Source organism: Streptococcus sp. HMSC078D09 (assembly GCF_001813675.1).
Lineage (GTDB): Bacteria > Bacillota > Bacilli > Lactobacillales > Streptococcaceae > Streptococcus.
Genome location: NZ_KV813675.1, coordinates 400,823 through 458,493, shown reverse-complemented (window position 1 = coordinate 458,493; position 57,671 = coordinate 400,823). Strand labels below are relative to the sequence as shown.

Genomic DNA, 57,671 nt, shown 5'->3' with positions numbered 1-57,671 from the left:
GGGTAATCATAACCGAGCTGACCGCTGCAATCGTCATCCAACCATTTCGTTTCAAGCTTTTAAGCGATTCGATTAAGTGTCGGAAAAATCTTCTAATCATCGTATCCGTACTCTCCTTCCGCTTCATCACGCACTACACGACCATTTTCAATCGCGATGACACGGTGACGTAAAGTATTTACAATCTGGCTATTGTGGGTCGCCATCAATACTGTTGTCCCTTGCAGATTAATCCGCTCCAAAAGGTTCATGATTTCCCATGAATTATCTGGGTCCAAGTTACCAGTTGGCTCATCCGCAATCAAGACTTTCGGATTGTTGACGATCGCGCGAGCAATCGCAATCCGTTGTTGCTCCCCACCGGACAATTCATTTGGGAATGAGCGGACCTTGTGTTTCAACCCAACAAGATCCAAAACTTCCATCACACGCTTTTTAATATTGCGACGGCGCTCACCGATAACTTGCATAGCGTAGGCAATATTTTCATAAACGGTTTTCTTTGGAAGTAATTTATAATCTTGGAAAACCACTCCTACATTGCGTCGCAACATAGGAATATCGCGTTTTTTGATTTTATCCAAATCAAAACCAGCTACTTTTAAGCTTCCTTTATCGTGTTTAACTTCACGGTATAAAAGTCGAATAAAGGTCGACTTCCCTGCACCAGAAGGTCCTACAATGTAGGCAAATTCTCCTGGTTCAATTTGGACAGAGACCCCGCGAAGGGCCGTCGTCCCGTTGTCATACTTTTTGACAACATCTTTCATTTCAATCATTGACATGTAATGAAATTCCTTTCATTCTTTTCTGGTTGATTTCCTCTAAGTTATTGGAGACGCCATTTGAGATAGGCATCAATAAAGCCATCGATATCTCCATCCATCACCTTATCCACCTGTGCTACTTCGTAGTTGGTCCGGTGATCCTTAACCATGGTGTAAGGGGTAAAGACATAAGAGCGGATTTGACTTCCCCAGGTGATTTCTTTTTTATCCCCTTTTAGAGAATCCACTTCTGCTGCTTTTTTCTCTTGCTCTAATTGGTAGAGTTTAGCTTGAAGCATTTTCATCGCACGATCACGGTTCCCATATTGGGTCCGATCCACGGTGGATGCCACTACAATTCCTGTCGGAATATGGGTCAAGCGCACACCTGTAGAAACCTTGTTGACGTTTTGTCCACCAGCTCCACCAGAGCGGAAGGTATCCATCTTGATATCATCATCACGAACTTCAACTTCGATGGTATCATCGAGTTCAGGCATAACCTCAACTGATGTAAAGGACGTATGCCGACGTTTAGCAGAATCAAATGGAGAAATTCGAACCAAACGATGAACCCCCATTTCAGATTTCAGAAGACCGTATGCATGTGGCCCTTCAAAGGATAGGGTCACAGACTTAATTCCAGCTTCATCTCCAGCCTGATAGTCCAAGACTTCAACTTTGAAGCCATGGGCATTTCCAAAACGAGTATACATCCGAAGAAGCATGTCACCCCAGTCCTGAGCTTCTGTCCCTCCTGAACCTGGGTGGATTTCTAGGATGGCATTATTATTGTCATAGGGTTCAGACAATAGCAAGGTCATCTCATAGCTGGTCATGCGTTTGTCCAGCTCCTCTAACTTTTCGATCAATTCTTCCTTGACCGAATCGTCTTCTGCCAAAAAGTCCAGTAAGATTTCTGACTCATCAAAGAGATCCACCATTTGATGGAAATTTTCATAGGTCTGCTTGAGTTCATTTAATTCTTGAGATGTCTTTTGTGCAGCAATATTATCATCCCAAAAATCAGGTTCTGTCATTTTATTTTCTAAAATGGCAATTTCTTCTTCCAATGCCTCTAAGTCAAAGAGACCCCCTGAAAGAAGCTAATTTTTCACGATTTGCGTCAATTTTTTGACGAATTTCTGAAATGTCCATAAGTACCTCTTTCTATGTATCTAGTCTATTATATCATAACCTTCACTATTTGCCCACCTTCCAATATTGGATCTGCTGGTTGATCATTGCCAAGCCAGCTAATTTTCAAAATTTTTCCATTCATTTGTAACCTAATTGTTAGAAAAAAAGATCCTCTTATGCTAGACTGGTAGCATGACAACAGTAGCTTTTATGTCCGATTTACATATTGATTCAAACAACTTTGGAAAAGATGAATTAGAGACCCTTATCACTCTTTTCAAGGACAGAAAAATTCAACATCTCCATATTGCAGGAGATATTGCCAACGGCTTTGAAAAGACGTCACAAGAATTTTTGGCCCAACTCCAATATCAGCTTCCTGTGACCTTTAGCTTGGGAAATCATGATATGTTGGGTCTATCAGAAGAAGCTATGAAACCTTTTGAATTTCAAAAGATTCCTTTTTCAAAGCATACACTCCTTGCCTTTTCTGGCTGGTATGACTACAGCTTTGTTCCTAATCTCTCTCCCCAAAAACATCTCCAAACCAAGAATCTGTTTTGGTTTGACAGACGCCTCCAACGAATGGGAGCTGATCCAGCCATTACCCAACGTTTGTTGCGAGAGCTCGAAACAGAACTCATGCAAGTGGATCAACCCCTGATCATCGCTATGCACTTTGTTCCCCATAGTCAGTTTCTCCTACGCCACCCTTATTTTGAACGTTTCAATGCTTTTTTAGGGAGCCAAGCCTTTCATGAGCTTTTTAGACAATTTCCTGTCAGAGAAGTAATTTTTGGTCATAGCCACCACCGAATGCCAGCAACAACTATTGACACGATCACCTATCATGCCAGACCTTTAGGCTATGTCAGAGAATGGGAGCTCTGCAAACAATTCTTTGAGGTTTTTCCTGAATATGATTTTCCAAAACGATACGACCCCTACAAACGCTATCGCAGAATTAAAGACCTTCCTGAATTTAAAGCCTACAAGAAAAAACAGCTTGCTCATGAATTTTCTCAAGCCATGACTATCCTTGAACTATAAAAAATTGGTCCCTCTGGAACCAATTTCAGACTGAAGACAAAGTCATTTAGAAACTTTCCTTAGGTGAGTACGGACGTCAGCGAACTTCGAAGAAGTTCCATGACTTAGTTTTGGACCTAAGGTTCCAAAACTCCCGAGTGCTAGAAACAAGAGTGTTTCTAGCACTTTTCTCACAAAGGAAAGTTTTAGTTGATGATTGAATAATGCTAACAGTTAATTTTTTTGTCTTTATAAAATTTATAAGATTTGCAAAGAAGAACATTTTATCTACGTTCTCAAAATTGTTCCTCTGGAATCATTTTTTACTCTTCTGTATCTAAGAGATTTTTTGCAACGATTGCTGCGAGAATTCCTCCCACAATTGGAGCCAAGATAAAGATCCAAATTTGTTGGAGGGCTGCACCACCTACAAAGAGTGCAGGAGCCAAGCTACGAGCTGGGTTAACAGAAAGGCCTGTAATGTTCAAACCAACAAGAATGATCAAGGTCAAGCTCAAACCGATGACAAGACCAGCGATTTTCCCGTTTCCTTTAGAAGCTGATGTCACTGTCATGATGACCAAGATAAAGATAAAGGATGCAATCACTTCAAACAAGAAACCGCCAAATGGAGTCACTCCTTTAGCCAAGGCATTTTCACCAAGACTAGCAGTTGACATACCTGAATTGGACAAGAGAAAGAATACTGTTGCAGACGCAAGAACTGCTCCAACCACTTGTGCTGCGATATAGTTAATCAAGTCTTTAGACGACAAGCGTTTGTTGACAAACATAGCAATAGAAACAGCAGGATTTAAGTGAGCACCAGAAACAGTCCCAATAGAGTATGCAGCTGCAACAATTGACAAACCAAATGCCAAGGCAATTCCTAAATGCCCAAGACCTTCAGTCCCATTTCCAAAAACAACAGCACCGGTTCCGATAAAGACAAGCATAAATGTGCCGATAACTTCAGCAAAAAACTTTTTCATAATATAAGTTTCCTTTCTTCAAACTGTTGTCTAGTTTATCAAAAATCCAGTCTGGGCTCAAGAAATATGCCCAGACATCTCTGCAAGCAAAAAAGCCATCCGAAGATGACTTTTGATACGCGATTAAATGGCGTTTTTATCCTTACCAAGTGCACGTTGAACGGCTTTAACGATTTCAACAAGGACAACAATCATAAGGGCACCTACAGCAACCACCAACCATTGTGTCAAGCTCAAATGAGACACGTGGAAGAGTTTATTGAATCCTGGTACCATAATCGTCGCCATTAAGAGAATAAAGGCTACTGGGATAGACCAGTTAAAAGTTTTGTTCTTGAAGAGTCCCACTTTAAAGATCGATTGGTAAACCGATTTAACGTTAAAGGCATGGAGCAATTGGATCAATCCAAGAGTCGCAAAGGCCATGGTCAAAGCATCAGCATGGATTTCTGCCCGGGTAGAGTGTTCAGGAGAAATCAAAGCCCAACCATAGACACCAAGAACCAGCATAGTTTGGAAGATTCCTTGATAAAGGATAGCTCCGAAGACACCACCGTCAAAGAAGTTAGATTTACGTCCACGAGGTTTGTGGGTCATCACGCCTGGCTCAGCAGGCTCTACCCCAAGAGCGATAGCTGGTAAAGTATCAGTTACCAAGTTGATCCAGAGAAGATGAACTGGTTGCAACACATCCCAACCAAAGAGGGTTGCAAAGAAGATGGTGAAGACTTCAGCCATATTGGCAGACAAGAGATACTGGATAGATTTTTGGATATTTGAGAAGACCTTACGTCCTTCTTCAACCGCTACGATAATGGTTGCGAAGTTGTCATCAGCAAGGACCATATCAGATGCTCCCTTAGAAACCTCTGTACCAGTAATCCCCATACCGATACCGATGTCAGCTGTCTTAAGTGATGGTGCGTCATTAACCCCGTCACCAGTCATGGCAACAACTTTACCTTCTTTTTGCCAGGCTTTCACGATCCGAACCTTGTGTTCAGGTGATACACGAGCATAAACAGAGTATTGTTTGAAGACCTTTTGGAATTCTTCATCAGAGAGTTCATTCAACTCAGCTCCTGTAAAGACGTGATCTTCTGTGTCATTTGGATCGATGATACCGAGACGTTTGGCAATAGCTTCCGCTGTATCTTGGTGGTCACCTGTGATCATGATCGGACGGATACCTGCTTCCTTAGCGACACGAACAGCTTCTGCTGCTTCTGGACGCTCAGGGTCAATCATGCCGACCAAACCAGAGAAGATGAGGTCAGACTCAACGATTTCAGATTCCAAGGTTGGGATTTCGTTGCTTGTCTTATAAGCCATCATCAAGACACGGAGGGCTTGTTTAGCCAAGTCTTTGTTAGTGGCAAGGATAGCATTTTTATCTTCTTCTGTGATGGGGCGAACTTCCCCATTGACTTCAATACGTGTCACGCGTTTAAGCAATTGGTCAGGAGCACCCTTGACAGCGATAAAGTATGAACCATCAGCTTCCTTATGGATAGTAGACATAAGCTTACGGTCAGAGTCAAATGGCAATTCAGCCACACGTGGCTCATCCTTCAAGACTTCACGAACATCAAAGTTGTGGTCCAAACCAAACTGTACAAGGGCTGTCTCCGTTGGGTCCCCAATCAATTTACCAGATGGATCCACTTTAGTGTCATTGGCAAAGTTCATGATACGAAGGGTATTGTTGCTAGCAGAAATTTCAGTTGCCGAACTTTGCAATTGACCATTTGTATAAACCTTCTCAACCGTCATTTGGTTCATGGTCAAAGTACCTGTTTTATCAGATGCGATGATTTCTGTTGAACCAAGAGTTTCAACCGCTGGTAATTTACGAACAATCGAATTGCGTTTGGCAAGGGTTGTAGTTCCCAAAGATAGAACGATAGTTACAATGGCAGGAAGTCCTTCTGGAATGGCCGCAACCGCAAGGGCTACCGCAACCATCAAGCCTTCTAATGGATGCTCTCCACGAACGAAGACACCAACTAAGAAAGTAATGACCGCAATCACAACAATTAAGTAAGTCAAGGCTTTAGATAATTGTTCCAAGCTTTGCTTCAATGGTGTTTCAGTCTCATCGGCATTAGCCAACATATCTGCAATCTTACCAACTTCTGTATACATACCAGTGTTTGTTACGACACCAATACCACGACCATAAGTTACATTTGAGTTTTGGTAACCCATATTAACGCGGTCCCCAATACCAGCATCTGCTTCAACAAGTCCTGTCACATCTTTTTCAACTGGCACAGACTCCCCTGTAAGAGCTGCTTCTTCAATTTTAAGAGAAGCTGCTTCAAACAAACGCATATCTGCAGGCACGACATCTCCCGCTTCAAGCAAGACGATATCTCCGGGTACCAATTCTTTTGAGTCAATCTCAATAACATGGCCATCACGACGAACACGAGCCATGGGGCTAGACATATTTTTCAGAGCTTCAATGGCTGCTTCTGCTTGCCCTTCTTGGTAAACCCCAAAGGCAGCATTCAAGACAACAACGGCCAAGATGATCATGGCATCCGTTAGACCGTCCATTCCTTCTGTAATCACAGAAAGTGTCGCTGCCACAAGCAAGATGATAATCATCAAATCCTTAAATTGATCAAGGAATTTAGCTAGTAGGCTACGTTTTTCACCCTCTTCCAACTCATTACGACCATAATTCGCTAAGCGTTCTTGAGCCTGGGCGGTTGACAAACCTTCGACAGATGAGTCCAAGTTCTTTAGGACTTCCTCAGAAGATTGCGTGTAAAACAAATCTTTATTTTGTTCTTTTGACAAAACAGTCTCCTCCTTTTTGGTCTCTTTTTACAAAAAAAGAGACCTGTTTTTTAAAAAAACAAGTCTCGCTGTTTAATATAGTGCCGGAAATAATTCGTAATGACGACACTATCGCGGAAAACCGCCAGCTACTCCCTTGAGTGGTTTTATTATACCATTTTTATAGAATAAAGCAAGCGGGATCTCTAATAATTTAATGAGGTCTATTCTTCCCATTCCACTAGTAATTGATAATTGGCAAATTCCTGTTCTCCATCGAGAGTTAACAAGCGATAAGAGACTTGCAAATGACCTGCTTCTAATTGAAAGAGGTCTGTTGTAATCAAAAACTGCTGAATGCCCATCGGAGTTGGGATGATTGCCCCACCATCTTCATTTTTGTAGAAACGCATGATGGATTTAGGACTTGAGAATCGTGTCATGACCAATTCATCGTTGGAAAATTTCAAAGCAACCTTTTCATCTTCTTCATTGGTATACAAGAGATATTGAAAACCTGCTTTTTCCTTCCATTCACCTTGATAGTACTGATCAACGATTTCCATTTCTTCTCCAAATCGAATAGTATTTTGAATGCGAATCTGCATCTTTCTCTCCTTCTCTTCTTTCATTACCCTACTATTCTATCAAATTTAACGCATTTTGACTGCTCCTATTAGCCTCTAGATCGCAAAATAGGCTTTTTTTTGCTATAATAGACCCATGAATGAAAAAGTCTTTCGCGATCCCGTACATGATTACGTTCATGTGGATCATCCGATCATTTATCAATTAATTAATAGTAAAGAATTTCAACGACTACGCCGCATCAAACAACTGGGGACATCTGGTTTTACCTTCCACGGTGGGGAGCATAGTCGTTTTTCTCACTGTCTGGGTGCCTATGAAATTTCAAGACGAATTCTGTCTATTTTTGAGGAAAAGTATGCAGATCGATGGAATTCTGATGAAAATCTACTGACCATGACAGCGGCCCTTCTTCATGATATCGGGCATGGTGCCTATTCCCATACCTTCGAAGGACTCTTTGGGACCGATCACGAAAAAATGACCCAGCTGATCATCACCAGTCCAGAGACAGAGGTGAATCAGATCCTCTTACAGGTGGCACCTGATTTCCCTAATCGTGTAGCCAGCGTCATTGACCACACCTACCCCAATAAGCAAGTGGTGCAATTGATTTCTAGTCAAATTGATGTGGACCGGATGGATTATTTACTGCGGGATGCCTATTTTACGGGTGCTTCCTATGGAAAATTTGACTTGACCCGTATTTTGCGCGTCATTCGACCGATTGAAAATGGCATTGCCTTCCAACAAAATGGCATGCACGCTGTCGAGGATTATGTGGTCAGCCGTTACCAAATGTATATGCAGGTCTACTTCCACCCGGCTACTCGTGCCATGGAAGTCCTCCTTCAAAATCTACTCAAACGCGCTAGAACCATTTATCCAGATCAGAAAGAGTATTTTCAACTGACTTCACCTCGCTTGATTCCATTTTTTGAAGAAGAAGTCACTATCCAAGACTACTTAAATCTAGATGACGGTGTCATGAATACCTATTTCCAAGTCTGGATGGATAGTCCGGATACCATCTTGTCTGATCTTGCTCAGCGCTATATTAATCGGAAAGTCTTTAAATCGATTCTATTTACAGAAGATAAACGAAAAGACTTAGCAATCCTTGAAAAACTGATTAAAGAGGTTGGGTTTAATCCAACCTACTACACAGCTATTCATCAAAATTTCGATCTGCCCTACGATATTTATCGACCAGAGCTTGAAAAACCGCGGACCCAGATCGAGATGATCCGAAAAGATGGGAGTCTCGCTGAATTATCTCAGTTGTCTCCACTCGTCGCTGCTTTAGCAGGAACTCGCTATGGGGACAACCGCTTCTATTTCCCAAAAGAAATGCTGGAGGTTAATGGACTTTTCAGTAAGCAAGTAGAGGAATTCACTTCCTATATCACCAATGATTATTTTACAGGAGAGACGGATGTCCATTAAATTAGTTGCGATCGATATCGACGGTACACTTCTCAATTCAAAAAAAGAGATCACACCTTCCGTATTTGAAGCCATTCAAGACGCTAAAGCCGCAGGTGTTAAAATCGTGATCACAACCGGTCGTCCTATCGCAGGGGTCTCAAAACTTTTAAAAGAACTCCATTTGATGGATCCTGGAGACTATGTCATTACCTTTAATGGCGGTCTGGTGCAAGAAACTGCTACTGGAAAAGAACTCATCAAAGACCTTTTACATTATGAGGACTATCTCGATATCGAGTCTCTTGCTAACAAACTCCAAATCCACTCTCATGCTATTACTAAAGACGGCATCTATACCAGCAATCGCGATATCGGACGCTACACCATTCATGAATCTCAACTGGTCAATATGCCCCTTTATTACCGGACGCCTGAAGAAGTTCGTGAGAAAGAATTTGTCAAGGCCATGTATATCGATGAACCAGATATTCTAGATGCTGCGATTGCAAAAATCCCTAAAGAATTCAAGGATCGCTTCACTATGGTCAAATCAGCCCCTTTTTATTTAGAAATTCTAGGGAAAACAACCAATAAGGGATCAGCTGTTCTTCATCTAGCTGAACGACTTGGAATTCAGCAAGAAGAAACCATGGCCATCGGAGATGAGGAAAATGACCGTTCCATGCTAGAAGTCGTGGGACATGCCGTCGTTATGGAGAATGGCAATCCAGCTCTTAAAAAAATTGCTACAACTATTACCAAATCAAATGATGAATCTGGCGTTGCATACGCCATTAGAAAGTGGGTATTATAAGAAATGTACCATTACCAGCTAGGAATTTCTGCTAGTGAGCATGATGACTTTGTTATTCAGAGTGACCAAACTAATCTCTTACAAAGCAGCTCATGGGCAAAAATCAAAGATAATTGGGGAAATGAACGGGTTGGTTTTTATCAAGAAGACCAATTAGTCGCTGTTGCTAGCATCTTGATTCAACCCCTGCCACTTGGCTTTTCCATGCTCTACATTCCTCGAGGTCCAATCATGGATTACCAAAACAAAGAGCTGGTTTCATTTGTGATCCAGTCCCTTAAAAAGATAGCCAAACAATACAAGGCCTTGTTTGTGAAATTTGATCCAAGTCTTTTCTTGAGTAAACACTTGATTGGACAAGAAAAGACGGAAGCTCCTACTGTGCAAGCGATGATCGACACCTTAACTAAAGAAGGGGTTGAATGGACTGGCCGAACCAGTGATATGGCAGAAAATATCCAACCACGCTTTCAAGCAAATATCCACAAAGAGTTTTTCACCGAGCAAGATCTTTCAAAATCTACTCGACAAGCCATCCGAACTGCTCGAAACAAAGGAATCCAAGTCCAATTTGGCGGAACCGAATTGTTAGAGGACTTTGCTTCTCTCATGAAAAAGACTGAGGCTCGTAAAAGCATTCATTTACGTGGAAAAGACTACTACGAAAAACTGCTCACAACCTACCAAGGACAATCCTACATTACCTTGTCTACGCTAGATCTCGAGAAACGGAAAACCTCCCTTACAAAAGATCTTGAAAAAAACAAGGCAGAGGCTGAAAAATTCACAGAAAAAACAAAGCCTGGCAAGGTTGAGAATAACCAAAAAGAAAAAGAGCGGATAGAGGAAGAACTGCAATTTCTTGAACAGCATCTCCAAGCAGGTAGACAGATCGTTCCTTTATCTGGGACCTTAACCCTTGAATTCGGTGGGACGTCTGAAAATGTTTATGCAGGGATGGATGAAGAATTCCGCCGTTACCAACCTGCTATCCTCACCTGGTATGAAACTGCCCAACACGCTTTCGACCGTGGTGCTTCTTGGCAAAATATGGGGGGCATTGAAAATTCACTCGATGGTGGTCTCTATCATTTTAAATCTAAATTTAATCCTGTCATTGAAGAATTTGTTGGGGAATTCAACCTCCCAACCAGTCCACTCTATCCACTTGTAAACAAAGTCTACAAGATCCGGAAAAAATTAAGGAGTAAATAAAGTTACATGACTCTTACGACAATTTCAAAAGAAGAATTTACCTCATTTGCAAATACTGTCTCCCATCGCTCTTTTATCCAGTCTGCTGAAATGGCAGATCTGCTTAAAAAGCGAGGAAATACCGTCCAATTTATCGCTTGGAAGCAAGAAGATCAAGTCCAAGTGGCAGCAATCTTGTACAGTCTTCCTATGACAGGTGGTCTCCATATGGAAATCAATTCTGGCCCCCTTTACCAAGAGGAATCTATGCTAGAACCCTTCTATGCAGCCTTAAAAGACTATGCGAAAGAAAATGGGGCTATTGAACTCGTTATCAAGCCCTATGATACCTATCAAACCTTTGACAGTGACGGCAATCCAACCAGTGAAGAGCAAACCCATTTTATGGATACCCTAAAAAAATTGGGCTATCAGCATGATGGTTTAACAACAGGTTATCCAGGTGGAGAAGGTGATTGGCATTATGTGAAAGATATGGAGGGTATCACCGAGAAAAATCTTCTCAAGAGCTTCAGTAAAAAAGGAAAGCCACTTGTCAAGAAAGCCAAATCTTTCGGTATTGAACTGAAACGATTAAACCGAGATGAACTGCAACTCTTTAAGGATATTACTTCCTCTACCAGTGACCGTCGCGACTATCAGGATAAGACCTTGGATTATTACCAAACTTTCTATGACAGTTTTGGCGACAATGCAGATTTCATGATCGCAACACTGAACTTCCACCATTACTACACGAATCTTGAAAAAGACCAAGGAAAACTAGCACAGAAGATTGAGAAATTACAGAAGGATCTTGAAGTCAACCCCAATTCAGAGAAAAAACAAAATCAACTTCGTGAATTCTCTAGCCAGTTTGATACCTTTGAGGTGAGAAAGAGGGACGCAAAAGAATATATTGAAAAATATGGAGATCAAGACGTCATTCTTGCAGGTAGCCTCTTCGTCTATATGCCACAAGAATCCACCTATTTATTCAGTGGCTCTTATACAGAATTTAATAAGTTCTATGCTCCTGCTGTTCTCCAGGAATATATGATGCTTGAAACCATCAAACGTGGTATCCCAAGATACAACTTCCTTGGCATTCAAGGAATCTTTGACGGGTCAGATGGTGTGCTTCGTTTCAAACAGAACTTTAATGGCTACATCGTTCGTAAGATGGGAACCTTCCGTTATTATCCCCGTCCTCTTAAATACAAAATGATTTCTCTCATTAAGAAACTTTTAGGACGTTCCTAACTCAAAAGACCAGCTTTGTAGCTGGTCTTTTCTACTATAAAAAAGACGAGAAACCTCTCGCCTTTTATATGTCATTATTTAACGAAGTCAAGCAATGCCAAGAAGCTTTCAGCTTCAAGTGATGCACCACCTACAAGAGCTCCGTCAACGTCTGGACAAGCCATGTATTCAGCAACATTTTCAGGTTTAACTGAACCACCGTATTGAACACGTACTTTGTCAGCCACTTCTTGACCAAAGTCAGCAGCTACAACGTCACGAACAACTTTACACATTTTTTGTGCATCGTCTTGTGAAGCAGATTTACCAGTACCGATAGCCCAGATTGGTTCGTAGGCGATTACTGTTGAAGCGACTTGTTCTGCAGTCAATCCAGCAAGAGCAGCTGAAACTTGAGCACCTACGAATTCTGCTGCTTTACCAGCTTCGTAAGTTTCAAGAGACTCACCACAACAGATGATTGGAAGCATACCGTTCGCAAAGATTGCTTTTGCTTTTTTGTTGATGTCTTCATCAGTTTCGTGGAAGTAGTCACGACGTTCTGAGTGACCGATAACAACGTAGTCAGTACCGATTTCTTTCAAAACTTGTGGGCTAGTTTCACCAGTGAAGGCACCAGCATTTTCAAAGTAAGTGTTTTGTGCAGCAACTTTAAGGTTTGAACCTTTAGCAGCAGCAAGTACAGCTGTCAAGTCAACTGCAGGAGCTGCGATGCCAGCTTCAACAAGATCAGCTGAAGGAAGTTTTGATGCTACAGCTTCAACGAATGCTTTTGCTTCTTCTGGATTTTTGTTCATTTTCCAGTTACCAGCGATAAATGGTTTACGTGACATTTCACATACCTCTTTTTTCTAATTTTATACTATCTATTCTACCATAAATTTCGTCATAATGAAAGGTTGCACAAGCTCATTTTACTTTTTACCAAAATAAAAACCCCGTCTTCACGGGGTTTTCTGTCTGTCTATATAATTGTTAATCTGGGAACTAGATCGAATTAAGCTTCGATTTCAGTAACCATACCTGAACCAACAGTACGTCCACCTTCACGGATTGAGAATGTAGTACCTTGTTCAACGGCGATTGGGTGGATCAACTCAACGTCGATAGTCACGTTATCACCAGGCATTACCATTTCAGTTCCTGCTGGAAGTTCGATAGATCCAGTCACGTCAGTTGTACGGAAGTAGAACTGTGGACGGTAGTTGTTGAAGAATGGAGTATGACGTCCACCTTCTTCTTTAGTAAGGATGTAAACTTCACCTTTGAATTTAGTGTGTGGGTTGATTGAACCTGGTTTAGCGATAACTTGTCCACGTTCGATTTCATCACGTTGGATACCACGAAGAAGCACACCAACGTTATCCCCTGCAAGACCTTCGTCAAGTTGTTTACGGAACATTTCAACACCAGTAACAACTGCTTTTTGGATTTTTTCTTTGATACCAACGATTTCGATTTCATCATTGACACGAACAACACCACGGTCGATACGTCCTGAAGCAACTGTACCACGTCCAGTGATTGAGAATACGTCTTCGACTGGAAGAAGCAATGGTTTGTCAGTATCGCGTTCTGGTTCTGGGATGTACTCATCAACAGTATCCATCAATTCCATGATGATATCTTCATATTTAGAGTCACCTTCAAGAGCTTTAAGAGCTGAACCTTGGATAACTGGAAGGTCATCACCTGGGAAATCGTATTCTGAAAGAAGGTCACGGATTTCCATTTCAACCAATTCAAGCAATTCTTCATCATCAACCAAGTCAACTTTGTTCATGAAGACGATCAAGTGTTTAACACCAACCTGACGTGAAAGAAGGATGTGTTCACGTGTTTGTGGCATTGGTCCGTCAGTTGAAGCTACTACAAGGATAGCTCCGTCCATTTGAGCGGCACCAGTGATCATGTTTTTAACGTAGTCCGCGTGTCCTGGAGCGTCGATGTGAGCGTAGTGACGTTTAGCAGTTTCGTACTCAACGTGTGCAGTGTTGATAGTGATACCGCGTTCGCGTTCTTCTGGAGCAGCATCGATAGACGCATAGTCTTTAGGTTGGTTAACTGATGAAGGCAAGCGACGTGCCAAAACAGTTGTGATTGCTGCAGTTAGGGTAGTTTTACCGTGGTCAACGTGTCCGATTGTACCGATGTTAACGTGCGGTTTACTACGATCGTATTTTTCTTTTGCCATTTGAGTAAAAGCCTCCAATAAAATATATTTTATAGATAGACAGTAGGCAATACAGTCTAACTTTCCTTACTATTCTATCGAATTTTAGATAAAATTGCAAGCCTTTTACCTATATTTTCTTAATTATTCCTCTTCTTTTCTTTTATTTTGTCATCTTACAGAAAGATCTTGATCAAGCTTTGAAAATTCTCATTTAAAACCTGCTATTCAAGCTCGTTAATCATCTTCTATCACTTCCTTCCAAAGCTAAAAAATCGGAACAATTGTTCCGATTTTTTAGCCTGAATTCCGTAGTCCTGTAGCAACCCCATTGATGGTGATATGGATCAGCTTGTCTTGATCGGCTGGTAGTTGTCCAGTCCGTTGACGTCGAATCAATTCTAACTGAATATAGTTCAAGACGTTAAAGTATGGCATCCGATAGTCCAAACTTTCTTTCAAATAAGAGTTTTCCGCGAGTAATTCTTCTTGTTCCTCAATCATCAAGATGATATCCTTCGTCAATTGCCATTCATGTAAGATAATTTGATAAATATTGCGCACTTCTTCTTCTTCACACAATTGCGCGTACTCAAAGGCAATATCCATATTGGCTTTTGATAAGACCATGTCCACATTTGACAAGAGAGATTGGAAGAAAGGCCAGTTTTTATACATGTATCGAAGGGTTTCGATATTCTCAGGATCCTCATCGATAAATTCCTTAAAGCTAGAACCTACTCCGTACCAACCAGGGAACATCACACGACTTTGTGACCAAGAGAAGACCCATGGGATGGCACGTAAACCACCAATTTCTGTAATGGTCTTACGAGCAGCTGGACGCGAACCAATATTAAAGCTAGAAATAGCCTTGATCGGACTTGATTCAAAGAAGTAGTCATAGAAGTGCTCATTTCCAAAGACCAAATCACGATAGATATCATAACTACGATTCACGACTTTATCCATGACTTCCCCGAAACGATCGAACATAGAGAATGGACTCTTTTGTTCGGCAATCATTCGGTTAATGGTTGCAGAGACGAGCATCTCAAGGTTGTAATAAGCGGCATCTTTATTTCCATATTTATTTCCGATTACTTCCCCTTGCTCAGTTAAGCGAATTCGGTCATTAATCGATTTCAATGGTTGAGACGTGATGGCTTCATAAGTAGGACCTCCACCACGGCCAACGGTACCACCACGGCCATGGAAGAAAGTGATCTTCACTCCAAACTCATCTCCAATTGCGGTCAATTGTTGTTGAGCTTTAAAGAGGGTCCAACAAGAAGACAAATAACCACCGTCTTTATTGGAATCAGAGTAACCTAACATAATTTCTTGGTAATTATTCTTAGAAGCAATCCAACGTTTAGCGATTGGAAGTGACAAGTAGCTTCTCATGGTTTCTTCTGAATGATCCAAATCTTCAATTGTTTCAAACAATGGAACAATTTGCACACGTGCTTTTTCAGTATCAATTAAGCCCACTTCTTTTAACATCACTGCCAGTTCCAACATATCTGATACGCTTGTTGCATGGGAGATAATGTTTTGACGGATAACTTCTTCACCCAAGCGATCCTTCAATTCACGCGCTGTCTGGAAAATCGCCAATTCTTTTTCAAGCAACTCAGATTTATCGGCATGGGTTGCTGATAAAATACGTGGGTCTTCTAAGAGTTCTTTCAAGAGAATCTGACACTTTTCGTCCTCTGATAAATCTGAATAATGATCATTAATCCCTGCTGATTTCAGCAATTCTGCCACACAGGCTTCATGCACACTAGAATCTTGGCGCATATCAATAGATGCAAGGTAAAAACCAAAGACATCGATAGCTTCTAGGAGTTCTGCAAACTCACCGGAAATCAAATACTCTGATTTATTTTCTAACAAGGAATCTTTAATCTTTTCAAGATCTTCTTTAAACTCTTGAGCGGACGCATAAGCTGGAGATTCTTTAGCAGAAATCTCTTTTAAGGCGCCTGAAATCCGATTATCAATATAATCAGAAACGGGCCCTTGTTGGTGATTACTTGCTCCCAATAATCTCTCTACCGCATAGCGGTCTTCCCTTGTTTCACCAACCATAGTCCATTCTTTTAAGTTAACCAAGGTTTGGATCAATTTTGATTGGATATAGTGGAAAGCACGACGGTAAGGTTCTTTTTCGCGAAAGACTGACGTATCACTTGACAAGGCAGCCATCTCAGCTACCGCTTCACTAGTATTAGAGAGACTAGTTGAAAGTGAGAAATGACGGTATAATTTAGAAATCTTTTCAATGTAATAGTTCAAAATGACTTCACTTTGAATGGTTGCTGAACGTTTTAAAGTATCAGCCGTCACAAAAGGATTTCCATCCCTGTCTCCTCCAATCCACATTCCCATTGTAATTGGATGTGGTTGTTCGAGCTCTAAACCATGTTCTTTTGCTAAACGTTTGTATTCCAACACGAGGTTTGGAACAGCTTGTAAGAAGGAACTATTGTAATACTCCATGACGTTGGTGATCTCATTTGTCACCTTCAATTTTTTATCACGGATCATATCCGTTTGCATCATGATTTCAATATTACAACGAAGGTTATTATACCACTTATTCTCATTGATCAATCCTGCTTTAACATCCCGATGTTGGCGAAGTAAAGCATGAATATGATTGGTCAAATCCAGCATGGTCTTTCTTTGCACTTGAGTCGGATGGGCCGTTAAAACGGGTACAATATTTAGATTTTCTAAAATTTCTTGTGCATCTTCATTTTTTGCAACTTCTTTAATCGTTGAAGAAAGTTTCCCAAGATAATCGCCATCCACATTATTAAGATGATTGATTTCATAAGCTAAATCGACATCTTCAGAGATGTTGATCAAAAGTGGTAAAATCGCAAAATAGCGTGAGATTACCGTCATTTCTTCATTAGACAATTGTTCTACTAATTGGTTCAAGTCACGGTAATTCTTTGTTTTCGATAGATCCTTTAATTGTGAAATTTTTTCAAATGTCTCCGGACAAACAAGATTTTTAGTAATATCATCTAATAGATCTGTTAGAATTTCGGCTTCTTCTTTGACAATGTCTTTATTTCTAAAGTTCTCTAATTTTTGTAAGACCATTTTTTCTCCTTTATTGATCGTAGTCTAGCAAATACAAATTTAGTAATAAGATTTAATTTTACCCTTTTCCTCAAAAAGGATTCCTTCCTGCTTCATTCTTAGTCTTTTTTCACTAGCATCAATATTAAGAACAAAAGCAATAGCTACAGATAAGACCCATAAGCTGTTCCCTCCTTGGGATAAGAAAGGAAAAGTTACCCCAGTAGATGGGATCAAACCCGAAATTCCTCCGATGTTAATAAAGGTTTGCACCAACATCATGCCACCAATACCAATGGCCATCATAGAATTAAAAGGATTTTTTGCTCGAATTCCTACTAAGATCACTCGAAGAATCAAGAAGAATAAGAGTGCAAGGATCAAGCTAGCTCCAACAAAACCTAATTCTTCAATCACAATCGCAAATACAAAGTCAGTGTGTGCTTCAGGTAGATAACCTTGCTTTTCAATTGAATTTCCTAGGCCTAATCCAAACCATCCACCGTTACTCATGGCATAATAGGAATTGGCCAATTGGTGACCTGCACCAGTCAAGTCATTAAATGGATTGAAGAAGGCACTAAAACGTTTGGCTACATAACCAAAAACAGGAATTTTAGCGACACGGTCCACACCAATGATCCAAATTGAACCAAGAATAATCGCCGATCCACTAACGACTAAACCAAGCAGAGAAGTGAACCAACGGTACCCCACTCCACTAGCCGTAATCATAATCAAGACCGTTAAAGCCAAGATGGTTGCATTTCCTAAGTCGGGCATAATAGCAACGATTCCAATGAGAATCAAAGTCAACCAACGCCAATCAGTTAAATTCCTAGGAATCCACTCATTATGGGTCAAGGCTTGATAATCATAGTCACGTATTTCATCTTGCCGTTTAGAAAAAATTAAAGCTAAATACCAGACTAAAATAACCTTAAGGTACTCCGCTGGCTGGATACTGAAGCCTCCAGGAATTGTCAACCAACCATGAGCCCCATTGACCGTATCAGTAACAAACCTTGAAAGAAGTAACAAAATTACCTCAATAAAGATAATAACAGCTAAAACTTTCTTATTTCGAAGAAAGTTTAAACTAAACTTGTAGATCAATGCAATGGTCAAGAGACTGAGGATAAAAAAGAGCCCCTGCGTCCGCACCATCCGGATCGAACTCACTCCACTTTGAATCGCTAAGGCACTTGTTGTCGAATAGACTACAATCAAACCAATGATGGATAAAATCAAATAGGGAATGAGGATGGAATAATTTAAAAGATGTCTTTTATCAATTTTCATAGTTCACCATATTCCTAATGTTCAACCTTCATTATATCATTTTTAAGAAGCAAAACCAAGGAAAGGCCAGAAAAGATTCGGCTTCTTCTCTATTTTTAAGTAATATTCTATTGATTCTTCTTATTTTCATATATTTTTATCCTTTTTCGATGAAAATATTCCTTTTTTTTAAAAAATAATGGCTGAAATCAGCATCTTTTAAGCATTAAGTTTTGCCTTTTCGTTTTTTTTACGGTAAAATGTTTCTGTATGAGAAAAAGGATAAAACCCGCTGTTCTCTTGGTCTTTTTTATCGGTATCATTTCTTTTCTCGTTCTTTCACGAACGATTGCCGATCTGCAAGCAAGAGAGCGACAAGAAACAACCAAAACCATTCCGAACTCCAATACACCTCGAAAAACAACTACTGCAAGCTCTTCTTCAAAAAAAGAAGAAGACATCAATCCAGAACTGGTTGGCCGTCCCATCATTGATATCTCGGGCTGGCAATTACCAAGCGAAATTGATTACGATGTCCTCTCCCAAAATGTGGGAGGTGTGATTGTTCGCGTTCATAGTGGAGCCCAAGCTAAAAAGGAAAATGCAGCAACCTACTTAAATGGTCTGGATAAATCTTTTAAAACCCATATCCAAGAATTCCAAAAACAAAATATCCCTGTCGCAGTCTATGCTTATGTCGCTGCTAAGGATAAAAAAGAAATGGAAAAAGAAGCAGAAGAATTTTACAAGGCTGCTTCTCCTTACAAGCCGACCTACTATTGGTTAGACGTTGAGGAAAAAACTATGAAGGATATGAATGCAGGTGTTGAAGCCTTCCGAGCAAAACTACAAGCTCTTGGTGCAAAAAATATTGGAATCTATATCGGAACCTACTTCATGGAAGAACACAGTATCTCCACTGATAAATTTACTGCTCTTTGGATTCCAACATATGGATTTGATGATGGCTATTATAATGCTGCGCCAGATACCAATACGGAATATGACTTGCATCAATATACCTCTCAAGGGCAATTAAATGGATTCTCACACTACTTGGATCTCAACCAAATTGCTCCGACGCAAGACCAAGAAGCGATTTATCGGAAACTTTTCAAGGTACAAAAAGATGGCTCTTCCTCATAGCCTTAAAACAGCAGATCAAGTGATCTTCACTTTTTCTGCTGTTTTCTATTTTTAAAGGAGAAAGCAATATCACCGCTATTATATGTTATAATGGTCTAATGAAATCTGATTTTGTAGAGAAAAAGAGAAAAGGAGAAAGCCATGGCAAAAAAAAATAAAGTAAAAAAAACCTTGGTCGAACAGATCTTGACAAAAGCAAAAATTGAGCACATAGGCTTACAAATCAACGCTTTAGAAGGGATCTTACCAGAAGGTATTGATCGCTCTACTATTTTCAAAACCCTAGCTCTCAAAGGAGATAAAACGGGTCCCGTGATTGGGATCATTCCTATCACGGAGCATCTTTCAGAGAAAAAATTGGCCAAATTATCGGGAAATAAGAAAGTGGCAATGATTCCTCAAAAGGATCTCGAAAAAACAACAGGTTATATTCATGGTGCCAATAATCCGGTAGGCATTCGTCAAAAGCATCCTTTTCCTATCTTTATCGATGAATCTGCCCTTCAGTTAGAAACCATGATCGTATCTGCTGGGGAAATCGGCCATAGTATTCAAATCAAACCACAACTTCTAGCAGACTTCGTTAAAGCGACTTTTGCAGATATTTTGGAATAAAGACAGAGAAGGAGCCAAGATTGTGAAACTATATTTTATTCGACACGGACGGACAGAATGGAATGAAGAGGGACGTTTTCAGGGATCAAACGGCGATTCTCCGTTGTTACCAGCCTCCATTCATCAGCTTGAAAAATTAGGAAAGCACCTGGCTACCGTTCCTTTTGATGCAGTATTTGCAAGTGATCTGCCACGAACAGTCCATACCGCACAGATCATCCTCGATCAATTGGAGACACCTCTAGAATTGCAAGCAACGCCTGCTCTACGTGAGTGGAATTTGGGAAAACTGGAAGGGGCTAAAATTTCTACCATTTCAGCTATCTATCCCCAACAAATGGATGCATTTCGCCATAACCTCGCTCGCTTTCAAAATGAAATCTTTGATGCAGAATCTGTCTATGAAACGACTAAACGTACCTGTGATTTTGTAAAAAGCCTGAAAGGAAAAGAGCTCGATACTGTTCTCATCGTTGGACACGGAGCTAATTTGACAGCTTCTATTCGAACCTTGCTTGGTTATGAAACTGGAGAACTCCGCAAAAATGGCGGACTAGACAATGCCAGCGTGACGATTTTGACAACAGATGATTTTGAGCACTATCACTTAGACACTTGGAACGACACTTCTTATATGGAAGACTAAAAAACACTGATCTTGCGATCAGTGTTTTCTTTTAGCTTATTTCATAGTTGGGAAGAGAAGGACGTCGCGAATTGTTGTTACATTTGTCAACAACATAACGAGACGGTCAATACCAATTCCAAGTCCACCTGTTGGTGGCATACCATATTCGAGGGCTTCAACATAGTCATAGTCGATGCCTGTAGCTTCATCATCTCCCAATTCTTTAGCACGCGCTTGCGCTTCGAACCGTTGCAATTGATCGATCGGATCATTCAATTCCGTAAAGGCATTCGCATACTCTTTGGTCATGATGAAAAGTTCGAAACGGTCAGTGAAGCGTGGGTCTTCTGGATTTTTCTTAGCCAAAGGTGACACTGCTACTGGGTGACCGTAAACAAAAGTTGGTTGTGTCAAGGTTTCTTCAACGAATTCTTCGAAGAAGGCATTGATAATTTGTCCCACTTCTGTGTAGTGTTTTTCAACTGGTACATGTTTTTCGTTTGCAAGTGCTACAGCTTCTTCAAAGGTCATGTCTTGCCAGAAGTCAACGCCTGTGATTTCTTTGATTGCATCAACCATGTGAACCCGTTTGAATGGTTCATTGATTTTGATCTCTGTTCCTTGGTAGTCAATTGGACCATCACCATGGACCGCTTTCGCAGCATGTTGGATAATGCCTTCTGTTAAGTCCATGATATCATGGAAGTCAGCGTAAGCTTGATACACTTCGATCGAAGTGAATTCAGGGTTGTGAGTGGCATCCATTCCTTCGTTACGGAAGATCCGTCCGATTTCGTATACGCGTTCCATCCCACCAACAATCAAACGTTTCAAGTGAAGCTCCGTCGCGATACGAAGCACCATGTCAATGTTTTGCGCATTGTGGTGAGTGATAAATGGTTTGGCAGCCGCACCCCCAGCTTCATTGTGAAGCACTGGTGTTTCCACTTCAAGGAATCCCTGACCGTCTAAATAACGACGGATTTCAGAGATGATTTTTGAACGGGTTACAAAGCGTTCGAAGCTTTCACGGTTTGAAATCAAATCCAAATAACGTTTGCGATAGATGGTTTCAACGTCTGAAAGTCCGTGGAATTTTTCAGGCAAAGGACGAAGGGCTTTTGACAAGTGAGTGATATGAGTTGCTTTAATCGAAAGTTCACCCATGTCTGTGCGCATGATTTCCCCTTCAACTCCAAGGAAATCACCGAGGTCTGCTTTTTTGAAGATCTCGTAGTTTTCTTCTCCAACAGCATCCTTACGAACGTAGATCTGAATTTGACCTTCTCGGTCTTGAAGATGGGCAAAGCCAACCTTTCCTTTTCCACGTTTGGTAACAAGACGACCTGCAATAATAGCTGTTTCGTTCAAGTCGTGGAGTTGTTCTTTATCTAATTCTGAATATTTTTCTTTTAATTGACCTGAATTTGCAGTACGTTCGAATCGCTTCCCAAATGGATCGATTCCTTGTTCACGAAGGGCCGCCATTTTCTCACGACGGACAATCTGCTGGTCATTTAATTCTTCCATATGTTCAGTAGTCATTTGGAACCTCCTAAGTTATTCTTCCCTATTCTATCATATTTAGACCAGAAATTCACTAATATTTGCCAATTAAACAAAAATAAGATGGAAGAAAAAATGCAGCTTCTTGAATGAATACTCAAAAACATCTGAAGACCGTCGTTGACTGTCCAAATAGTTTGACCTGTATAAGACGAGATGATTGAAAAGGTTTCGACAAGCTATTCCACAACAGCATCAAAAAGGAGCGTGGAGAATCTTGAACCATTCATCCTGACTCGCTCCTATTTTTTATTCATAACGAAGGGCTTCGATCGGATTTAACTTAGAAGCCTTATTCGCTGGTAAAATTCCAAAGATAATGCCTACAAAAGCAGAGAAAATAATACTGCCGATAGCGACATTTAAGGAAATAATCGGTGGTCCTTCTAGGGAGGCTACTGCGAGTGTAGTAATCAAGCTATTCACACCATAAGCAAGGCCAAGTCCAATTAGCCCACCAATGATGGTTAAGACCATAGACTCAATCAAAAATTGAACCAGAATCTTACCCCGAGTTGCACCCAATGCTTTGCGAAGGCCAATTTCTCTCGTCCGCTCAGTGACAGAAACCAACATGATATTCATGACTCCAATCCCACCAACTAAGAGAGAAATCCCTGCAATGGCACCGATCACTGTCGTCATAATTCCTACTACTTTGTTGGTTTCCTCTAGGATGCTATCCAAATTAAAGATTTGGAATTCCCCTTGGCGAACACCTGATAGCTCTGTTAGCTTTTGAGCAGCTTCGATCCCAACGGTTTTGATTTGCTTCACATCCGGTACATAGACGACAATATTTTGAATTTCATCCGTTCCGAATTCAGAAGCCAGTTGGGTATTGGCCATCAAGGCACTTCCACCTGAAGAAGCTCCATAGAGGGCTGTCCCTGCATTTGGATCTTTAAACACACCAACAACCCGATAATTATTGTCTCCAACAGAGACCACCTGATTCAGCGGATTCTCAGATCCAAATAATTGTTGAGCCAATCCTTCATCAAGGAGCACAACCCGTGAAAAATTACTATAGTCTGAAGGAGTTAATTTTCGTCCAGATAAAAGCTCAACCTTTTTGACAGAAAAATAGGTCTCATTTACTCCTTGGATGTTCACTCCGTCTGCTTTTTTCTTTTGAAAAGCAATGGTTGCATTGGAGGTATTGCTAACATAGTAACCATCGATGCCTTGAATCTTGGTTAATTCCTTAACCCAAGATTCTTGCACAACTGGTGGTGCTTCTTGGACTTGACCATCAATATCTTCAGCATTTTCCCCATCAATATCCGATGGAGCAGCCATCCCTCGATCTTCAGCTGCAGGGCCACTTTCGCCTCCACCCTCACCTGTATCTTCAGAAGGGCCAATATTGATTCCTGTCACATAGCCACTCTTGTTGGGAGAATAAGAGATTTGTACATACTCTTGGTCCTTGGTAAAAGTCTTGGTGACACCAGCTTTCATACCATCTCCCAGAGCCATGATGACAACGACAGAAGCAACCCCAATAATGATCCCTACCATGGTCAAGAAAGACCGTAATTTATGACTCATAATCGAGCTGATCGCAAATTTCCAATTTTGCATTAGGTCCCCCTTTCCAGCTTGCTATCTGAGGAGATCACTCCATCACGAATGACGATGCGACGATGCGCAAAGGCTGCAATTTCTGGCTCGTGTGTAACCATGATAATGGTTTTTCCTTCTTGGTTTAACTTGGTTAGCAAATCCATTATTTGCTCTCCCGTCTTTGTATCTAGTGCACCGGTTGGTTCATCTGCTAAGACGATGGCGGGCTGATTAACCAGTGCTCGGGCAATTGCCACCCGCTGTTTTTGACCTCCAGAGAGTTCCGAAGGCAAATGGTGCATGCGAGAATGAAGCTCTACCTTTTCAAGATATTGCTCAGCTAATTCCTTTCTTTTAGCAGGATGAACCCCTGCATAAATGAGAGGGAGTTCTACATTTTGAAAGGCATTGAGCTTGGAGAGAAGAAAGAATTGTTGAAAGACAAAACCAATCTGTTCATTTCGAACACGCGCTAATTTTTTCTCACTGAGATTTCCAACCTCCTGACCTTCTAGAAAATACTCTCCACTGGTCGGGCGATCCAACAGGCCAATGACGTTCATCAAGGTTGATTTTCCTGAACCAGACGGGCCCATAATGGCCACAAACTCTCCCTCTTCGACTTCTAAATCGATGTCTTTTAAGACACGAAGTTCCTGGTCTCCATTTCTATAGGTTTTATTGATTCCTTTTAGTTCAATCAATTTTGTCATATTTTCCGATCTCTTTTCCATCTTCCAGTTTCTCATTAGGATTCACAATAACTTGGGCATCTTTCTTCAAGCCTGACAAGATTTCCTGGTTTTCTGCATCGGCGTTACCAAGCGTCACTTTTACTTTCTTAGCCTTACCATTTTCGACCGTCCATACATAGCTCGTATCCCCATCAGCCATGACACTGGTCACGGGAACAAGGGGATGTTGGGTAGAACTTTTGACTTCAATATTGACAGAAAAGCCTTGTTTGAGTTCCCCAATGTCACTAGTAATATCTACTGTGAATGGGTACTTGGCTCCACCACTTCCTTGTGTTCCACCTGCTGCATTGGCACCTGCTTGAGCCGCGTCAGTCGGATAATTCGCTACATAAGAAATCTTTCCTGTCCAGGTTTTATCCGGATAAACTTTGGAAGTGAGAACCACTTCCTGACCTTCAGAGATATTGGCCAAATTGTATTCAGATAATTCCCCTTTGACTTGTAAATTTCCGTTACTCACAATGTGAACCAGAGTTTGGTTGGTCCCTGTAGTCGATTTTGAAACATCTTTATTAACTTCGACCACAGTACCATCTGTATTACTCTTGACAGTTGTCGCATCCAGAAGAGCCTTAGCCTTGTTCATATTATCGACTGCATCAGACTTGGCATCTCGTAAATCGCTAGCTTGAGAATCGACAGTCCGTTGGGTCTGTGAAGCTGACTTGGCATCTGCCTCTTCATCTCCTGTCGTATCAATGGTCACACCATTTGTCAGTAGATCATTTAACTGACGGTCTGCCTTATTGACAGCACGAACGGCTGCATCATAAGCGGTTTGGGCCTCTGTACTGCTATATTGAACGATTGGCTGACCGGCCGTCACTTGATCTCCGACATTGACCAAAATCGACTGCAAATCCCCTTTGGTTCCATCAAAATAGACATACTGTTCTTGGTTGGCAGTGACTTTCCCAGTTAACAAGACTGAAGAAGCGATCGATCCATCCTTGACCGTTTGCACCATTGGAGTTTCTTTCGTGATTGCCTGATCAGGAGTACTTGGGTGCGAAAACATCATCACACTTCCTGTTCCAATCACCACAATTGCCGCACCTGCGGCTGTAAATAGTTGCCATTTTTTCAATTTCTTCATCGTTTTTCTCCATCAACGAAAGCGTTTTATTCTATACCATAGTATACCATATTTCCTTACTTTTCTATCTAAAATTGACACAGCAAAATGAAATTTAAATGCTTGGGAACATGCTAAACTCTTGACTTTTGTAACAATTGATATTACAATCAATCTGAAATCCCATTTAGGAGGAAAACATGAAAGAATTTGATATTATTTCAATCGGTGGAGGCAGTGGAGGAATCGCTACCATGAACCGAGCTGGAGAACATGGAGCACGCGCTGCCGTCATTGAAGAAAAACAATTGGGGGGCACCTGTGTCAACAGAGGATGTGTGCCTAAAAAGATTATGTGGTATGGTGCACAAATTGCAGAAGCTATTCGCGATTATGGACCAGACTATGGTTTTACTTCTGAACAAACAAGATTTGATTTTGCAACCTTAAGAAAAAATCGCGAAGCCTATATAGATCGTTCTCGGAATTCTTATGATGGTAGTTTTAAACGCAATGGAGTCGAATTGATTGAAGGTCGTGCTCGTTTTGTGGATGCTCATACAGTTGAGGTAGATGGAGAAACCATTAAGGCCAAGCATATCGTGATTGCGACCGGTGCCCATCCTTTCATCCCTTCTGTTCCTGGAGCAGAATTCGGCGAAACTTCTGATGATGTCTTTGCTTGGGAAGAACTCCCTACATCTGTTGCCATTATTGGGGCAGGCTACATCGCGGTGGAACTAGCCGGTGTGCTCCACCATTTAGGCGTTCAAACAGACCTCTTCATCCGAAAAGATCGGGTTTTACGTAGTTTTGATTCCTATATTACCGATGGCTTAATGGAAGAAATGGAAAAACAAAACCTTCCACTTCACAAACATAAGGTTCCCATGAAGCTTGAAAAATTAGCAGACGGTCGTGTGAAGATATATTTTGAAGATATGACCAGCCACGTGGCAGAACATGTCATCTGGGCAACCGGGCGCAAACCAAACGTCCAGGATCTCAATTTGGAAGCTGCAGGTGTCACCTTAAATGAAAAAGGATTCATTGCAGTGGACAAATACCAGAATACAGTTATTCCAGGAATCTATGCCCTTGGCGATGTCACAGGAGAAAAAGAATTAACACCTGTCGCTATTAAAGCTGGACGCACTCTTTCTGAACGACTATTCAATGGAAAAGTCAATGCCAAAATGGATTATACTAGTATCCCGACCGTTGTCTTTTCTCACCCTGCTATCGGTACCGTTGGCTTAACAGAGGAAGAAGCCCAGCAAACTTATGGAAAAGAGAATATCAAAGTCTATACTTCTCAATTTGCTTCTATGTACACCGCTGTTACCCAACACCGCCAGCAAGCAAAATTTAAACTCATCACTGCAGGACCAGAAGAAAGAGTCGTTGGCCTTCACGGTCTTGGCTACGGAGTGGATGAAATGATCCAAGGATTTGCAGTTGCTATCAAGATGGGAGCGACAAAAGCCGATTTCGATGCAACTGTCGCCATTCACCCAACTGGATCCGAAGAATTTGTGACCATGAGATAAAAAATAAGCTTGAAGTCTTTGTACTTCAAGCTTTTTTCTTATGGTAAGATGGCAATGGCACGAACCGGTGAACCGGTTGCCTTGTCCCAATGAGGGAAAGCAATCGAAATTAAGGCACCTACAGCTGGGACTTGATCCAATTGGTTCAAGACTTCAACTTGGTAGATGTTTTGTTCCAAGAGGTAGTATTCATTGACCAAGCCATGCTCTGCTACTGGAATACCTGCATCGGTATCAAAGGTTTCATGACCCACTGCTTTGACATGACGTTCATGAATCAAGAATTCCAGAGCTTCACGGCTCCATCCTGGACTTTGTTGAACCCCATTTTCATCAAGGTTGCGCATAGCATCTTGATCCGGCCAACGTTTTGACCAATCACTACGGAAGGCCACAAAAGCACCCTCTGCAATTTGTCCATGCTCTGCTTCAAAGTCTAAGATATCTTGTTTGCTCAAGATAAAGTTTGGATTGGCTGCAACTTCTTTAGACTTGTCGATAACATAGAGTGGCAAGAGGAGATCTTTAAGGGCAATCTCATCTAACCAACGACCACCTTCTACAAAGTGAATTGGTGCATCGATATGCGTACCGTATTGACCAACCACTGTAAATTTTTGAACATGGAAACCATCTTTTAGTGTGAAGAGATCTTCTTGTTGTAAAGCAGGAAGGGCTGGGAAGTGTGGACTTTCCGCATTGATCTGATGACTCAAATCCACCCATTTTTTAGCTTGCAATTCTTTATAAATACTTAGTAAATCTGACATGTTTCTTCCTCCTTATTCGCCCCAAACTTCAGCGACAATTTCTTTAATCAAACCGATTTTTTTCCATTGGTCTTCTTCTGTCAAAATGTTTCCTTCTTCTGTTGAAGCAAATCCACACTGAGTAGACAGGTAAAGATTTTCCAACGGTACATACTGACTCGCTTCTTTAATACGAGCGATGACTTCATCCTTGTTCTCCAATTGACCACTCTTAGATGTCAAGAGGCCTAACACCACTCCTTTTCCAGGGGTCACTTCTGCAAGTGGTTCAAAACCACCAGCACGATCGGTGTCAAACTCAAGGAAGTACGCATTGACCGCTTCTTCTCCAAGGAGTTCTTTGGCAATCGGTGCATAGCCACCTGATGAAGCCCAGGTGGAATGGAAGTTCCCACGACAAACGTGTGTATTGACGGTCAAACCAGCTGGAATATGTTGGTAGACATCGTTGTTAAAGGTCAAGAAGAGATCAGCGAGTTCCCGGCGAACCTCATCTTTTGACTTGCCTTGAGCTGCTCCCCAAGCCGTCAAGAAATGATCGTCTACCAAGACACCCCACGTACAATCATCTACCTGAAGTGTCCGAAGTCCTGCATCATACAAATCTTGAATCACTTGAAGATAGGCTTGCTTGATGTCTTCACGAACAGCCGCAAAATCAGGATAGATGGTATTCAATTGCTCTACATGTTCTGCATCACGGATCAATTCAAAATAGAATTGCGCAGGCGCTGGAATAGTATATTTAGGTTCTACACCATCTACATCTGCTACAAGATCACGCAAGAACTTGTAATGCTCTACAAATGGATGATTGGCTCCTGTGATTTTTCCAACGACAAGTGCTGAGTCCGCCTTGGTTGTTTCATCATGGAATTGATAGCCTTGTGCAGCTTGGACGTGATCAATGCCACCAAAGCCCCAGAAGAAATCCAAATGCCAATAAGCACGGCGGAATTCTCCATCTGTTACTGACTTCAGACCCGCAGCAATTTCTTTTTCAACGAGGTCACGAATCGCTTGATCTTCTACTTTTGTTAAGTCAGCCTGACTGATTTTTCCAGCTGCGAAATCTTCACGAGCTTGAACCAAAGCTGCTGGACGAAGGAATGACCCAACATGGTCTATGCGATAAGGTGCATGTGTATGTGTCAATATGAATTCCTCTTTCCTATAAATTTTACATTAATTCACCAATGCAACCATTATAGCAGTCCAACACTTGATAAACAAGGGTTTGGGATAATCTAATATCTTTGACATCTATATAGTCTTAGACTATAACAAAAAAGAAGTCTTTGAAGGACCTCTTTTTTATTTTAATTTTTAAATGCATCGAGCATAACTTGAAACTCTTCGTTCGTGAGTGTAATGCCTTTCCCCATCTTTGTATGGTCGGGACTCCAGGTCCGGATATCATACTTAGCTGGAGCACCGTTAAAACTTACACGGTTCAATTCCTTGGTCCAACCCTTGTCATTTTCTGACAAGACCAGTAGATGTTCTTCGATTTGGAATGAAAATTCTGCCATTTCACGACTCCTTTCTTGCCTTCTCATCTCTATTATTCGTAAATCATTTACAAAATCGTTGAAATTATCTATAATATATTGTATCAAGTTATGGAGAATTTAGCTATGAAAAAATTTCTCGAGATCGTTAAAGACCGAGCAAATGAATTTTTCAATGGAAAAGTCAGTACCCCTGCCCCATTAGAAGATGAGAGAATTATTGAAATCATTCAACAAGCATTGCGAAAAAAACAAGGGGTTCATGTTATTTTTTCAAACAAGAGTTTTACAGGCGATATTGTCAAGTATGACCAAGAACGCCGACAACTGATCGTGAAAAATTTTAAAAAGAGTATGTCCACGATTATTCGGATTTCTGAGATCCAGAAAATCAGTTTGGTCCCCAATAATATTCGCATCGCCCAACAAAAAGGAGAGGTTTAACCCTCTCTTTTTTTGTTATACTCGAACAGTTTTACTTGCCCCATCTTTTGAGTAGAGATTGATCAAACCTTCTTGACAAGAACGGATCATATCTCCTGGTTTGACTTCCTGCGGAACGGTAATGGTAAGGAGTTCCATCGGATTTGGTGCGCGATCAATCTTCACTCCATCCTTATCATGTAAGTCTTGGATCTGGCATTCAAAATGTCGGAAGCCTGGTCCGTAGAATTCCACTTGGTCCCCTTCATTGATCACATTCCGTTGACGAATCGTCGCGGTCATGGTAGATGGATCAAAGTCGACTACTTCTCCTACAAATTTGTATTGAGGAATCTTCCGACGTGCCCCAAACAATTGTTCATTTTCAGTCGGTGTTTGGTAGTAGAATCCAGTTGCTAATTCACGTTGAGCGACTTTCCACAATTCATTGATCAAATCATCTTTAATGGCATAAAAGGCTTCTGGACTTTCCATATAAGCATCGCAAGCAGCCTTGTAACAGTTGGCAACTGTTGATACGTAATGGACAGATTTCATTCGGCCTTCAATCTTCAAGCTATCAACCCCATTGTCAATCATGTCTGGAATATTCTCGATCATACACATGTCAACGGCTGACATAGAGTATTCTTCTGGAACTTGCCCTTTGATACTCTTACGTTCTTGGCCGAATGGCATGTCGTAAAGGTCGTATTTCCAACGGCAAGATTGAGAACAGCCACCACGGTTGGCATCCCGGTCAGACATGTGGTTAGAAAGGGTACAACGTCCGGAATAGGAAATACACATGGCTCCATGAACGAAGGCTTCGATCTCAAGATCGGTACGCTTACGAATCTCTGCCAACTCTTCCATGGATACCTCGCGGGCCAAGACGACACGGGTCAAGCCATATTCTTTCCAAAAATGGAAAGTCTCCACATTGGTTGCAGAAGCTTGCGTAGACAAGTGAATATTGAGTCCAGGTGCATAAGTTGCACAGATTTCAATCAAGGCAGGGTCTGAGACGATCACGGCGTCAAGGCCCATATCCCGCAATTCACGGAACCACTCACCAGCACCTTGTTCATTTCCTTCATGTGTTACCATGTTCGAGGCTACGTGTACATCAACTCCACGTGCATGAGCGTATTCAATTCCTTCACGAAGCTCATCCATGGTGAAGTTTCCGGCACGGCTCCGCAAACCATAGGCTTGTCCACCAACGAACACAGCGTCTGCCCCATAATTAACGGCAACTTTTAGTTTTTCTAAGGTTCCAGCAGGTACCAAAACCTCTGGACGTTTTTTTGTATTTGTCATGTTTTCTCCAATTTACAAGATTGTCGATATAATGAATAGCCTCTTCGTTCCCTGAAAAAGGAAAACTCTCAAACGAAGAAGCCCTAGTTTTTTATTATTTTACACGATCTGGTTCATAATCATAGAAACCAGTATCCAAACCACGATTTGCTGGATGCAATTTACGGATTTCTTCATCAAACAGATAGGCTTGATCCTGTGTAAATGTTCCTTTTTGAATCAAATCACGGGCCTTGATAAAGTACTCTGTAATCTTGACAAAGTTTTCACCCGGACAGTAGACACCGTCGAGTTTCCAATGATCAAAGCCATGTTCTACCAACTCAGACAATTTGGTCATCATATTCAAGTCATTATTTGAGAAGATATGAGTTCCATGTTTGTCTTCGTAGACCGAATAGTGAGAATTTGGATCTCCTGGTTCTGCTAAAAACAGATCGCGATCTTTGGTCACAGAGTCCTCTGTCTTGATGAAGTTGTAATAGTTCTGAAGAAGAGGTCGTTTTGAATGGTGAATAATGCTAGCACCGTAAACCAATACTTCTGCTGGAATCTGAAGATTCTCAGCCATTACGAATAATTCGGCAGATGGAATCTCACGAGCCAAAACAGCCTCAGAAGCTCCTGCTTGTTTTCCCCAGAAATTGATCTGGCGGCTAGAAGTGACCATGGTTGATGCATCGTAAATCGTTTTGAATGGATAGCCATCTCGTTTCAAGACATAAAAAACGCCCGCATCTCCGACAGTAATATAATCAGCCTGAATTTCCTTTAGAAAATCTAAGAAAGGCTTGATTGAATCCATCATCGATTGGTGCATGAGTGCATTTACAGCCACTGTCAATTCTTTGCCAGCAGCATGGACTAATTGGGCAATTCGATTTATTTCGTCATAGCTTAAAGTTTGAGGCAATCGTAATCCGTAATCTTTTTCACCGACATAGATTCGGTCAACCCCTGTATCAATCAGGGCTTGTGCTTGCTCAACACTCTCTGCTGTTGCTGTAATCATAATATTTTTCATAAAACCATTATAACAAAAATTCCGATATTCTAGAAAAATTTATTTATTTTGTAAAAATTGTAACATTTTTGTAACATTTATATAGCTGAATTCATGATAGAATAATAGAGTACTGTTAGGAGAGAGAAAATGCCCGTAAGAAATTTAAGACACTATGATGAAGAATTCGATTATATCGAATTAACTAAACAAACCCAAGAAACCCCTATTCAGGACTACGCTCCTGAAGTTGAACCCGCGCCTCAATTAAGTGAATTGCTATATTTTTTAAATATCGCTATTTTCTGTGTGTTGACAGTTGTGTTTAGTTTTATCTTTTTAGCAACGAAAATGAATACCTTCTTTGCGTTTGCCTTAGCTATTGGTTCTAGCTTTGCTAGTATTCAAGGATTCCGAATTTACTACAATAAACGAAAAAATTAAAAATCAGGTTCGCCTGATTTTTTTATTTTAGTCGAATTTTTTTACAAAAATAAAAGTTCAAAAATAACTTCTAACTACCAACTGATCGTTTCACTTCCAAAAAAATGAGGCTCCGAGAGCCTCATTTTGAGAGCGTAGACAAACTGTTCTTTTTTATAAATCTGAAAAATTCTACAAAAATAAAAAAATTTATTCGTTTGAATTATTCAATCATCTACTAAAATTTTCCGCCGTGAGAAAAGTGCCTGAAACATAATTGTTTCAGGCACTCGGGAGTTTTGAAACTTTAGGTTCAAAACTAAGTCATAGAACTTCTTTGAAGTTCGCTGACGTCCGCACTCACCTAAGGAAAGTTTTTTAGATGACTTTGTCCTCAATCTAAAACGAGGCCTACTGGGCCTCATTTTTTTATGCTTCTTTTGTTTCTTCTTCAGCCGCTTCTTTAGGATCTTTTTCATCCAAGTCTAGCACGATGTCTTCTGATTCTGTTTGTTTGCGAATGGATTGAACCAAGTCATTGCCACTTAGATTTTCTTTTTGAAGTCTATCCTTAAATGAGTGATAGACTTCTTGAGATTTTTCAACCACATCTTGCGTTTTTTCTTTGACAGATTCCAAAACAGTTCCTGTCGTAATTTCTCCAGATCCAACTTTTTCTTTGGTTTGTTGGATCACTTCTGCTGCTTGTTTTGAAACATCTTTAGCAGTTTGTTTAACTGATTCATGCACTTCTTGAGGATCTTCTTGATAGTCTTTTACAAAGCGCACAACTTTTTTAGTAACTTTCTTACCTTGCTCTGTTGACAAATAGTAGGCTGCTGAAGCACCTGAAATCACACCAATTAATAAACTAGATAAACGTCCCATCTTTTTCCTCGATTCTATTTAAATAATTTTGAAGCCATCTGAATCGCTTTTAATCCGATAGAGGCTTTTACAGTTTTCCCACCAGCTGATGCAGCTTTAACACTCAATTGACGCGCTTGATCATTCAAATCTGAAACTGACACGGAAAGATCCGCTACAGCTGTAAACAAGGGGTCGATCGTTGCCACTTTTTGATTCAAATCATCCGTTAAAACATTGACTTTTGCCAATAGATCATTGGTCTGATGCAAGGTGACATTGACATCTGATGTCAACACTTGGATCGTTTTTTGCGTCTCATCTACAACTTTTCCAATCTTTGAAAGGAAAAAAATCATATAAATGACAAGCGCTACTAAGGCAAGGCCTAGGAGGCCGTATGCAATTTCAATAAACATATATTACTCCTTTGCTTCTACATAATAAGGGGCTTTTTTGCGACGTTGGTAGATGATGATGGCGAGTCCAACTAAAATCAGGATCATCGATAACCACTGGGAAACACGTAAGCCCGCAAACATCAAGCTATCCGTCCGCATTCCTTCGATGATCATCCGACCAAAACCATACCAGATAAGGTAAAAGGCTGTGATCTCACCTTGCCTCAAAAATTGGGCCTTCCTACGAAGAATCAAGATCAAGAGAAATCCTAACAGATTCCAACTGGATTCATATAAGAAAGTTGGCTGACGATAACTGCCATCTATATACATTTGGTCTCGAATAAAAGAGGGCAGGTAGTTAAGACTTTTGACAGCAGCTCCATAAGCTTCCTGGTTAAAGAAGTTTCCCCAGCGACCAATACTCTGTGCAATCATGACGCTTGGGGCCGCAATATCTAAGAAATCAATTGGCTCAATCAAGCGTCTACGAGAGAATAGGTAGAGGACAAGGGCACCTGTCAAGAGGCCACCATAAATCGCGATTCCTCCGTTCCAGATAGCAAAAATCTCACCCAGGTGCTGGCTATAGTAGCCCCATTCAAAAATAACGTAATAGAGCCTAGCCCCCACAATCGCAAGCGGAAAAGCGATCAAAATGAAATCAATGATATCATCTGGATCAATTTTCTTACGAGGTGCTTCTTTCATAGAAAGATAAACGGCTAGAATCAAGCCAGAGACAATACAAATTGCGTACCAACGAATACTGATCGGACCTAATTGAAGGGCTACTGGATTCATTCCTTCACCTCATTTTGACTAATCAACTGGGACAGACGTTCTTCAAAGGTTTTAGTGGCATCATAGCCCATTTCTTTGGCACGAACATTCATCGCCGCTGCTTCGATCACGACCGAAATGTTCCGACCAGTCTTCACAGGGATGCGAATCCGAGGAATGGTCACGCCACCGATTTCCAACTCTTCTGCATTATTACCAAGACGATCATAAACCTGATCCTTAGCATAATTTTCCAAGTAAACGGCGATTTGGACTTGTGAAGAATCCTTCACAGCACTCGCACCGTAGAGACTCATGACATCGATAATCCCGACACCACGGATCTCTAGTAAGTGGCGTAGGATTTCAGCTGGCTCTCCCCAAAGGGTCATCTCATCTCTCGCATAGATATCGACCCGGTCATCTGCTACAAGGCGGTGACCCCGCTTGACAAGTTCCAGACCTGTCTCGCTTTTTCCGATTCCGCTATCTCCTTGGATCAAGACACCCATCCCATAAATATCCATCAAGACACCGTGTACACTCGTACGTTCTGCTAGCCGACTATCCAAATAGCTAGAAAGCTCTCCAGATAAACGACTGGTTGCAACATTGCTCTTTAAAATGGCTAGTTGCTTCTCTTCCGCAGCACGCAACATTTCTTCTGGAATTTCTAAATTCCGCGCAACAATGATGACAGGTGTCTCTGGCTGGAACATCTTGCGCAGGACCTGATGACGGTTGTGAGAGCTCATCTTCACCAGGTAGGACCATTCTTTCATTCCTACAAGTTGAATCCGCTCAGGTGTGTAATAGTCGAAATAGCCCGTCATTTCAAGACCTGGACGTGAAATGTCCGCAGTCGTAATTTCCTTGCTTAAGAGGCTATCATCCCCATAAACAACCGATAGACGAAGCTTTTCCTGTAGATCGCGAACAGTAACTGCCATATCATTCTCCCTTTTCAAATTCTCTCTCTATTATAGCAGATTTTCTCTTCAGACGAGAGACTGAAGTGTCATTTGAAAGATCCATTTTCAACTCCTTTTTAAGGCAAGCAAAAAGAGGCCAAGACAAAGGTCTTCAACCTCTAGGAAATGATGGTAACATATGAAGAATGCTCTAGCCTTCGCCTTGCAAAAAATCTTTAATCATAGATTTGATTCCGGTAGAGACCGCATAGACCACCGCATTTGAAGGAAATGCGATCAAGCCGAGCATAAAGACGTAAGGTCCTCCCCCCAACAAGGAGAAAACCAAATACAAAACCGGCAGAAATAAAATCGAAAACCGATAAATTTGTGGCTTTCTAGCCATTTCTGTTGGCAGAAACAAGAGGTAGAAGAGACTATTCCAAATGCCCAGTGGAAAAAGGAGCATTCCGATCAAAACTGTTCCAACTCCTTCCCCAAAAACACGATTTAAAATGAAAAACTGTCCTATAAAACTGAAGAAGAGATATAGAATAAAAGCAAGGAAATAGAACTTCTGCTTCACCCGGATCTCCTTTTAGAAAAACGGACTATCATTCTGATCATGGATGGGTTCAGCCTCTTTTCTTCGACGAGGTCGAGGGCCATAGTCAAACATTTCCTGCTCCTCCTCGTCCTTATAAGGCAAGGTCGTATCTAACAGTAAATAGATAATCACACCGATAAAGGCATGAGAAACCGTAAAAAGAATAAACAAGAAGCGTAGGAGAGTTACGCTAAGACCAAATTTATCGGCTAAGCCAGCTAGCACACCTGAAACCAGGCGATGTCGTTTTAATTTGTAAAATGATGCTGTCATTTGATTTTCCTCTTTCTAGTTAGACCTATTTTAGCAGAGTCGAACTGGAAAGAGATCCGCCTAAAGACCGATTCTTACTCTTGTCTCATTTCAAGGAATTGCAGGTGGCTGCGACAGCGACCACAAGCATATTTCTTCAGATCGATTTTTCGCTTTCGTCTATACTCTTGGCCACAATGGGGACATTGATAGAGATAGATCCGCTTGACTCGCCTAGTTCTATCTGGTAGAGGAGGTGTGAAACGAAGACCGTCCACTTGCTGGAGGAGTTGCTTAAAGGCTAGATCTTTATGGCGATATCCTTTACCTTGATCGTAAAGATGGTAATGGCAGAGTTCGTGGCGGACGATTTTGCGAAAGACCTCTAACCCGAAAGCTTGGTATATTTTCGGGTTAAAATCAAGGTGTCGATCCTTGGGAAAGAAACGGCCTCCAGTGGTTTGAAGACGTGAATTCCACTCTGCTCGATGACGGAATTCTCTCCCAAAATCTTCTAGGGATACTTGGCGTACATACTCAGTCAGATTCATTCGGAGCTACCAAACTGAGATTGACTTTTTCGCGTTCCACATCAATCTTCTTCACCCAGACGGTAACCAAATCACCTACTGAGACGACCTGGCTTGGATGCTTGATAAACTGCTTGCTCATATGGGAGATATGAATCAAGCCATCTTCGTGAATGCCAATATCGACAAAGGCTCCAAAGTCAACCACATTGCGCACAACCCCTTCTAATTTTTGGCCAATATGCAAGTCTTTAATATCCAAGACATCCTGACGGAGCACAGGTGCATCAAAGGAATCCCGCAAATCGCGACCTGGTTTTAGGAGATCGGCAATGATATCTTTCAGAGTTTCTGGCCCCAGATCCAGCTGAGTAGACATCTCCTCGATGTTCACAGCTTTTAATTTTTCCTGAGCTGATGCATCGAGGTCGGTAATTTCAAGAAGTTGAAAAAGTTTTTCAACTTCCTTGTAACTTTCAGGGTGAACGCCGGTATTATCCAAGATGTTTTTACTTTCAGGAATGCGTAAGAATCCAGCCGCCTGCTCGAAAGCCTTGGCACCGAGACGAGGGACTTTTTTTATTTGCGCTCGTGAAAGAATCATTCCTTCTTCTTCCCGGTATTTCACAATATTTTCAGAGATGGTCTTATTGAGTCCTGCTACATGCGCTAAGAGAGAGGGACTAGCCGTATTGATATTGACCCCAACTTGGTTGACTACGGTATCTACCACGAAATCCAAGCTTTCTGTCAGTTTTTTCTGATTGACATCGTGTTGGTATTGACCGACACCGATGGATTTGGCATCGATTTTCACCAATTCTGCTAGCGGATCTTGCAAGCGGCGGGCAATCGAGATGGCCGAGCGTTTTTCAACGGTTAGCTCTGGGAACTCATGACGGGCCAACTCACTAGCTGAGTAGACAGAGGCTCCGCTTTCATTGACAATAACATAGCGAACTCCTGGATGGTCATGGAGGACCTCTGCGACAAAGGCCTCACTTTCACGGCTGGCGGTTCCATTTCCAATCGCAATAATTTCTACTCCGAACTCCTTGATCAAGGAGGACAGATCCTTTTTAGCCTGCTCGATCTGAGCTGGTTTTGCAGGAGCAACTGGATAGATAACCTGGGTAGCGAGCATCTTTCCTGTCTCATCGACAACGGCTAGTTTAGCACCAGTCCGAAAGGCTGGGTCAAATCCAAGGACCACGCGCCCTTTTAACGGAGGAATGAGCAATAGATTCCGTAGATTCTCAGAGAACAATTGAATGGCCCCGTCTTCTGCCACCTCCGTCAACTCTGTCCGAATCCGACGTTCAATCGCAGGAACGATTTTTTTCTTAACCGCTTGTTGAATAACCTCATCCACATAGGCATTTTTAGTTTTAAAACGAGCCTCAAAAATACGAATGATCCGATCCAAATGGTGCTCGAATCCGACTTTGAGAACGCCCAATTTTTCTCCACGATTGAGAGCTAGAGTCCGGTAGCCTTGCATATTCTTGATCTTCTCAGAAAAATCATAGTAGATTTCAAAGGTTCTCTTAGGATCTAAGCTTTCATCCTTCAAGGTTGACGTCATGAGGGAATGCCCATGAATTTCTTGATAGGTGAGGGCCCGTAATTGGGTATCCTCTGAAATAGCTTCTACCAGAATATCCACTGCACCAGCTAAAGCCGCAGTTTCAGTTGGGAAGGCCTCACAGGTAAATTTCTGAGCCTCTGCTTCCAAGTCTGGACTATTTTGCAAAATGAGACGTGCCAAAGGAAAAAGTCCTGCTTCTCGAGCAATCGTCGCCTTGGTCCGCCGTTTTTCCTTATAAGGGAGATAGAGCTCTTCGACATCCGCTAATTTTTCAGCAGCCTCAATAGCCTGCTTGAGCGCCTCTGTCAGTTTGCCCTGTTCCTCAATCTTAGCAAGGACGGTTTCCTTTCGTTCAGCCAGAGCCGTTAACGATTTGTCCCGGTCAATAATGGCCTTAATCGCTACTTCATCTAAATTTCCCGTCATATCTTTTCGATAGCGAGCAATGAAGGGAATGGTTGAGCCTTCTGCGGTCAGACTCAATACGGTATCGATTTGTTTTAAGCTAACACCCAATTCTTGGGCTATTTTTTCATATTTATCCATAGCTTCTATTATAGCATATTTTGCTGCCATCAAGGGGTGAGATCGCCTGTTCTGGTCTCTGTTTCAGGGATTTTTCATAGAATAATTTTGACCCTATGGATCCTTCCTTTTATGCTCCATTTCCCCCTTGCTCTTTCCTTTTTGTTATAATGAAAGAAAATAAAAAGGAGGCCCAACAATGGCTATTAAATTCTCAAAAACAGATGATCTTGATAAAATGTTTGAAAATTTTGCGAGTTTTCCGGATGTAGAAAAGAAAGTAGAATTTCCTGAAGAGAAAAAGAAGGCAGAAACTGCTACCACTAAAGAAGCAAAGAAGGTTAAGTAATGACATTCTTTCAACACCTTCCCTCTAGCGTCTTGCAGGCTGGGGCTATTTTTCTCTCGATTATTATCGAGGCCCTACCGTTTGTCCTAATCGGAAGTATCATTTCAGGGATTATTGAGGTCTATATCACCCCCGAGAGGGTCTACCGCTTTCTTCCCAAAAATAAATTTGGGCGGATCTTCTTTGGGACTTTTATCGGCTTTATCTTTCCTTCCTGTGAATGTGGAATTGTTCCCATTATCAATCGCTTTCTAGAAAAGAAAGTCCCAAGTTATACTGCTGTTCCCTTTCTGGTGACAGCACCGGTCATCAATCCCATCGTTCTCTTTGCGACCTACTCAGCCTTTGGGAATTCTGTTAAGATGGCCCTCTACCGCGCCCTTGGTTCCTTGCTTGTCGCAACAGTACTAGGGATCTTCCTTGGCTTTATTCAGACAGATTCGATCCAAAAAGAACATCGCAAACCTGTGCATGAACATGATTTTAGGGACTTGAGCAAAGGCCAAAAGCTCTTTCAAGTCTTGGTGCAAGCCATTGATGAATTCTTTGATACAGGACGCTACTTGGTATTTGGTTGTCTCTTTGCCAGCCTCGTCCAAGTCTATGTCCCAACACGGATCCTCACTTCGATCAGTGCGACACCGGTTATTGCTATTCTCCTTCTCATGGTCTTGTCCTTTCTCCTCTCACTTTGTAGCGAGGCGGACGCCTTTGTTGGATCCTCTCTTCTAACAAGTTTTGGAGTAGCGCCTGTTCTTGCCTTTCTGGTGATTGGGCCTATGCTTGATGTCAAAAATCTCCTCATGATGAAAAATTATCTCAAGACCCGTTTTATCTGGCAATTTATCGGAATTGTGAGTGGAGTTGTGCTCCTTTATGCTTGGTTTGTGGGGGTAGTGCTATGATTCGTTTCTTGATATTAGCTGGCTATTTTGAGCTCACCATGTACCTGCAATTATCTGGTAAGCTCAATCAATACATCAACTTACACTATTCTTACTTGGCTTATATTTCCATGTTCTTGTCCTTTGTTTTAGCTCTTGTGCAGCTGATCATCTGGGTCAAGCAGATGAAGATCCACAGTCATCTCTCTGGCTTCTGGGCAAAAGTGGCGAGTATTTTCTTGCTCTGTATTCCTTTGTTTGTCGGGCTATTTTTTCCTACAGTGACACTGGATTCCCAAACAGTCTCTGCCAAAGGCTACCACTTCCCGGTTGCGGCTGGATCTTCCAAGGAAATCCAGCAGGACGAAGGGACAACAACCCAGTATCTCAAACCAGATACTAGTAGCTATTTTACCAAATCTGCCTATGAGTCAGAAATGAAGCAGGCGGCAAAGAAATATGTTGATAAAAAAGTGATTCAGGTGACCACTGAGAATTACATGGAAGTCATGGAAGTGATTTATGATTATCCTGACCAATTTGCAGGAAAGACGATCGAGCTGACCGGTTTTGTATACAATGATCCCAATAACAAGGACAGCCAATTTCTCTTTCGCTTTGGGATCATCCACTGTATCGCAGATTCCGGCGTCTACGGTCTCTTAACGACGGGTGCTCCGCAGCATTTCGAAAACAATACTTGGATCCATGCGAAAGGAACCTTGTCCATTGAATACCACAAGCAGCTCAAGCAAAGCTTGCCTGTTCTCCACATTAGCGATTGCCAGACCATTACGAAACCGGCTAATCCATATGTCTACCGCGTATTCTGATGGAGCTTTCATTGTAGATCCAAACATCTTATAACTGTTCAAGCTAGAATCCACATTGATTCTAGCTTTTTCTATGCTTTCCTCTCAAATCCTCTAATCCAAGCGGAAAATATTCGGAACAACGATTCCATCAAAGAAATCTTGTGGATTTTATGGTAAAATATGGTTAATAAAATAGGAAATAGGTACTTAAATGTCTTCAAAAGTTATTGTAACCATTTTCGGGGCCAGTGGAGATTTAGCCAAGCGCAAACTCTATCCATCCCTTTTTAGACTCTATAAATCAGGAAATCTATCTGAAAACTTTGCGGTTATCGGAACAGCCCGCAGACCATGGAGCAAGGAATACTTTGAATCAGTCGTGGTAGAATCCATCACAGACCTGGCAGATAGCCCTCAACAAGCCCAAGAATTCGCCAGTCATTTCTACTACCAAAGTCATGATGTTAATGATACCGAACATTACATCGCCCTGCGCGAATTGCAAAATAGCTTGGATGAAAAATACCAAACGGAACACAACAAGGTCTTCTTCTTGTCCATGGCTCCTCAATTTTTTGGAACCATTGCTAAACACCTCAAATCAGAAGGCATTGTGGATGGACAAGGTTTTGAGCGCTTGATCGTTGAAAAACCTTTCGGTACAGACCTAGAAACGGCTAGTCAGCTCAACAAGGAATTGGAAGAAACCTTTGATGAAGAACAAATCTTCCGTATCGACCATTACCTTGGAAAAGAAATGATCCAAAATATCTTTGCCATTCGTTTTGGAAATCTTATTTTTGATAATCTTTGGAACCGAGATTTTATTGACAATATCCAAATTACCTTCGCTGAACGCTTAGGAGTTGAAGAACGCGGTGGCTACTATGATCACTCGGGGGCCCTTCGAGATATGGTGCAAAACCATACCCTTCAGCTTTTGTCTTTGCTTGCCATGGATAAACCAGCTACCTTTACCAAGGATACGATTCGGGCTGAAAAAGTAAAAGTATTTGAGCAATTGCACAATCCAACAGATGACGAATTGAAGAAATTCTTTATCCGTGGTCAATACCATTCAGGTACGATCGAAGGGAAAAAAGATATCTCTTATCGCAGTGAGCCCAATGTCGACCCTGAATCTACTACGGAGACCTATGCTTCTGGTACGTTCTTTGTTGATAGCGATCGCTTCCGCGGTGTGCCTTTCTTCTTCCGTACCGGAAAACGCTTGACGCAAAAAGGAACCATGGTCAATGTGGTCTTCAAGCAAACCGACTCCATCTTTGGACATAGCTTGCAACCAAATGTCTTGACAATTTATATCCAACCAAATGAAGGTTTCTCATTGAGCATCAACGGAAAAGAGGTCGGAGAAAAATTCAGCATCGCACCAATTTCCTTTGATTATGAAACAGATGCGACTGCAACTGGGGCTTCACCAGAGCCTTATGAAAAATTAATTTTCGACGTTTTGAACAATGACTCAACCAATTACAGCCACTGGCACGAAGTCCGTGCTTCATGGCAATTGATTGACCGGATTGAAAAACTATGGGCCGAAAATGGAGCACCGCTCTATGAATACAAGTCTGGATCCATGGGACCAACTGCATCCGATGATCTCCTTGCAGAATACGGAGCCGAATGGGTTTGGAAACCTGAACCTAAGAATTAAGGAAAGCCACCTTCGGGTGGTTTTTTTGATAGCGCAAGGAAACAAAAAGACAAATTGTCTTTTAAACAATTTGTCTTTTTCTATTTGACTCTTAAATCAAGCCTTCCAAGAGGCCTCTCATGAAGTTTTCTGAGTGGAATGGTCCGATGTCATCAATCTTTTCTCCGAATCCAATCAACTTCACTGGGATATCCAACTCTTCTCGAATCGCAAGGACGACCCCACCTCGAGCCGTTCCATCGATCTTGGTCAATACAATTCCTGTCACAGGTGTAATTTTTGAAAATTCTTTAGCTTGCACCAAGGCATTTTGACCGGTTGATGCATCGAGGGCCAGCAAGGTTTCATGCGGTGCATCGGGTACAACACGTTTGATAATCCGGCCGATTTTTTCAAGCTCCGCCATGAGGTTGTCCTTGTTTTGCAGACGACCAGCTGTATCAATCATCAGAACATCAATGTTTTCAGCGATCGCGCGTTCCATTCCATCAAATACGACGCTGGCAGGATCTGATTTTTCAGGACCTGTCACAACAGGAACATCTACGCGGCGTCCCCATTCTGCCAGTTGAGCTACTGCTCCTGCACGGAAAGTATCTGCTGCAACCAGCATGACTTTCTTGCCTTCTTGTTTGTAGCGGTGGGCTAACTTCCCGATAGATGTTGTTTTACCAACTCCATTGACCCCAACAAAGAGCATGACCGTAAGACCATCTTGAAAACGAATGGCTTCATTAAATTGGCCATCCTTTTCATACAAGTCCACCAATTTTTCGATGATCACGCGCTTGAGAGCATCTGGTTTTTTGGCATTTTCCAAACGGGCTTCATAACGCAGCTCTTCGGTTAAATTAGAGGCCACTTGAACCCCAACGTCACTCATGATCAAGAGTTCTTCCAATTCTTCAAAGAATTCTTCATCAACTGAACGGAAATTGGCAAAGAAGGCATTGAGGCGTGCTCCAAATCCAGTCCGTGTCTTTTTCAAGCTACGATCGTATTTTTCCTGAATGTTTTCTTGCTCTGGCTCAACCTCATCTGGAATTGGCTCCTCTGCCTCTTCAACAGTTCTTTCCTCAACGGTTGATGCAGCTTCTCCTTGAGGAATTCTGGACTCGGCTTCTGCCACTTCTGAAGTTTCCTCCACTTGAGCAATCGCTTCTGATACTTCAGGTTCTGGGACCTCATCCTGAGCTTCTACTAGTTCTGGAACCTCCTCTTCTGTCGTGCTCCCTTCTACTAGCTCAGCATCAGATGATGGAGAGGCAATTGGTGACTCTTCTTTCCTTTCTGAACCATCAGCCCCATCTGCTTCCTCACCATTTTCAGTTTCTTCCGCTTCTTCAAGAGGCTCAGTCTCCGTTTCATCAGCTAGTGGTGAAACTTCTTCAGGACTTGCTTCTGTTTGAACAGGTTCAAAAACAACTGGAGACTCCTCTACTGGTACTTGGTCTTCATTAGTCTCTGATGTCACTTTTTCTTCTACAAGAGGTTCCTCTGCCGGCTCTTCTTGAGCGAGGGTTGAAACAGGTTGATGAGTGGCTGCAATTCGCGCTTTGAGCTCTTGGTAATAAGCCTCCATATCTGCAATTTTTTGCTCTTCCTTGTCATTTAAGGTAGCCGCCGGCTCCTCTTTGACAGTTTCTTCAACCTCCGTACTTTCCGTCACTTCTTCCGAAGACGGAAGCACTTTTTCAGTTTCTTCTTTTTTTCCAAATAAACGATCAAATAATCCCATTTATTCACTCTCCTTTAGCACATAATTTTCAATCGCCCATGCGACGGCATCTTGGTCATTTGTCACAGGGGCCACAAGCGCTGCAACTTCCTTCACTGCTGGAATCGCATTGCCCATGGCAACCCCCAGTCCAGCCCATTGTATCATAGACAGGTCATTGGCTTCATCTCCACAGGCCATGACTTGATCTGCCTTAAGACCCAAAATAGAAGCCAGCGCCTCTAAACCTGTCGCCTTGTGAACATTTTTGGGGCACCATTCCAGCAACATTTCCCGAGATTTAAAAATTTCATAGTCTTGAAATAAGTCCGGCTTGATCTCCTTGATCGCTGCATCTAAAAAGTCTTGATCAACGGCTGTCACACACTTGTTGTAGGAAATCGTGGATGGCAGGTCTTTAAAATCTGTCTCAATAAAGTTCAGGTAGGGATTGTAAAGGGAATAGAGAGACTTTCGATCTGCATGAATCTCATAAACCCTTCCCTCACTGATAGCATCCAGCGGAAGGCCTAGACGAGCTGTTTCAGCATGAATGGTTGCGACATCTTCTGGCGCCAAGACAACTTTTGAGAGGATTTCTCCATTATTTCGCTGCACTAGACCACCGTTGAAGGTAATCGTATACTCTTCTTTGAGGCCTGCTGTTCCCAATTCTTCCAAAAGAAAATCCATGGCTTTCAAGGGGCGACCAGTGGTTAGAACCACCTTGACACCTTGGGCCTGTGCAGCAGCGAGGGCTGCTCTATTGCGAGAGGAGATCTTTTTTTCAGAATTGAGAAGGGTCCCATCTAAATCCAGCGCAATCAAGGAAATCTTACTCATACAATCTCCTCCATATAGCGGAGGACAGAACCCGTCGCATGGTGGCCGATGACTGTTTCAGCAATCGCTAAGATTTCAGGACGTGCATTTTCTGGCGCTACAGGATGGCCCACGACTTGCATCATATGGAGGTCATTTAGGTTATCTCCAAAAGCCATCACCTGATCCATCGAGATCCCTAGTTTATCCGCTAAGGCGGTAATGGCCACTCCCTTATCGACATAATCGAGGACAATATCAATCGATTCAAAACCTGTCGTCATCGCTTTGACACCTGGGATATTCTCAGTGACCCATTGTTCACCTTCTAATACCAGAGCTGCATCAAAGTTGGTGGTCAATTTGAAGATTTCATCCTGAATATCTGCTAGGCTTTGCACTTTTTGAATGTTTTCATTGTAGTGCTGACTCAAGGCCAGATAGTCGGGATCTACTGTTTCTAAGACATAGCTTCCTTTTTTCCCAGTCAAAAGCAATTTATTCGGGTCTGCATAAGGGGAAGCTTTCAAAGCCTCAAAAACACTCAAATAAAAGTTTTTGGACATGGTCGCTTCGTAGAGATCTTCTCCATGAAATTCTACCACGCTACCATTTTCAGCAATGAAAATCATCTGGTCCTCAAATCCTTTAAAGAGGGATTTGAGTGAAAGGAGGGCACGGCCACTTGCAGCAGCAAAATAGATGCCTTTTTCTTTGCAGCTTGCTAATACCTTGCGTAAAAGGTCTTGATCGTACTGATGTTGGTCATTTAGAAAGGTTCCATCCATATCCGTAGCGATCAATTTAATATCATTATTCTTCATTTTCTAAGTCTTTCAATTTTACTGAGACGATTTTAGAAACCCCAGATTCCTGCATGGTCACCCCATAGATGGAATCTGCAGCCGACATAGTTCCCTTCCGGTGCGTCACGACAATAAATTGGCTTTCCTTATCAAAGCGGTTCAGATAATCCCCAAAGCGCTTGACATTGGCCTCATCTAGGGCAGCCTCTACCTCATCCAGAATGACAAATGGAATGGTCTTGACACGAATAATCGAGAACAAGAGAGCCAAGGCAGACAAGGCCTTTTCTCCACCACTCATAAGGTTTAAGGATTGGATCTTTTTACCAGGTGGCTGCACAGAAATCTCAACACCAGCTGTCAGAAGATCTGGCTCTGTCAGAATCAAATCAGCAGAACCCCCACCAAACATTTGACGGAAAGTGACTTTAAAGGATTCACGAATGGCTTCAAAAGTTGATTTAAAACGTTCCTTGACTTCGTCATTCATGTCGTTAATGGTAGACAGAAGCATATTTTTCGCAGCCAAGACATCCTCGCGCTGGCTGGAAAGGAAATCAAAGCGCCCCTTCACCTCATCGTACTGCTCGATCGCATCCACATTGACTGGACCAAGTGCCTTAATATCTTTTTCGATGCTCTTGAGCTGGTTTTCAGCTGCAGCAAGATTTTCAACAGGTTTGGCCTGCTCTTTGGCTTGGTCAAAGCTTTGCATGAATTCATCGGTAATTTGCGTTAAGAGCTTGTTCAAACGATCCGCATGCTTTTCACGTGTCGCTTCAGCCTTGGCTTGTTGACGAATCCACTCTTCGTTTTTCTTGCGCGCTTGTTCCATCTGTTCAGCAACATCTTCGGCCTGGCCTTCCAAATCATCCAGCTCAAAGCGTTTCCGAATGACTCCTTGTTCCAAGTCCGTTTTCTTGGCTTGTGCCTGTGCCAATTGATTGGCTAGTTGCTCCACATCCACCGTCTGAACTTGGGCCTCGCCTTGTTCAATCAGCAATTGTAACTGATGCTCTTCTACTTCCAACTGGGAGATCGTTTCTTCCAAGCGACGAGCATCTGTTTGCTCATAGCTTTGTTGGCTCTTACATTCCGTCTGTTGAAGTCGCAATTCTGCCAATTGCTCTTGCAGGTTTTGCACTTTTTGTTGCAGAACATCTTTGTCCGACTTCATGGTTTCAATGTCGCGATTCAAATTTTCTTTTTGAAGCTCAATTTTTGCCAATTGCTCAGTAAGGGATTCCAGCTCTTCTTGGAGAGACTGGGTCGCATCTGTTGCCAATTCTGACTTCAAAGCTTCTAAGAGTTCCTGAATTTCTTTCAGTTGCTCTTGGCTTTGTTGGTAGGCCAATTGGGCCCGCTGTTGCTCCAGACGCGCTTGCTCACCCTGGCTTTGAATAGAAGCCAAGTATTCTTGCGCCTGCTTGAGCAGATTGTCCTTGGCCTCAACCTCCTGCTCTGCTTCTCTTAAACGAGCATCCAGAGCTTGCATTTCCTGCTTCAAACTATCCAATTCTGGTTTGACAAAGACCGTATTTTGGGAGCGATTGGCACCACCGGCATACGATCCTCCGGTCCGCAATTCGGTCCCATCCAAGGTCACCATACGAACTTGATAGTTGACTTTACGAGCCGCCTCACGCGCATGCTCCGTCGTGTCAAAGATGGCCGTTACGCCAAGCAGGTTTTGGAAAATCTGTTCAAACCGATGCTCATAGGTCACTAAGTCACTCGCAATTCCTAGAAATCCTGCACTGGCTTGAATCAATTCCAGATTCCGAGGGGATAGTTGACGGGCTTTGATGGTCGTTAGCGGAAGGAAAGTTGCCCGTCCCAAGCGATTGCGTTTCAAGAAATCGATCGCTCGCGTTGCAGCCTTTTCATCCTCGACAATGATCTGTTGGCTGCTAGCTCCCAGAGCAATTTCAAGCGCTGTCTGGTAGTCTTTTGAGAAACTCAAATTCTCACTAACAGCCCCACAGATGCCTCCTAACCGTTCTGCTTCTTGCAAAACGCTCTTGACGCCTGCATAGAAGTTACTATGATTCTTCTGAATAGCTTCCAAGCTATTAATCCGCGCCCGCTTATTCTTGCTCTCATCCATCAAGTCAAACATGGTAGTTTGAGCCTCTTGGTAGGCAGCTTTGGCCTGCTCCACTTTTACCAATTGATCTTGGTATTCTACTAATAGACCTTTGACCGTCGCTTGTGCCTGATCCAACTCTTCCAATTGTCGAACTTCTTTTTCCTTGGCAGCTTCAAAATTGGATTGCGCCTTGGTCAAGTCCTCTTGACGATGACTAGATTCTTGTAGGAGTGCTTGGATCCGGCTCTCAATAGCTGTCCGCTCATTAGATTTTTCAGCCTCCATCTGCAAGAGCGCGACATACTGCTCACGTAGATGCTCAATGACTTGTTCCGGATCTTCTTCATAGTTGGCTAATTCTTTTTCCAACTCTTCTTGTTGCTGACGGTTCTCTGCCAGTCTTTGTTGAAGCACAGCTAGCTTCTCTTGTTTTTGAGCCAGCTCTTTTTTTGCTTCTTCCAGACGGGCCAAAACAGCATCCAGCCGCTCAAGATTTTCCCTGCGACTATGGGCTGCTTGACTCGATTGCAACTTAGCGACTTCGATTTGCTTTTCCAAATCACTGATCAAACGAGTGACCTCTAGCAAACTTGCCTGGTCCTCAGCTAGACTTGCATCCAACTGATGGCGGGCTTTCTTAATGCGCAAGTTATCCTCTTCCAAGACCTGACGACGTTGGTAATAAGAGGCCAACTGTTCTTGAATGGCTTTTTCTTCTTGATCAGCCTTTTCATAGAGATCCTTTGTCAGATCTACTTGAGCGACCAAAACGTCCAGTAAGAGAACCTGGCGTTCTTGGTCTAATTCCAAGAAACGACGAGCAACCGTCGCTTGCTTTTCAAGAGGCTGGATTTGTCCTTCTAATTCATAGAGGATGTCTTCTAGACGGTCCAAATTCTCCTGGGTTTGGTTGAGTTTGGTCTCCGTTTCCTTGCGCCGCGTCTTAAATTTCAAGACACCGGCAGCTTCTTCAAAGATGGCCCGGCGTTCTTCCGGTTTGGAGTTAAAGATTTCCTCTACACGACCTTGGGAGATAATCGAGAAAGAATCCCGTCCTAATCCCGTATCCATGAACAAATCATGCACATCTCTGAGACGTACTTTCTTGCCATCGATCTTGTACTCGCTGTCACCCGAGCGATAAATATGGCGTTCGACCCGAATTTCTTTCCCCGCTTGTTGGATAAAACCATCCTGATTATCTAAGACAACCGTGACACAAGCATAATTCAGCGGTTTACGCGATTCTGTCCCTGCAAAGATGACATCGGGCATCTTGCCCCCACGTAGACTCTTGACACTGGATTCACCCAAGGCCCACCGTAGGCTCTCTGTGATATTTGATTTTCCAGATCCATTAGGCCCTACAACGGCAGTAACCCCTTTGTCAAATACGACCTTGGTCTTATCCGCAAAGGATTTGAAGCCTTGGATTTCAATCTCTTTTAGATACATGAGCCATCATTCCTCGTTTCAACTGCATTGCGGGCTGCTTCCTGTTCCGCTAATTTCTTGGAGCGACCATGACCGTGTCCTAGGGTTTTGCCGTTCACGAACACTTCCACTTCAAACTCCTTTGCATGAGCGGGACCAGACTCATTTACCACTTGGTACTGAATTTCCACATCCCCGTGAACCTGCAACAGTTCTTGCAAACGGGTCTTGTAGTCAATAACTTGGGAAAATTGACCCGTTTCCACCTTGGGAATCATGACCTGATAGACAAAGCGCTTGACCGCTTCCACACCTTGATCTAAGAGCAAGGCACCTAAAAAGGCTTCAAACAAATCGCCAAGAATCGTATCGCGGTCCCGACCGCCTGATTTTTCTTCGCCTTTGCCTAGTTTAATATAACGGTCAAATTGGCAATCCCGAGAAAAACCAGCCAAACTTTCTTCACGGACAATCATGGAACGGAATTTAGACAAATCTCCCTCAGGTCTGTTTGGGTGTTCCTTATACAAATATTCGGAAATAACTAATTGAAGAACAGCGTCTCCTAAAAATTCCAAACGTTCGTTATGTGAAATTTTTAAGAGGCGGTGCTCATTGGCATAAGAGGTGTGTGTAAAAGCTGTATCTAATAAACTGCTATCTGAAAAAACGATCTGAAACCGTTCCGATAACAGGGCTTGTAATTTCTCCATAGGAAGCCTACTTTCTAATAAATTCATACCTTTAAGTATACCAAAATTTTAATACGATTACCATTAGATATCCATTAGATACAGTTGATTGCTTTTGCTATATTTTAGGTGTATTTAAATATCGATCCAATAAGTTGAATATCACGTTTTGTAAGTTTGCTTCATGAATTTTAAGTTTCTTCAACTTTCGCATTTCTATATCTTACCAACTTAACGCACTTTTCTTATGGTAGGCTTTATTTCTTCACCTCCTTATTTTTTTACCCCTTTCTGATATAATAGTCACAGAAAGGAGGGCTTTATATGCCTTTTACTGAACTTGAAGTCCAAACTTGGACATTGTATACAACTGTAGTTATTGCTCTAGTAGGGTTCTTTTTTAACATTGTATCCCTTCATCGTACAAAGCGAGCCGAGGAAGATATGGCTAGGCCATATGTAAATGTCTTTGTCGATTTATTTGAAATAAAGGACCGACAAAGAGTTTATGTTATTAAAAATTTTGGTAAGACGCCTGCCTATATTACCGACATAACCGTCAATGGAGATCTAGGTATCTATAATCAGCATAATTTTAAATCTCTTATTGGAAACATGATTGCTCCTGGTCAAAAATTCACTTCTAATATTGAAGATGATTTTAAAGGATCATCGAAAATCACGATTTCATACAGAGATAACAATAGGAAAGTATACCAAGATACTTTTACACTGGATACAAATATAGGTTTGACTATGTCATACACTTTAAATGAATCTAACAAAACAGATGAGATTCCAAGTACTATAAGACAATCTACAATGGCGCTGTTACGTGCGTTTCGCTAATTTTAGTTCCATTGTCATAATGAACTACAGTTCAAACATCTCCACTTGTTTTAATATTGATATGTACTTTTTCATCGTCAAGCGTGTTGGCGATGATTTTATTTTTTGCGTCGATAGCATCATTAATATTATTTGCATAAATTTCATATACAATATCAACATTTGCATTAGCCATGTAATTTTCACCTCCTATCTAAATTCGTCCAAGCTGACCTCTAGTGCATCAGCTAATTTGCACATATTCGTCCAAGACATCTCTTTCAATTTTCCAGCCTTTAAGTTAGAAAAATTCGATTGAGAAATACCTGACTTTTTAGCTAGTCGATACACCGACCAGCCCCTTGATTTTAATTGTTGTTCAATCTTTTCCTACATTTTAAACACTATATGTTGTGTATGCGCAACATATTTAATCCTTTTTATCACTATATATTGAAAAACAAAAGCTTTTACATTATAATGTATCTTGGCTAAGGCCTCTCACAGTTTTAGTCAAGATTTCAATGGAAAGGAGAAACACTATGTCAAAATTACGACCTAGACCTCAAAAGAATTATCCTAACTATAACTGGGATGATTTAGATCGCACCATTCAAACAATTCTAAGCGATCCATTATATAAGGTTTGTCACATAGATCCATCGCTTTATGCAATTCCTAAAGATGAAATTATTTCCGAGTGCATAAGTGCAGGTTATACAGTTGAAGAATGTGAAGATGGAATTCTGAATATTTCGTGACTTGCCAAATTGGCTGCTTTTACTTCAAGAGCGCTAATTCTTGTTAGTAAGTCTATCGACACCTCGATAGGCTTTTTTCTTTTTCCGCTATACGGATATCGTTTAGGTTTCATTCTTTCACCTTCTTATTATTTAATTCCCTATCGTTATTTGGTATAATAAACTAAAAACGATTGGGGTTAGTATTTATGTCTGATAAAGTTTGTTTCATTATAAGCGCAATTGGGGAATCTGGTACTCCCACAAGAGAACGGGCTGACAAAGTATATAAATACCTTATTGCTCCAGTTTGCGAAGATTTAGGTTATAAACCGATTCGCGTTGACCATGTCAATGCAGTAGACAATATCAATGAAACGATTATAAACTACCTAAAAACTGCTCATATGGTTGTTGCGGATATGACAGAACACAATCCAAATGCATTTTACGAACTAGGTTTTAGACAAGCGCTAGAGCTTCCGCTTGAACCGATCATAGAATCTGGTGGAAAACTTCCTTTTGATGTCATCACGACCCGTACTACTTTTTATGATACAGATGTGTCAAGAATCGAAGAATCAAAAGTTGACCTCAAATCTAAAATGCAAAGTTTTGAAAACTTTAAAATGCCTATTAGCCGTCTTGACAAAGCTACAACTCTCGAATCTATTGATAAAAAGTTAAATCAAAAGTTAGATAAAATTTTATCATTGCTAGAACGTTCAGATTACAATCTGATCACATCTAATACTTTACGTTTTCGAGATTCTGATTATAAAGAAAATGGTCTTATTTTATCGAGCATTAAGGGTCTTGATCTTTTGCATCAAGAACACCACGAAGATAAAAATAGCTAGATCTTGTTGACGTTGTAATTCAATGATTTCTTCAAACCTTTTATTAATTAGTGTAACAGTCCTCAACACTTCATTGATGGCTGTTTTTTCTACTTCATTTGCCATTTTTTCTACACCTCTTTTTCAATTTTTGATTCAAGCGCTCGCAGTTCAATTTCGTGAGCAACGTTGGCCATTAATTTCATGCATTTGGCTTTTTCCTTCACTGTAAGTTTCAGATACCAAAAAAGAAGCACGAACGCACTTCTTTTCCTAGTTCTAGGTCCTGAATTCTCTATTTTTACTCAGGATGTTCTTCTGTTGGTTTTTCAGGCTTATTGGGGATCACTTTTAAGAGATAAAAGGTGATAAAAATCGTCAAAGTTCCTAAAGCGAGCTTCACCCAAATAATCGGGGCCAGATAGATGGAAATGCCCATCAGAATGTAGATCTGAAGAAGGATCCATTTCTTCCGTTCTTTGGCAATCGATTTGGTCTCTCGGTAATCCGCTACATAGGTTTGATAAAGCTTGGTTTGGTAGAGCCAAGTTTCAAAGCGTTTGGAACTTTTAGCAAAGCAGGCCATCGATAGCAGTAAAAAGGGAGTCGTCGGTAAAATCGGCAAAGGAATCCCAATAATTCCTAATCCCAAAGACACAAAACCAATCGTAAGATAAACAAGGCGCATTTACTTCTCCTTTGTATGTTTCTTTTTTCGTAATCACTCTACAGCATTCACATCTGACATTCGAAGTATCATCTTAGAAGGGTCTGACATTCCATCGACAATCTTCATTTGCTCCTCGTTCAATGGTAATAATATCATAGTTGCTGTATGAGAGGGTAATTCACCACTATCTTTGATGAAATAGCTAACCTTTTGATTCTCAAAAATAGTCTTGCTATCATAAGACCACGTAATTGAAAAATTCAAATCTTTCTTGATATCCACATCTGTCTTATTGACCAACATGAGCGCTGCTCTTCCTTCAGAAATAGCTCCCGTGAAGTAGAGCGCCATATTACCTTCACTTCCGAGTTCAGGATGTTCCTTGACCAATTTTTTTCCTAACTCAATTAGCTCAGATGTTTTACCTTCATACTGAGGTGCTACTACAAATTTCAAACCTTTTTCTTCTTTAGAAGACTCTGATACTTTTGTTTCCTTCGTCGTTTGATTGGAAGTCGACTCTTTCGTATCTTGCTTAGACTGACTACAAGCTGTTAAAGCAACCAAACTAGCCAGTAATAACATCATTTTTTTCATTTATTATTTCTCCTCTACTCTCGTGACTCTCACTCAGAATTCATTCTTTCCTATCATACACGAATTTTGGGTAAAGAGCAAATTCATTACTAGGTATAGATTTCCTCAAATAGGCATATAAAAAACCACCCACGGGTGGTTCTCTACCTTATATCTTCGTCAAAGGGGTCGCGGTATCTGGCGAGGTATCTAGCACCTCAAAATCATGGCCAACAGCTAGATCTGCTCGAGCCAGTTGATTCTCCATCGTCATATGGGCCAATTCTTTGATATTGTTCTCTTTTGACAAATGTCCCAGATAAATCTTCTTGGTGCGATTTCCCAAGGTTCGGATCATGGCATCCGCACCATCTTCGTTAGAAAGGTGGCCTAGGTCTGACAAGATCCGCTGCTTCAAGCGCCACGCATAAGAACCTGCTCGAAGGATCTCTACATCATGGTTGGACTCAATCAGATAGCCATCCGCATCCGCGACGATACCTGCCAAGCGATCACTCACATAGCCCGTATCCGTCAGCATGACGAAGCTTTTGCCATCCTTCATAAAGCGATAGAATTGAGGGGCAGCAGCATCGTGACTGACCCCAAAACTTTCGATATCGATATCGCCAAATGTCTTGGTCTTCCCCATTTCAAAGATGTGTTTTTGAGCATCATCGACCTTTCCTAGATACTTGGTGCCTTCCATAGCCTTCCAAGTTGCTTCATTAGCATATAGATCCATGCCATATTTCCGCGCTAAAACACCCACACCATGGATATGGTCTGAGTGTTCGTGCGTAATCAAAATGGCATCTAAGTCCTCTGGTTTGCGATCAATTTCAGCCAATAGTCCCGTAATCTTTTTCCCTGATAGCCCTGCATCAATAAGCAGTTTTTTCTTTGGTGTCTCAAGGTAGAAAGAATTCCCACTAGAACCTGAAGCTAAAATACTGTACTTAAATCCCTCTTCTGTCATTGACTCCTTATTCTTCCTCTTCTGTATCCCAGTCGTCTTTAATAGCATCTTTGTCGTACGGCAAGACAATGGTAAAAGTAGATCCCTTGCCATATTCACTCTTGGCCCAAATAAAGCCTTTGTGTTGCTTAACGATCTCCTTAGCAATGGCTAAGCCCAGACCAGTCCCACCTTGGGCCCGGCTTCGTGCCTTATCCACTCGGTAAAAGCGATCAAAAATACGTGGCAAGTCTTTCTTTGGAATCCCCAAGCCCTCATCTGAGATAGAGATAATCAACTGAGCATCTGTCGTTTTCATCCCTACCTTGATCTTTCCACCATCAGGTGAGTACTTGATGGCATTGTTCAAGATATTGTCTATCACCTGGGTCATTTTATCCGTATCAATTTCAACCCAAATTGGAGTGATCGGGTATTCACGAATCAGTTCATACTTCTTGGTATCTTCTTGCGATTGACTCTTGATCTTATCAAAGCGGTTCAAAATAAAGGTGATAAAGGCCGTAAAGTTGGTCAACTCGATGTCCAACTGACTAGTTTCATTGTCGATTCGTGACAAGCTCAATAGATCTGTGACCATGCGCATCATGCGGTTGGTTTCATTGAGTGAAACCTTGACAAAATCTGGTGCTACTGGCTCTGACAAAGCACCATCGTCAAGGGCTTCCAGATAGGATTTCACACTGGTCAAAGGAGTCCGTAATTCATGACTCACATTGGAGACAAAGAGGCGACGCTCCCGCTCTTCCTTGTCCTGCTCTGTCGTATCGTGCAAAACAGCTACCAGACCAGAAATAAAACCTGACTCGCGACGAATCAAAGCAAAGCGCACACGAAGACTTAAGTATTCCCCATTTTCATCTTGGGAATCAATGGTCAACTCTGGTACTTCTGTAATCAAGCTTCGTAGATCATAGTCATCTCCAAGTGAAAGCAAATCTAGAATACTGGTATTGAGCACCTCATCTGGATTAACATTCAATTGCTTGGCTGCCATTTCATTGACCATGATGATCTGACCGCGTCTGTTGGTCGCAAGCACCCCATCTGTCATATAAGAAAGGATACTGGTCAAACGCTTGGTTTCTTGTTCCAAGTTTTCATGCGTCAGGCGAATAACCTCCGACAGATCATTGATACTATTGGTCATATCCGTCAGTTCTGGACTTCCTTGCATGTCGACCACTTCGGAATAGTCCCCTGCAATCAGATCCTTAATTTTGGCGTTTAATTGTCTGAGCTTGATATTGTCCCTACGGTTTTCTAGCAAAAGCAAGGCTACCACAATGATAAACCCAACCGTAATCAGAACAAAGACAAAGTTCGACGACATTACAAATTGTTTTAGTTGATCAATCATTGTTTCTCATATAATATCCGACACCACGGCGGGTCAAGATATATTCTGGACGTCCCGGTGTGTCCTCGATTTTTTCACGCAAACGACGAACTGTCACGTCCACTGTCCGAACATCACCAAAGTAATCATAGCCCCACACCGTCTCAAGAAGGTGTTCACGGGTCATCACTTGACCGACATGGGTCGCAAGGTGATAGAGCAATTCAAATTCGCGATGGGTCAAGTCCAATTCTTTGTTGCCTTTTTGAACCAAGAAGGCATCTGGAAGAATGTGAAGATCACCAATGACAATTTCCGTATCGGCCTCATTTTCAAGCTGAGGATCAGCCGCAAACTCAGAACGACGCAACAGGGCTTTCACACGCGCTTGCAATTCCCGATTTGAGAAGGGTTTGGTGACATAGTCATCCGCACCGATTTCAAGCCCGATGACCTTATCAAATTCCGTATCCTTAGCAGATAGGACAATGATCGGCACATTGCTAGTCTTACGAATCGTACGCGCCACTTCCAAACCATCAATCTCTGGCAACATCAAATCTAGAATAATAATATCCGGATTCTCAGCCGCAAAGACCTCTAAAGCTTCCCGACCATCAAAGGCTGTCAATACCTCATAGCCTTCTTTTGCCATGTTAAATTTGATAATATCTGAAATTGGTTTTTCATCATCAACTACTAATATTTTTTTCATCTTACATACCTGTTTCTAATGCTACTTTTCCTTATCAATCTCTATCTTCTTATTATATCAAACTTATGAAGAAATGTGGAGTCTCAATTGCTGGACTTTCCAATAAGACAAAGCAAAAAAACTGAGATCATGAAATCTCAATCTTAGAAAATAAAGAAATAATTTTTATAAGATAAAATCAATTAGATCGATTTTAAAAAGTGTTATATATTCCTACTTGCTAGAGTTAATTAATCATCTATAGAAAACTTTCCGCTGTGAGAAAAGTGAGAGTGGGACAGAAATCATAGCCTCTTAATTGTTTTTGGATTGTCGAG

At 41.7% G+C, this 57,671-nt stretch carries 57 protein-coding genes (1 of these 57 cut by a window edge); 18 read left to right on the top strand and 39 right to left on the bottom strand.

The window, feature by feature from the left end; genetic code table 11:
* The 3 genes from ftsX to prfB all read right to left on the bottom strand — a co-directional run.
* Positions 1-100, bottom strand: the 5' end (the start) of a protein-coding gene (ftsX, locus tag HMPREF2926_RS07480) for a permease-like cell division protein FtsX (protein WP_049497441.1). Its footprint begins 827 nt before the window's first position; 100 of the gene's 927 nt are visible here — the first part of the coding sequence; the start codon lies at positions 98-100; its stop codon lies off the left edge, out of view.
* Entirely contained in the window at positions 93-785 is a 693-nt protein-coding gene (gene ftsE, locus HMPREF2926_RS07475) for a cell division ATP-binding protein FtsE (RefSeq protein WP_070587136.1), read from the bottom strand. Before ftsE ends, ftsX begins: the two co-directional genes overlap by 8 nt.
* A gap of 44 nt (positions 786-829) precedes the next feature.
* Positions 830-1,925, bottom strand: a protein-coding gene (gene prfB, locus HMPREF2926_RS07470; RefSeq protein WP_100209015.1) for a peptide chain release factor 2 whose coding sequence is annotated in 2 segments (ribosomal slippage) — positions 830-1,852 and positions 1,854-1,925 — 1,095 coding nt in all. Because the reading frame shifts where the segments join, the coding sequence is not laid out codon by codon here.
* Between the two features lie 174 nt (positions 1,926-2,099).
* Here prfB and HMPREF2926_RS07465 point away from each other — a divergent pair.
* Positions 2,100-2,957 (top strand): metallophosphoesterase, encoded by an 858-nt coding sequence (locus HMPREF2926_RS07465; RefSeq protein WP_070587135.1) that lies wholly within the window; start codon positions 2,100-2,102, stop codon positions 2,955-2,957.
* 302 nt (positions 2,958-3,259) lie between these two features.
* On the opposite strand, the gene HMPREF2926_RS07460 is transcribed toward HMPREF2926_RS07465, so the two are convergent.
* From HMPREF2926_RS07460 to HMPREF2926_RS07450, 3 genes are all read right to left on the bottom strand, one after another.
* Positions 3,260-3,928, bottom strand: coding sequence for an MIP/aquaporin family protein (locus HMPREF2926_RS07460; protein ID WP_070587134.1), 669 nt, complete (start codon positions 3,926-3,928; stop codon positions 3,260-3,262).
* A gap of 123 nt (positions 3,929-4,051) precedes the next feature.
* A complete protein-coding gene (locus tag HMPREF2926_RS07455) occupies positions 4,052-6,736 on the bottom strand; it encodes a cation-translocating P-type ATPase (protein ID WP_070587132.1) in 2,685 nt (894 codons plus the stop codon).
* A gap of 203 nt (positions 6,737-6,939) precedes the next feature.
* Positions 6,940-7,323, bottom strand: coding sequence for a YwiB family protein (locus HMPREF2926_RS07450; RefSeq protein ID WP_003008038.1), 384 nt, complete (start codon positions 7,321-7,323; stop codon positions 6,940-6,942).
* 115 nt (positions 7,324-7,438) lie between these two features.
* Here HMPREF2926_RS07450 and HMPREF2926_RS07445 point away from each other — a divergent pair, with 115 nt between their 5' ends.
* The 4 genes from HMPREF2926_RS07445 to HMPREF2926_RS11325 are packed head-to-tail and all read left to right on the top strand — an operon-like array spanning position 7,439 to position 12,002.
* Positions 7,439-8,749 (top strand): HD domain-containing protein, encoded by a 1,311-nt coding sequence (locus HMPREF2926_RS07445; protein WP_070587131.1) that lies wholly within the window; start codon positions 7,439-7,441, stop codon positions 8,747-8,749.
* Positions 8,739-9,545: a sugar-phosphatase gene (yidA, locus tag HMPREF2926_RS07440; RefSeq protein WP_049507679.1), complete on the top strand. Its 807-nt coding sequence runs from the start codon at positions 8,739-8,741 to the stop codon at positions 9,543-9,545. Before HMPREF2926_RS07445 ends, yidA begins: the two co-directional genes overlap by 11 nt.
* Before the next feature lie 3 nt (positions 9,546-9,548).
* Positions 9,549-10,760 (top strand): aminoacyltransferase, encoded by a 1,212-nt coding sequence (locus tag HMPREF2926_RS11330; protein ID WP_031574026.1) that lies wholly within the window; start codon positions 9,549-9,551, stop codon positions 10,758-10,760.
* A gap of 6 nt (positions 10,761-10,766) precedes the next feature.
* On the top strand, positions 10,767-12,002 hold the full coding sequence (locus HMPREF2926_RS11325) for an aminoacyltransferase (RefSeq protein WP_070587130.1): 1,236 nt from the start codon (positions 10,767-10,769) through the stop codon (positions 12,000-12,002).
* A 74-nt stretch (positions 12,003-12,076) separates the two neighbouring features.
* Here HMPREF2926_RS11325 and tpiA read toward each other — a convergent pair whose 3' ends face one another.
* The 4 genes from tpiA to ftsW form a co-directional block, all read right to left on the bottom strand.
* The gene (gene tpiA, locus HMPREF2926_RS07425) at positions 12,077-12,835 is read right to left on the bottom strand and encodes a triose-phosphate isomerase (protein ID WP_049514632.1); all 759 of its coding nucleotides are present in this window, start codon (positions 12,833-12,835) and stop codon (positions 12,077-12,079) included.
* 164 nt (positions 12,836-12,999) lie between these two features.
* Positions 13,000-14,196 (bottom strand): elongation factor Tu, encoded by a 1,197-nt coding sequence (gene tuf / locus HMPREF2926_RS07420; RefSeq protein ID WP_031574016.1) that lies wholly within the window; start codon positions 14,194-14,196, stop codon positions 13,000-13,002.
* A 276-nt stretch (positions 14,197-14,472) separates the two neighbouring features.
* Entirely contained in the window at positions 14,473-17,298 is a 2,826-nt protein-coding gene (ppc, locus tag HMPREF2926_RS07415) for a phosphoenolpyruvate carboxylase (RefSeq protein WP_049488868.1), read from the bottom strand.
* A gap of 39 nt (positions 17,299-17,337) precedes the next feature.
* Positions 17,338-18,579 carry a cell division peptidoglycan polymerase FtsW gene (gene ftsW, locus HMPREF2926_RS07410; protein ID WP_013903874.1) on the bottom strand — a complete coding sequence of 414 codons (1,242 nt, stop codon included), beginning with the start codon at positions 18,577-18,579 and terminating at the stop codon, positions 17,338-17,340.
* A 249-nt stretch (positions 18,580-18,828) separates the two neighbouring features.
* On the opposite strand from ftsW, the gene HMPREF2926_RS07405 reads away from it, so the two are divergent.
* The 3 genes from HMPREF2926_RS07405 to HMPREF2926_RS07395 all read left to right on the top strand — a co-directional run bounded on the left by HMPREF2926_RS07405 (position 18,829) and on the right by HMPREF2926_RS07395 (position 20,965).
* Positions 18,829-19,704: a GH25 family lysozyme gene (locus HMPREF2926_RS07405; RefSeq protein WP_070587128.1), complete on the top strand. Its 876-nt coding sequence runs from the start codon at positions 18,829-18,831 to the stop codon at positions 19,702-19,704.
* A gap of 141 nt (positions 19,705-19,845) precedes the next feature.
* A complete protein-coding gene (locus tag HMPREF2926_RS07400) occupies positions 19,846-20,319 on the top strand; it encodes an aminoacyl-tRNA deacylase (protein WP_049488869.1) in 474 nt (157 codons plus the stop codon).
* A gap of 22 nt (positions 20,320-20,341) precedes the next feature.
* Entirely contained in the window at positions 20,342-20,965 is a 624-nt protein-coding gene (locus tag HMPREF2926_RS07395) for a histidine phosphatase family protein (RefSeq protein WP_041818318.1), read from the top strand.
* Positions 20,966-21,001: 36 nt separating this feature from the next.
* Here HMPREF2926_RS07395 and lysS read toward each other — a convergent pair whose 3' ends face one another.
* From lysS to HMPREF2926_RS07375, 4 genes are all read right to left on the bottom strand, one after another.
* A complete protein-coding gene (gene lysS, locus HMPREF2926_RS07390; protein WP_003016025.1) occupies positions 21,002-22,492 on the bottom strand; it encodes a lysine--tRNA ligase in 1,491 nt (496 codons plus the stop codon).
* A gap of 270 nt (positions 22,493-22,762) precedes the next feature.
* On the bottom strand, positions 22,763-24,100 hold the full coding sequence (locus HMPREF2926_RS07385) for an ABC transporter permease (RefSeq protein WP_049488870.1): 1,338 nt from the start codon (positions 24,098-24,100) through the stop codon (positions 22,763-22,765).
* A complete protein-coding gene (locus tag HMPREF2926_RS07380) occupies positions 24,100-24,795 on the bottom strand; it encodes an ABC transporter ATP-binding protein (RefSeq protein WP_070587127.1) in 696 nt (231 codons plus the stop codon). The genes HMPREF2926_RS07385 and HMPREF2926_RS07380 overlap by 1 nt, the downstream gene beginning before the upstream one ends.
* Positions 24,779-25,936: an efflux RND transporter periplasmic adaptor subunit gene (locus HMPREF2926_RS07375; protein WP_070587126.1), complete on the bottom strand. Its 1,158-nt coding sequence runs from the start codon at positions 25,934-25,936 to the stop codon at positions 24,779-24,781. Before HMPREF2926_RS07375 ends, HMPREF2926_RS07380 begins: the two co-directional genes overlap by 17 nt.
* A 179-nt stretch (positions 25,937-26,115) precedes the next feature.
* Between HMPREF2926_RS07375 and gorA the strand changes: the two genes are divergently transcribed.
* The gene (gene gorA, locus HMPREF2926_RS07370; RefSeq protein WP_070587124.1) at positions 26,116-27,465 is read left to right on the top strand and encodes a glutathione-disulfide reductase; all 1,350 of its coding nucleotides are present in this window, start codon (positions 26,116-26,118) and stop codon (positions 27,463-27,465) included.
* A gap of 38 nt (positions 27,466-27,503) precedes the next feature.
* Here gorA and HMPREF2926_RS07365 read toward each other — a convergent pair whose 3' ends face one another.
* The 3 genes from HMPREF2926_RS07365 to HMPREF2926_RS07355 all read right to left on the bottom strand — a co-directional run bounded on the left by HMPREF2926_RS07365 (position 27,504) and on the right by HMPREF2926_RS07355 (position 29,767).
* Positions 27,504-28,235, bottom strand: coding sequence for a cyclase family protein (locus HMPREF2926_RS07365; protein ID WP_070587123.1), 732 nt, complete (start codon positions 28,233-28,235; stop codon positions 27,504-27,506).
* Positions 28,236-28,247: 12 nt separating this feature from the next.
* Positions 28,248-29,390 (bottom strand): 5-methyltetrahydropteroyltriglutamate--homocysteine S-methyltransferase, encoded by a 1,143-nt coding sequence (locus tag HMPREF2926_RS07360; protein WP_070587121.1) that lies wholly within the window; start codon positions 29,388-29,390, stop codon positions 28,248-28,250.
* Between the two features lie 164 nt (positions 29,391-29,554).
* Positions 29,555-29,767: a YdbC family protein gene (locus HMPREF2926_RS07355; protein ID WP_003002541.1), complete on the bottom strand. Its 213-nt coding sequence runs from the start codon at positions 29,765-29,767 to the stop codon at positions 29,555-29,557.
* A gap of 90 nt (positions 29,768-29,857) precedes the next feature.
* Here HMPREF2926_RS07355 and HMPREF2926_RS07350 point away from each other — a divergent pair, with 90 nt between their 5' ends.
* Complete coding sequence (locus HMPREF2926_RS07350) at positions 29,858-30,190, top strand: hypothetical protein (protein ID WP_013903885.1); 333 nt, start codon at positions 29,858-29,860, stop codon at positions 30,188-30,190.
* A 15-nt stretch (positions 30,191-30,205) separates the two neighbouring features.
* Here the strand turns inward: HMPREF2926_RS07350 and HMPREF2926_RS07345 are convergent, their stop codons facing one another.
* On the bottom strand, positions 30,206-31,492 hold the full coding sequence (locus HMPREF2926_RS07345; protein ID WP_003002878.1) for a peptidase U32 family protein: 1,287 nt from the start codon (positions 31,490-31,492) through the stop codon (positions 30,206-30,208).
* A gap of 94 nt (positions 31,493-31,586) precedes the next feature.
* Positions 31,587-32,516: a peptidase U32 family protein gene (locus HMPREF2926_RS07340; protein WP_070587119.1), complete on the bottom strand. Its 930-nt coding sequence runs from the start codon at positions 32,514-32,516 to the stop codon at positions 31,587-31,589.
* 129 nt (positions 32,517-32,645) lie between these two features.
* Between HMPREF2926_RS07340 and HMPREF2926_RS07335 the strand changes: the two genes are divergently transcribed.
* Entirely contained in the window at positions 32,646-32,939 is a 294-nt protein-coding gene (locus HMPREF2926_RS07335; RefSeq protein ID WP_070587118.1) for a DUF3270 family protein, read from the top strand.
* Positions 32,940-33,347: 408 nt separating this feature from the next.
* On the opposite strand, the gene HMPREF2926_RS07330 is transcribed toward HMPREF2926_RS07335, so the two are convergent.
* The 8 genes from HMPREF2926_RS07330 to HMPREF2926_RS07290 all read right to left on the bottom strand — a co-directional run bounded on the left by HMPREF2926_RS07330 (position 33,348) and on the right by HMPREF2926_RS07290 (position 39,433).
* Positions 33,348-33,806, bottom strand: a complete 459-nt coding sequence (locus HMPREF2926_RS07330) for a YtxH domain-containing protein (RefSeq protein WP_070587116.1) — start codon at positions 33,804-33,806, stop codon at positions 33,348-33,350.
* Positions 33,807-33,820: 14 nt separating this feature from the next.
* Positions 33,821-34,204 (bottom strand): DUF948 domain-containing protein, encoded by a 384-nt coding sequence (locus HMPREF2926_RS07325; RefSeq protein ID WP_070587115.1) that lies wholly within the window; start codon positions 34,202-34,204, stop codon positions 33,821-33,823.
* Positions 34,205-34,207: 3 nt separating this feature from the next.
* The gene (lgt, locus tag HMPREF2926_RS07320) at positions 34,208-34,990 is read right to left on the bottom strand and encodes a prolipoprotein diacylglyceryl transferase (protein ID WP_070587114.1); all 783 of its coding nucleotides are present in this window, start codon (positions 34,988-34,990) and stop codon (positions 34,208-34,210) included.
* Positions 34,987-35,919, bottom strand: coding sequence for an HPr(Ser) kinase/phosphatase (gene hprK / locus HMPREF2926_RS07315; protein ID WP_023918696.1), 933 nt, complete (start codon positions 35,917-35,919; stop codon positions 34,987-34,989). The genes lgt and hprK overlap by 4 nt, the downstream gene beginning before the upstream one ends.
* Positions 35,920-36,091: 172 nt before the next feature.
* Positions 36,092-36,466, bottom strand: coding sequence for a hypothetical protein (locus tag HMPREF2926_RS07305; RefSeq protein ID WP_070587112.1), 375 nt, complete (start codon positions 36,464-36,466; stop codon positions 36,092-36,094).
* A gap of 12 nt (positions 36,467-36,478) precedes the next feature.
* Complete coding sequence (locus HMPREF2926_RS07300; protein WP_013903896.1) at positions 36,479-36,760, bottom strand: PspC domain-containing protein; 282 nt, start codon at positions 36,758-36,760, stop codon at positions 36,479-36,481.
* Positions 36,761-36,834: 74 nt separating this feature from the next.
* Positions 36,835-37,290 (bottom strand): SprT family protein, encoded by a 456-nt coding sequence (locus HMPREF2926_RS07295; protein ID WP_070587111.1) that lies wholly within the window; start codon positions 37,288-37,290, stop codon positions 36,835-36,837.
* Positions 37,277-39,433, bottom strand: a complete 2,157-nt coding sequence (locus tag HMPREF2926_RS07290; RefSeq protein ID WP_371106515.1) for a Tex family protein — start codon at positions 39,431-39,433, stop codon at positions 37,277-37,279. The genes HMPREF2926_RS07295 and HMPREF2926_RS07290 overlap by 14 nt, the downstream gene beginning before the upstream one ends.
* A 148-nt stretch (positions 39,434-39,581) precedes the next feature.
* Between HMPREF2926_RS07290 and HMPREF2926_RS11210 the strand changes: the two genes are divergently transcribed.
* The 4 genes from HMPREF2926_RS11210 to zwf all read left to right on the top strand — a co-directional run bounded on the left by HMPREF2926_RS11210 (position 39,582) and on the right by zwf (position 43,108).
* The gene (locus HMPREF2926_RS11210) at positions 39,582-39,731 is read left to right on the top strand and encodes an SPJ_0845 family protein (protein ID WP_023918704.1); all 150 of its coding nucleotides are present in this window, start codon (positions 39,582-39,584) and stop codon (positions 39,729-39,731) included.
* A complete protein-coding gene (locus HMPREF2926_RS07285) occupies positions 39,731-40,636 on the top strand; it encodes a permease (RefSeq protein WP_070587107.1) in 906 nt (301 codons plus the stop codon). Before HMPREF2926_RS11210 ends, HMPREF2926_RS07285 begins: the two co-directional genes overlap by 1 nt.
* Complete coding sequence (locus tag HMPREF2926_RS07280) at positions 40,633-41,448, top strand: TIGR03943 family putative permease subunit (RefSeq protein WP_003015619.1); 816 nt, start codon at positions 40,633-40,635, stop codon at positions 41,446-41,448. Before HMPREF2926_RS07285 ends, HMPREF2926_RS07280 begins: the two co-directional genes overlap by 4 nt.
* 193 nt (positions 41,449-41,641) lie before the next feature.
* Positions 41,642-43,108, top strand: coding sequence for a glucose-6-phosphate dehydrogenase (zwf, locus tag HMPREF2926_RS07275; RefSeq protein WP_070587106.1), 1,467 nt, complete (start codon positions 41,642-41,644; stop codon positions 43,106-43,108).
* A gap of 91 nt (positions 43,109-43,199) precedes the next feature.
* On the opposite strand, the gene ftsY is transcribed toward zwf, so the two are convergent.
* From ftsY to rnc, 5 genes are read right to left on the bottom strand one after another with little or no spacing between them, the layout of a single operon-like run.
* Complete coding sequence (gene ftsY, locus HMPREF2926_RS07270) at positions 43,200-44,846, bottom strand: signal recognition particle-docking protein FtsY (RefSeq protein WP_070587104.1); 1,647 nt, start codon at positions 44,844-44,846, stop codon at positions 43,200-43,202.
* On the bottom strand, positions 44,847-45,668 hold the full coding sequence (locus HMPREF2926_RS07265; protein ID WP_070587102.1) for a Cof-type HAD-IIB family hydrolase: 822 nt from the start codon (positions 45,666-45,668) through the stop codon (positions 44,847-44,849).
* A complete protein-coding gene (locus HMPREF2926_RS07260; protein ID WP_070587100.1) occupies positions 45,665-46,471 on the bottom strand; it encodes a Cof-type HAD-IIB family hydrolase in 807 nt (268 codons plus the stop codon). Before HMPREF2926_RS07260 ends, HMPREF2926_RS07265 begins: the two co-directional genes overlap by 4 nt.
* Positions 46,461-49,997, bottom strand: a complete 3,537-nt coding sequence (gene smc, locus HMPREF2926_RS07255; RefSeq protein WP_070587099.1) for a chromosome segregation protein SMC — start codon at positions 49,995-49,997, stop codon at positions 46,461-46,463. Before smc ends, HMPREF2926_RS07260 begins: the two co-directional genes overlap by 11 nt.
* Entirely contained in the window at positions 49,988-50,689 is a 702-nt protein-coding gene (gene rnc, locus HMPREF2926_RS07250; protein ID WP_049515382.1) for a ribonuclease III, read from the bottom strand. The genes smc and rnc overlap by 10 nt, the downstream gene beginning before the upstream one ends.
* Before the next feature lie 303 nt (positions 50,690-50,992).
* Here rnc and HMPREF2926_RS07245 point away from each other — a divergent pair, with 303 nt between their 5' ends.
* Entirely contained in the window at positions 50,993-51,517 is a 525-nt protein-coding gene (locus HMPREF2926_RS07245) for a hypothetical protein (RefSeq protein ID WP_070466321.1), read from the top strand.
* 31 nt (positions 51,518-51,548) lie between these two features.
* Here the strand turns inward: HMPREF2926_RS07245 and HMPREF2926_RS11205 are convergent, their stop codons facing one another.
* Together HMPREF2926_RS11205 and HMPREF2926_RS10685 are read right to left on the bottom strand one after the other, a co-directional pair.
* The gene (locus HMPREF2926_RS11205) at positions 51,549-51,692 is read right to left on the bottom strand and encodes a hypothetical protein (protein WP_173018772.1); all 144 of its coding nucleotides are present in this window, start codon (positions 51,690-51,692) and stop codon (positions 51,549-51,551) included.
* Between the two features lie 14 nt (positions 51,693-51,706).
* On the bottom strand, positions 51,707-51,880 hold the full coding sequence (locus HMPREF2926_RS10685) for a helix-turn-helix domain-containing protein (protein WP_049497373.1): 174 nt from the start codon (positions 51,878-51,880) through the stop codon (positions 51,707-51,709).
* 158 nt (positions 51,881-52,038) lie between these two features.
* Between HMPREF2926_RS10685 and HMPREF2926_RS07240 the strand changes: the two genes are divergently transcribed.
* Both HMPREF2926_RS07240 and HMPREF2926_RS07235 read left to right on the top strand, forming a co-directional pair.
* Positions 52,039-52,257, top strand: a complete 219-nt coding sequence (locus HMPREF2926_RS07240; protein WP_049497371.1) for a hypothetical protein — start codon at positions 52,039-52,041, stop codon at positions 52,255-52,257.
* Between the two features lie 188 nt (positions 52,258-52,445).
* On the top strand, positions 52,446-53,096 hold the full coding sequence (locus tag HMPREF2926_RS07235; protein ID WP_070587098.1) for a hypothetical protein: 651 nt from the start codon (positions 52,446-52,448) through the stop codon (positions 53,094-53,096).
* 280 nt (positions 53,097-53,376) lie between these two features.
* Here HMPREF2926_RS07235 and HMPREF2926_RS07230 read toward each other — a convergent pair whose 3' ends face one another.
* From HMPREF2926_RS07230 to yycF, 5 genes are all read right to left on the bottom strand, one after another.
* On the bottom strand, positions 53,377-53,763 hold the full coding sequence (locus HMPREF2926_RS07230; protein ID WP_070466325.1) for a YbaN family protein: 387 nt from the start codon (positions 53,761-53,763) through the stop codon (positions 53,377-53,379).
* Positions 53,764-53,796: 33 nt separating this feature from the next.
* Complete coding sequence (locus tag HMPREF2926_RS07225) at positions 53,797-54,342, bottom strand: putative periplasmic lipoprotein (protein WP_070466327.1); 546 nt, start codon at positions 54,340-54,342, stop codon at positions 53,797-53,799.
* A 148-nt stretch (positions 54,343-54,490) separates the two neighbouring features.
* The gene (locus HMPREF2926_RS07220) at positions 54,491-55,300 is read right to left on the bottom strand and encodes an MBL fold metallo-hydrolase (protein WP_023918725.1); all 810 of its coding nucleotides are present in this window, start codon (positions 55,298-55,300) and stop codon (positions 54,491-54,493) included.
* A 7-nt stretch (positions 55,301-55,307) separates the two neighbouring features.
* Positions 55,308-56,660: a cell wall metabolism sensor histidine kinase VicK gene (gene vicK / locus HMPREF2926_RS07215; protein WP_031573918.1), complete on the bottom strand. Its 1,353-nt coding sequence runs from the start codon at positions 56,658-56,660 to the stop codon at positions 55,308-55,310.
* Complete coding sequence (gene yycF / locus HMPREF2926_RS07210; protein WP_003008151.1) at positions 56,653-57,354, bottom strand: response regulator YycF; 702 nt, start codon at positions 57,352-57,354, stop codon at positions 56,653-56,655. The genes vicK and yycF overlap by 8 nt, the downstream gene beginning before the upstream one ends.
* Positions 57,355-57,671 lie beyond the last annotated feature (317 nt).

Coding starts and splice junctions, on each gene's coding strand:
- ftsE (WP_070587136.1), bottom strand. CDS start 785: ATGTCAATGATTGAAATGAAAGATGTTGTCAAAAAGTATGACAACGGG.
- HMPREF2926_RS07465 (WP_070587135.1), top strand. CDS start 2,100: ATGACAACAGTAGCTTTTATGTCCGATTTACATATTGATTCAAACAAC.
- HMPREF2926_RS07460 (WP_070587134.1), bottom strand. CDS start 3,928: ATGAAAAAGTTTTTTGCTGAAGTTATCGGCACATTTATGCTTGTCTTT.
- HMPREF2926_RS07450 (WP_003008038.1), bottom strand. CDS start 7,323: ATGCAGATTCGCATTCAAAATACTATTCGATTTGGAGAAGAAATGGAA.
- HMPREF2926_RS07445 (WP_070587131.1), top strand. CDS start 7,439: ATGAATGAAAAAGTCTTTCGCGATCCCGTACATGATTACGTTCATGTG.
- yidA (WP_049507679.1), top strand. CDS start 8,739: ATGTCCATTAAATTAGTTGCGATCGATATCGACGGTACACTTCTCAAT.
- HMPREF2926_RS11330 (WP_031574026.1), top strand. CDS start 9,549: ATGTACCATTACCAGCTAGGAATTTCTGCTAGTGAGCATGATGACTTT.
- HMPREF2926_RS11325 (WP_070587130.1), top strand. CDS start 10,767: ATGACTCTTACGACAATTTCAAAAGAAGAATTTACCTCATTTGCAAAT.
- tpiA (WP_049514632.1), bottom strand. CDS start 12,835: ATGTCACGTAAACCATTTATCGCTGGTAACTGGAAAATGAACAAAAAT.
- tuf (WP_031574016.1), bottom strand. CDS start 14,196: ATGGCAAAAGAAAAATACGATCGTAGTAAACCGCACGTTAACATCGGT.
- ppc (WP_049488868.1), bottom strand. CDS start 17,298: ATGGTCTTACAAAAATTAGAGAACTTTAGAAATAAAGACATTGTCAAA.
- ftsW (WP_013903874.1), bottom strand. CDS start 18,579: ATGAAAATTGATAAAAGACATCTTTTAAATTATTCCATCCTCATTCCC.
- HMPREF2926_RS07405 (WP_070587128.1), top strand. CDS start 18,829: ATGAGAAAAAGGATAAAACCCGCTGTTCTCTTGGTCTTTTTTATCGGT.
- HMPREF2926_RS07400 (WP_049488869.1), top strand. CDS start 19,846: ATGGCAAAAAAAAATAAAGTAAAAAAAACCTTGGTCGAACAGATCTTG.
- lysS (WP_003016025.1), bottom strand. CDS start 22,492: ATGACTACTGAACATATGGAAGAATTAAATGACCAGCAGATTGTCCGT.
- HMPREF2926_RS07385 (WP_049488870.1), bottom strand. CDS start 24,100: ATGCAAAATTGGAAATTTGCGATCAGCTCGATTATGAGTCATAAATTA.
- HMPREF2926_RS07380 (WP_070587127.1), bottom strand. CDS start 24,795: ATGACAAAATTGATTGAACTAAAAGGAATCAATAAAACCTATAGAAAT.
- HMPREF2926_RS07375 (WP_070587126.1), bottom strand. CDS start 25,936: ATGAAGAAATTGAAAAAATGGCAACTATTTACAGCCGCAGGTGCGGCA.
- gorA (WP_070587124.1), top strand. CDS start 26,116: ATGAAAGAATTTGATATTATTTCAATCGGTGGAGGCAGTGGAGGAATC.
- HMPREF2926_RS07365 (WP_070587123.1), bottom strand. CDS start 28,235: ATGTCAGATTTACTAAGTATTTATAAAGAATTGCAAGCTAAAAAATGG.
- HMPREF2926_RS07355 (WP_003002541.1), bottom strand. CDS start 29,767: ATGGCAGAATTTTCATTCCAAATCGAAGAACATCTACTGGTCTTGTCA.
- HMPREF2926_RS07350 (WP_013903885.1), top strand. CDS start 29,858: ATGGAGAATTTAGCTATGAAAAAATTTCTCGAGATCGTTAAAGACCGA.
- HMPREF2926_RS07345 (WP_003002878.1), bottom strand. CDS start 31,492: ATGACAAATACAAAAAAACGTCCAGAGGTTTTGGTACCTGCTGGAACC.
- HMPREF2926_RS07340 (WP_070587119.1), bottom strand. CDS start 32,516: ATGAAAAATATTATGATTACAGCAACAGCAGAGAGTGTTGAGCAAGCA.
- HMPREF2926_RS07335 (WP_070587118.1), top strand. CDS start 32,646: ATGCCCGTAAGAAATTTAAGACACTATGATGAAGAATTCGATTATATC.
- HMPREF2926_RS07330 (WP_070587116.1), bottom strand. CDS start 33,806: ATGGGACGTTTATCTAGTTTATTAATTGGTGTGATTTCAGGTGCTTCA.
- HMPREF2926_RS07325 (WP_070587115.1), bottom strand. CDS start 34,204: ATGTTTATTGAAATTGCATACGGCCTCCTAGGCCTTGCCTTAGTAGCG.
- lgt (WP_070587114.1), bottom strand. CDS start 34,990: ATGAATCCAGTAGCCCTTCAATTAGGTCCGATCAGTATTCGTTGGTAC.
- hprK (WP_023918696.1), bottom strand. CDS start 35,919: ATGGCAGTTACTGTTCGCGATCTACAGGAAAAGCTTCGTCTATCGGTT.
- HMPREF2926_RS07300 (WP_013903896.1), bottom strand. CDS start 36,760: ATGACAGCATCATTTTACAAATTAAAACGACATCGCCTGGTTTCAGGT.
- HMPREF2926_RS07295 (WP_070587111.1), bottom strand. CDS start 37,290: ATGAATCTGACTGAGTATGTACGCCAAGTATCCCTAGAAGATTTTGGG.
- HMPREF2926_RS07290 (WP_371106515.1), bottom strand. CDS start 39,433: ATGGCAGCAAAATATGCTATAATAGAAGCTATGGATAAATATGAAAAA.
- HMPREF2926_RS11210 (WP_023918704.1), top strand. CDS start 39,582: ATGGCTATTAAATTCTCAAAAACAGATGATCTTGATAAAATGTTTGAA.
- HMPREF2926_RS07285 (WP_070587107.1), top strand. CDS start 39,731: ATGACATTCTTTCAACACCTTCCCTCTAGCGTCTTGCAGGCTGGGGCT.
- HMPREF2926_RS07280 (WP_003015619.1), top strand. CDS start 40,633: ATGATTCGTTTCTTGATATTAGCTGGCTATTTTGAGCTCACCATGTAC.
- zwf (WP_070587106.1), top strand. CDS start 41,642: ATGTCTTCAAAAGTTATTGTAACCATTTTCGGGGCCAGTGGAGATTTA.
- ftsY (WP_070587104.1), bottom strand. CDS start 44,846: ATGGGATTATTTGATCGTTTATTTGGAAAAAAAGAAGAAACTGAAAAA.
- HMPREF2926_RS07265 (WP_070587102.1), bottom strand. CDS start 45,668: ATGAGTAAGATTTCCTTGATTGCGCTGGATTTAGATGGGACCCTTCTC.
- HMPREF2926_RS07260 (WP_070587100.1), bottom strand. CDS start 46,471: ATGAAGAATAATGATATTAAATTGATCGCTACGGATATGGATGGAACC.
- smc (WP_070587099.1), bottom strand. CDS start 49,997: ATGTATCTAAAAGAGATTGAAATCCAAGGCTTCAAATCCTTTGCGGAT.
- rnc (WP_049515382.1), bottom strand. CDS start 50,689: ATGGAGAAATTACAAGCCCTGTTATCGGAACGGTTTCAGATCGTTTTT.
- HMPREF2926_RS07245 (WP_070466321.1), top strand. CDS start 50,993: ATGCCTTTTACTGAACTTGAAGTCCAAACTTGGACATTGTATACAACT.
- HMPREF2926_RS11205 (WP_173018772.1), bottom strand. CDS start 51,692: ATGGCTAATGCAAATGTTGATATTGTATATGAAATTTATGCAAATAAT.
- HMPREF2926_RS07240 (WP_049497371.1), top strand. CDS start 52,039: ATGTCAAAATTACGACCTAGACCTCAAAAGAATTATCCTAACTATAAC.
- HMPREF2926_RS07235 (WP_070587098.1), top strand. CDS start 52,446: ATGTCTGATAAAGTTTGTTTCATTATAAGCGCAATTGGGGAATCTGGT.
- HMPREF2926_RS07230 (WP_070466325.1), bottom strand. CDS start 53,763: ATGCGCCTTGTTTATCTTACGATTGGTTTTGTGTCTTTGGGATTAGGA.
- HMPREF2926_RS07225 (WP_070466327.1), bottom strand. CDS start 54,342: ATGAAAAAAATGATGTTATTACTGGCTAGTTTGGTTGCTTTAACAGCT.
- HMPREF2926_RS07220 (WP_023918725.1), bottom strand. CDS start 55,300: ATGACAGAAGAGGGATTTAAGTACAGTATTTTAGCTTCAGGTTCTAGT.
- vicK (WP_031573918.1), bottom strand. CDS start 56,660: ATGATTGATCAACTAAAACAATTTGTAATGTCGTCGAACTTTGTCTTT.
- yycF (WP_003008151.1), bottom strand. CDS start 57,354: ATGAAAAAAATATTAGTAGTTGATGATGAAAAACCAATTTCAGATATT.